We start from the raw sequence: 56852 nt of genomic DNA, 5'->3' as shown, positions 1-56852 counted from the left end.
TGCACTGCGGAGGCGTCCAGCGGCTCCTTGCCGCTCTGGATACGCAGGAACCCGGCGCATTGCTCAAACGCCTTCGGACCGAGGCGGGCGACTTTCAGCAGCTCCTTACGGGTGGCAAAGGCCCCGTTGATGTCGCGATGGGCCACAATGGCTTCAGCCAGACCGGGGCCGAGGCCCGAGACATGCGCCAAGAGCGGCGCCGAGGCCATGTTGAGGTCGACGCCCACCGCGTTCACCACATCCTCGATGACTGCCTCCAGCGATTTGGAGAGTTTGTGCTGGTCCACATCGTGCTGGTATTGCCCCACGCCGATGCTCTTGGGTTCGATCTTGACCAGTTCCGCCAGCGGATCCTGCAGGCGGCGGGCGATCGACACCGCCCCGCGCAAGCTGACGTCCAGATCCGGGAACTCCCGCGCCGCCAGCTCGGAGGCCGAATAGACCGAGGCCCCCGCTTCGGAGACCACCACCTTCGTCGGGGTCTTCACCTTTGCGGGCAGGTTCTTGATGACCTCCGCCACCATGCGCTCGGTCTCGCGGCTGGCGGTGCCATTGCCGATGGCGATCAGCTCGACGCCATGTTCCGCAATCAGCTTCAGGATGGAGACCTGCGCCCCGCGCAGATCGTTCTTCGGCTGAAACGGGTACAGGGTCTCGGTGGCCACCACCTTGCCGGTGGCGTCAACCACCGCCGCCTTGACGCCGGTGCGAATGCCCGGGTCCAGCCCGAGAGTCGGTCGCGCACCGGCCGGCGCGGCAAACAGCAGATCCTTGAGGTTACGGGCAAAAACCTGGATCGCCTCGTCCTGTGCGCGGCCCCGCAGATCGCCCATCAGCTCCAGCATCATCGACAGCGACAGCTTCACCCGCCAGCACCAGCCCGCCACCTTGCGCAGCCATTTGTCACCCGGTGCACTGCCGCGCACATCCAGGACGGCGGCGACCATTTCCTCGGCGCGGGTCACGCCCTCTTCGCCCGGCGGAGCGATATCCAGCGTCAGCACGCCTTCATTCGATCCCCGCAGCATTGCCAGCGCCCGGTGCGAGGGCACGTTTTTCCAAGCCTCGGAATGATCGAAATAGTCGGAGAATTTCGCCCCCGCCTGCTCTTGGCCCTCGACCAGCTTGGCGGTCAGCACCGCCTCGCTTTGCATATACCCACGCAGGCGGCCCAGCAGATCGGCGTTTTCCGTCAAGCGCTCGGTCAGGATGTCACGCGCACCGTTCAGCGCGTCCTTGATGCCCGGCACCGCCTCTGACAGGTAGCCCGCCGCGAGCGCTTCGGGATCGGCGTTGCGATCCGCAAGAATGGCCTCCAACAGCGGCTCCAGCCCGTTTTCCCGCGCGATCATCGCCTTGGTACGACGCTTGGGCTTATAGGGCAGATAGATGTCTTCCAACTGCGCCTTGGTCTCCGCCTTGGTGATGGCGCGCGCCAGATCATCACTCAGCTTGTCCTGCGACCGGATCGACTCGAGGATCGCCGCGCGGCGCTTTTCCATCTCGCGCAGATAGTCCAGTCGTTCATTCAGCGTCCGCAGCTGGGTGTCATCCAACCCGCCCGTGGCTTCCTTGCGGTAGCGCGCAACGAAGGGCACGGTCGCCCCTTCGTCCAGCAGCGCCACCGCGGCGCTGACTTGTTTGGCGCTGGCGTTGATCTCGCCTGCAATCGTCTGGGCAATGCGCACATGGGTCTCGGGCGTGGTGTCCAAGGAACGGCCTCCTGTCAGAATTCTCGCGGCACGACGACGCGCCGGGACATCCGTCATACCGACGCGCGCGACGCCCGCCAAGAGGGCATTGCACCACCGGCGGCCCCTCGCAGGCCACAGTGGACGACGGTTTGGGCCATTGCCCCCTTGCCCCTCTGCCCGCGCCCGCCTAGAACGCGAGGGAACAGATGGATCAATCAAAAAAGGGCTGCACATGCTCGACCTGACATATGAACTCCCCAAGCCCAAGGTGATCGCGGGCGCCAAGCATGACTGGGAACTGGTCATCGGCATGGAGGTGCATGCCCAGGTCAGCTCCAATGCGAAGCTGTTTTCCGGTGCCTCCACCCAGTTTGGCGCCGAGCCGAACTCCAACGTCGCCTTTGTGGATGCGGCCATGCCCGGCATGCTGCCCGTCATCAACGACTACTGCGTCGAACAGGCCGTGCGCACCGGGTTGGGCCTGAAGGCCGAGATCAACCTCTGGTCCGCCTTTGACCGCAAGAACTACTTCTACCCCGATCTGCCGCAGGGCTATCAGATCTCGCAGCTCTATCATCCTATCGTGGGTGAAGGCGAAGTGCTGGTGGAACTGGGCGACGGCACCGCGCGCATGGTGCGGATTGAACGCATCCACATGGAACAGGACGCGGGCAAGTCGATCCACGACATGGACCCGTCGATGTCCTTTGTGGACCTGAACCGTACCGGCGTCTGCCTGATGGAGATCGTCTCGCGCCCCGACATTCGTGGCCCGGAAGAGGCCGCCGCCTATATCGTCAAGCTGCGCCAGATCCTGCGCTACTTGGGCACCTGCGACGGCAACATGCAGAACGGCAACCTGCGCGCCGATGTGAACGTCTCCATCTGCCGCGCCGGTCAGTATGAGAAATATCAGGAAACGCAGGATTTCTCCCATCTCGGCACCCGCTGCGAGATCAAGAACATGAACTCCATGCGCTTCATCCAGCAGGCGATCGAGGTCGAGGCCCGCCGGCAAATCGCCATCGTCGAAGGTGGCGGCACTGTGGATCAGGAAACCCGCCTCTACGATCCCGACAAGGGCGAAACGCGTTCCATGCGCTCCAAGGAAGAGGCGCATGACTACCGCTACTTCCCCGACCCCGACCTGCTGCCGCTGGAGATCGAACAGGATTGGGTGGACGGTATCAAAGCCAACCTGCCCGAGCTGCCGGACGAAAAGAAAGCGCGTTTCATCAAGGACTTCGGCCTCACTGACTACGATGCCTCGGTGCTGACCGCAGACCTGGAGAGCGCCAATTATTTCGACGCCGTGGCCGAGGGACGCAGCGGCAAGCTCTCTGCAAACTGGGTTATCAACGAACTCTTCGGTCGCCTGAAGAAGGATGACAAGGACATCACCGACAGCCCGGTCTCCCCGGCGCAACTCGGTGGTGTGATCGACCTCATCGCCTCGGACGCCATATCCGGCAAGATCGCCAAGGATCTGTTCGAGATCGTCTATACCGAAGGCGGCGACCCGGCGCAGATCGTCGAAGAGCGCGGCATGAAGCAGGTGACGGATACCGGCGCCATCGAGTCCGCCCTGGACGAGATCATCGCCGCCAACCCCGCACAGGTGGAGAAGGCGAAACAGAACCCGAAACTCGCAGGCTGGTTCGTCGGTCAGGTGATGAAAGCCACCGGTGGCAAGGCCAACCCCAAGGCGGTGAACGAGCTGGTTGCCAAGAAACTGGGCTGAGGCTTAGACGTTCCAAGTTAAACGAGGGCGGCCCATGGGTCGCCCTTTTGCGCTCTAGAGCATAGGGCAGCGCTCGCCCGAGGTGGGGGCAAAGCCCCCGCCTGGGGGGCGGGCGGGGGCTGCCCGGCCTATCGTCCGGGCGAACTCAACCAATCAAGCGCCCATTGCACCAGACCTTCGATCCCGTCTTTAAGTTTCTTTTTCGCAACGCCCGATATCACCTGTCCGACAGCCATACGCGGGGCCGCAGATTGCTCCCAATACAGTCGAAGAGACACCGCAACCTGCGCCATCCGGTAGTCGATATCTCTGCGAATCTGGCTCTTGATCGCGGAATTTCGCGCAATAAACTCCCGCTGGATCATACCGTCGAGATCATCCAACAGTTTTTCAAAAACAGCAATCGCTTCCGGCGCCATGGGAACACGATTACCCGCTGTGTCCTCCTTGATCTGCGCCAATCCGCGCCGGAGATCTTCCATCAGATCCGCAAGCCGTGTCTCGTCCGATGATCGAATATCACGCAGAGCACCAAAGCGCAGCAAAGTGGCCGAGAAATGACTGTGGATCAGGTCCAGCAGGTTTTGCACCGTCCGCTGAAACGGGATGCTCAGCGGGCCAAGCTCCGCTACAGTTTCCGAACTCCGCGCGTAGCCCTGTAAAATTTCCCCACAATCAATAATCCAGCCCACATTGAGTTGGTTGAGCTGCCGTGCCTTGGAGGTCTCCGTCAGCACCTCTTCAAAATAGGTCAGGATGCCGCCTGCTCCTTGAAGGGACCGCCCCTCCCGGTCAACTGCGCGCATAAATGTCTCGATTTCATGCCTTTGTTGGTCCATGCCAGCCACGAAATCCGAAACCGCGTCGGGATCTTTGAGATGCTTCAGGTCCTCTGCGAAGGGCAGCAGCTCCATCAAGTGACGGATGTCGTTGAAACCGAATTGCCCCAGCGCAGCACGCAGCAATGTGGTTGCCTCGCCCTGCGTCTCAGTTGAAACACGATAGCTGTGCTTTTCCTCAAGCTTTTCAATCACCCCCGCCAAATGCTCCGCCCCCTTGTCCCAATCCTCGGGCGCAATCAGGGCGATGTCCTGCATCAACTGCCAATGGCTATGCCAATCGCTGGTCAGGGGGCGGCCCGCAAGGATGGCCTCATACCAGCTAATCCAGAAACTGTAGCCAAAGTTATCCTGCATCGAAGCACGACCCAAAGACCAAACTTTTTGTAGTTGCTTAGGTACCGATCCTTCGGGCCACAATGGATGGTGCAGAATGTTCTCACGTGCCAAAGTCGCCTCAAGATCGGACCTCAACGCTATCCAAGAGGCGGAGTAAGCGTTGGCAAGATCTGCGGCGTCGGCGGTTAAGTCCATTGCACGAACGGCACGCACTACACTCTCATTTGAGAACGCTGTGGCTGCAGCGTCAAAAGCGGCGGCAGAAACTGCCTTGCGGGCCGTCGCATATGCTGCAACGTCCGAGCCTTTTGGGGGAAGCTTAACTTTAACGGCGCTTTCGGCAGCGCGAGAAGCATCTCTAGCGATCCGTGCAGCTTCTTTGATTTCCGGTATCTGAAATTCACTCGCAACCACAGAGACCAAGAGGGTCCGCACCAATGGCAAGAAATCGGTGCTACTCTGCAACATCGCCCAAATGGGGAATACCCGCAGCACCGCGCGGGAAGCGATGATGGCTGCAGTCTCTGTCCGCTCGTTCTCCGGCAGCGCCTCAAGCCACGCCGCAAAACTCTCGCGATCCCTAACCGCTTCAACCTGAACCATTGCCTGCCCAAACCGTCCGCATCCAATCCCTCCACCCTGCCCCGGCGCGTGCCGCACGGCAAGGGCGCTTGACCTCTCCGCGCCCCTCCGCGATCTTGCCGCCAACAGCAGGAGCCACCCCGATGTCCAACGCCTTCAACGCCGTCCTCGAATCCCGCCTGACCCGCTACGCCGCCATCGACAGCCAGAGCGACGAAAACTCCCCCACCGCGCCCAGCACCGAAATCCAGTTCGACATGCTGCACCTCCTGCGCGACGAGCTGACCGCGATAGGCGCGCAGGACGTCACACTCACCGGCTACGGCGCTGTGCTCGCCACCATACCCGGCACAACGGACGCCCCCACCGTGGGTTTCCTCGCCCATGTAGACACCGCACCGCAGTTTAACGCGACCGGCGTCAAACCCCGCGTCATCAAAGGCTACAACGGCGGCGACATCAGCTTTCCGGACGACCCTGACCTGGTGCTCTCCCCCGCCGACCACCCCTATCTGGCCGAAAAGATCGGCCACGACCTGATCACCGCCTCCGGCACCACGCTGCTGGGTGCAGATGACAAGGCCGGCGTCGCCGTAATCATGACCATGGCCGAACATCTGCTGCAAAACCCCGATGCCCCCCGCCCGCCGATCCGCATCGCCTTCACCCCGGATGAGGAAATCGGCCGTGGCGTGCAGCCACAGCTGGAACAGGACCTGGCGGCAGATTTTGCCTATACGCTTGACGGTGGCAGAGTGGGCGAGATCGAATATGAAAGCTTTTCTGCCGACCGCGCTGTGGTGAAAATCACCGGCGTGTCGATCCATCCGGGCTTTGCCAAGGAGAAGATGGTGAACGCCATCCACCTCGCCTCAAAGATCGTTCAGACCCTGCCGCAGGCCACCATGACGCCGGAAACCACCGATGCGCGCGACGGCTTCATCCACGCCACCGACATGCTGGGCGGTTCCTCCGAGATGGAGATCCGCTTCATCCTGCGCGACTTCGAACGTGACGGGCTGGAGGCCAAGGGCGCGCTGCTGCGTCAGGTCTGTGCCGCGGTCGCCGCCACCGAACCGCGGGCCGAGATCACCTGCGAGATCACGCCGCAATACCGCAACATGCGCTATTGGCTGGAACAGGACATGACCCCGGTGGAGCTGGCCCGCGACGCCTGCCGCGATCTCGGGCTGGAGCCGGTCTCGGTGCCGATCCGCGGTGGCACCGACGGCTCCCGCCTGACCGAATTCGGCACACCTACGCCGAATGTCTTTACCGGCATGCAATGCATTCATGGCCCCTTGGAGTGGATCTCGGTTCAGGATATGTCGCTGGCGACGCAGATGTGCCTGAAGCTGGCAGCCCGTGCCGCCGCCACGCAAAAGTGACATCTGCCTTTGATCTTCTTTCTCTCTGCCCCGCAATGCTGCTAGATTGCAGGCGTGGGCCGCACAGGAACAATTGATGCAGAACTACGAGTACAAGGTCGTCCCCGCCCCCAACCGTGGCAAGAAGGCGCGCGGCGTGAAAACGCCAGAGGCCCGCTTTGCCAATGGAATTGAGGGCGTGCTGAACGAAATGGCGGCAGAGGGCTGGGAGTACCAGCGCGCCGAAATGCTGCCCAGCGAGGAACGCTCCGGGCTGACCGGCACCAAGACCACCTGGCGTAACCTGTTGGTGTTCCGCCGGGCGCTGTCCGCCGCGAGCCATACGTCTCCAACGCTTGCGACCACAGAGCCGACGCCCGCGACCGCGGCACAGCCCGTTGTCGCCGCAACCACACCCTCCGAAGCCGCGGCCCCCGAGCCGAATGCAGAACTGATCGCGGAAACCGAGCGCGTCGCTGCGCCATCCGCCCAGCCGGCAGCCGCGCCAGCGCCGCTGACCGCCATTGCCGGCGACCCAGAGGCCCCGCCAGAAGCGATTCCCGTGCCGGGACCCGGTGCCCGACGCATGGTCTCCGATGATGGGGTGGAAGAATTGAGCCCGGTCTCCGGCCTCACCGCCGCGCTGAAGGCACGGGCCAGTCGGGGCAAACCGGACGAGTGAGGCTCCTCGCTTCAGTGGTCTGATCTCTGTGCCCCGGTCACCATGCGGTGGCCGGGGACGCTTTGATCGTGTCGATGTCAGGACCGTCAGGACCCGATATCCAGGGCCAGCGCATGAATGCGTGGTACAATGTCGCCCATAGCCTTGTGCACCGCGCGATGCTGCGCGACGCGGCTCATGCCCTCGAAGGCCGCGGACCTGATTTTGACATTGAAATGGCTTTCCCCCTTGCCGTCATGCCCTGCGTGACCCACATGACTGTCACTGTCATCTTCGACCGCCAGCTCTCTGGGGTCAAAGGCGGCTCGCAGGCTCGTTTCGATCTCGTCTCTTACGCTCATGTCTGCGTCACTCCGTCTGTAGTTCATAAAACTGTGCCCGCCCCCCTTTTATCTCTCGACCGTTAGACTAAACTGCTGCCTCCGAGTCGAACAGATGCGTCTAGAAGGTGCTCCCGCATGACCAAATCCGATCCCTTTGGATTCGATATGTCGATCCGCTCCGCGAAGAAGAAAAATCCGCGGGGGCGGCGCAGCATGTCTGGCGCCTCCGAAACCTCCGTGCGTCTCTGCGATCATGAGGGGTGCGAGGAAGCCGGCAAGTTCCGCGCCCCCAAGGCCCCCGATGTTCTCGACGATTTCTTCTGGTTCTGCCAGCAGCATGTGCGCGAGTACAACCAGAAATGGAATTTCTTCGAAGGCACCACCGAGGCCGAGCTGAACGCACAGGCCTCCAAGGACAAGGTGTGGGAACGCACCACCAAGCCGCTGGGCGATCCCGAAGCGCGTGCCTGGGCCCGCCTCGGCATCGAGGACCCGCATCAGGTGCTCGGCGCAAACGCGACACAGAACCCCGGCAAGAACGGCCAGGCCGCAGGCCGCCGCCTGCCGCCGCCCGAACGCCGCGCGCTGGAGATCCTCGAGGCCAAGGATGACTGGACAAAGGCCGAGATTCGCAAGGCCTACAAGAAGCTCATCAAGGTGCTGCACCCGGACATGAACGGCGGCGACCGCAGCCAGGAAGAACAGCTGCAGGAGGTCATGTGGGCTTGGGATCAGGTCAAGGACAGTCGCAGCTTCAAGTAGGCTACGCGCCGCGCCCTCCCCGCGCTGCGCCCTGCCGGTGCCACACCCGATTGCCCAGACCGCCCGGCGCCCCCCAGCGTCCGGGCGGTTTCTTTTTGGGAAAATCGCGCAGGCGTGACACGGTTTGAACCGCCTGACACGCAGGTCGGCACCACTTTTCTGTTACATTGAATTGCTACGCGAGGCGTCAACCGGGTGTGCGCCCGGCCCATCGGATCCACGTTCCGGACCGACCGTTCAGAGCAGACGTCCAGACCTCCAGAAAGGGATCAATTGCCGCCATGTACGACCTTGTCCTGACCTTGCATGACATCGCCCTCCTCATCGCCGCCGGGGCCGCCCTCGCCCTGGCCGCCCATCTCGGCTACAGCCTGAAGCGGCCCGACCTCGGCCTCTGGCCCGCTTCTGAGGGCTGGCGCCACCACCTGGCCTTTGGCCTGTTCCGGATCTTCTGCGGCGCCACCGTGGTGTTTGCGCTTGCCGAAATCGGCGTCAACGGCTGGGGCCACTGGCTGCGCTATGTGGTGGGCTTGCCGATCATGGTGGTGGCCTTTGGCATCACCCTCTGGGGCTACCGCTTCCTGGGGCTGGACAACACCTATTGCGACAGCGGCGGGCTGGTCACAGGCGGCATGTATGAATATTCCCGCAACCCGCAGTATGTGACCTCGGTGCTGGCGACCATCGGCCTCGGCATCACCACCGGCTCCTGGCTGACCGTCGCGCTGGCGCTGGTGCTGTTTGCGCTCTATTTCCTGTTTGTGCTGAACGAGGAACGCTGGCTGATGAAAGGCTACGGCCAGGCCTTTGCCGACTACATGCGCTCAACACCGCGCTTTGTTGACGAACGCAGCCTGGAGCGCCTGCGCGCCGCGCTCTGACGCCCCCCTCTGAGGCCCTTCCTCTGAGGCCCTTTCAGAGGCGACGCGCCCAGGCGCCATATCCCGGGACAGATTGGCCCTGCCGCGTCCACCGCGTGCAGGGCCTTTTTATGCCAGCTTTGCGCCTGCAGGCGACCGCGCCCGCGATAAAACCGCTCACCATTGCGGCTCTGGCGTATCGACACACGAGTTTCCCTTGCCCTCCCCGGCATCTTCAGGCACCAATCCTGCGATTGTGCGCAAGACGCATCCCGAGATTGACCGACGGGCCGCCTGACAGACGCCACCACGCCCGCGCCGAGACTGACAAGACAAGGACTGACACCTATGACCAACGGCCTGCAGGACATGAACGCAAAACCCACCGAGACGATCTCGGTCCGCGAGGTCTTTGGCATCGACACCGACATGACGGTGAAGGGCTTCGCCGAGGGCTCCGACCGGGTGCCAGCCATGGATTCGACCTACAAGTTCGACCCCGACACCACGCTGGCGATCCTTGCAGGCTTCAGCCACAACCGCCGTGTGATGATCCAGGGCTACCACGGCACCGGCAAATCCACCCATATCGAACAGGTCGCGGCGCGCCTGAACTGGCCCTCCGTGCGGGTCAACCTCGACAGCCACATCTCCCGGATCGACCTCATCGGCAAGGACGCGATCAAGCTGCGCGACGGCAAGCAGGTCACCGAGTTCCACGAGGGCATCCTGCCCTGGGCCCTGCGCAACCCGGTGGCGATCGTGTTCGACGAATATGACGCCGGCCGCGCCGACGTGATGTTCGTGATCCAGCGGGTGCTGGAACATGACGGCAAGCTGACGCTGCTGGACCAGAACGAGATCATCACCCCGAACCCGTTCTTCCGCCTGTTTGCGACCGCCAATACCGTGGGCCTCGGCGACACCACCGGGCTCTATCACGGCACTCAGCAGATCAACCAGGCCCAGATGGACCGCTGGTCGCTGGTGGCAACGCTGAACTACCTCAGCCATGATGCGGAAACCGCGATCGTGCTGTCGAAGGCGCCGCATTACAACACCGCCGAGGGCCGTCAGCAGATCGCCCGCATGGTGACCGTTGCCGACCTGACCCGCACCGCCTTCATGAACGGAGACCTCTCCACCGTGATGTCGCCGCGGACGGTGATCAACTGGGCCCAGAACGCCGAGATCTTCCGCGACGTGGGCTATGCCTTCCGCCTGTCCTTCCTCAACAAATGCGACGAGTTGGAACGCCAGACCGTGGCGGAGTTCTATCAGCGCTGCTTTGACGAAGAACTGCCCGAAAGTGCTGCAAACGTCAGCCTTGGCTAAGGAGCGGGGATCGGACGGCTTCGCCGTCCGACCGGTGCCGAGGCCCCCTCGACGGGGGCCTCGGCACCCCGCCCCCGGCGGGGCGGGGACGGTCATTTTTCAAATGACTGGACAGCGCCGCGCAAAGGACGAATGCTTGCCCCGTAGGAGCACCGGTTCATGAGCAAACCAAACGACAACCCGGCAGATCCGTTCAAGAAGGCCCTCGCCGAGGCCACCAAGGTGATGGCCGATGACACCGAACTGACGGTGAACTACTCGGTCGACCCCTCGGGCATAAGCGGCGACACCATGCGCCTGCCGCAGGTCTCGCGCCGGATGACCCGCGAGGAAGTACTGCTGGCCCGTGGCACCGCCGACGCACTTGCCCTGCGCCGCAAATACCATGACGAGAGCGTCGCCAGCCGCTATGCCCCCTCCGGCGACATGGCGCGCGAACTTTATGACGCGATGGAAAGCGCCCGTTGCGAGGCCGTGGGCGCCCGTGACATGCCCGGCACCGCCTCCAACATCGACGTCAAGATCAAGACCGAAGCGCTGCGGCGCGGCTACGATCAGGTGACCTCCGCTTCTGAGGCGCCACTGGCAGTCTCCGCCGGCTACCTGATCCGCCACCTCGCCACCGGCAGACCCCTGCCTGAGGCCGCCGCCAACGTGATGGATCTGTGGCGCGGCTTTATCGAGGCACAGGCCGGCGAAACGCTGGAAAACCTCGATGAAACGATTGCCGATCAGGCCGCTTTTGCCAAATTCGCCCGGCGGGTGATCTCCGATCTCGGCTATGGTGACCAGCTGGGCGACGACCCGGATGATCTCGATGACGAGATGAACGACGAGTCCGAGGAGACCGCCGAGGAAGAGGAACAGCCTGACAGCTCCGGTCAGGACGACAGTGACGAGGAAGAGGCCGACGCCTCCCCCGAGCAGGCGCAGGAACAGCAGCAGGACGAGAGCCAGGCGCAGGTTTCCGCCGACGACATGGCCGAGGAAGAGGTCACCGACGAGACCGAGATGCCCGACGGCGAGGCCCCGCTGGAGCCGCCCGCGCCGCAGCCGGTCTCGGATGCTGACCCGGATTACCGGGTCTTCCTGGACGCCCATGACGAGGAAATCGCCGCCGAAGACCTCGCCGAACCGCAGGAGCTGGAACGGCTGCGCGCCTATCTCGACCAGCAGCTGGAGCCGCTGAAAGGCGCGGTCTCGCGTCTCGCCAACAAGCTGCAGCGGCGCCTTCAGGCACAGCAGAACCGCTCCTGGGAGTTCGACAAGGAAGAAGGCGTTCTGGACGCGGGCCGACTGGCGCGCGTGGTGGCCAACCCCACGACGCCGCTGTCGTTCAAGGTCGAGAAGGACACCGAATTCCGCGATACCGTGGTGACGCTGCTGCTGGACAACTCCGGCTCGATGCGCGGTCGCCCGATCTCCATCGCCGCGATCTGCGCCGACGTTCTGGCCCGCACGCTGGAGCGCTGTAATGTCAAGGTGGAAATCCTCGGCTTCACCACCAAGGCCTGGAAAGGCGGCTTGTCGCGCGAGGCTTGGCTCAACGACGGTCGCCCGCAGCTGCCCGGGCGCCTGAACGACCTGCGCCACATCATCTACAAGAGCGCCGATGCGCCCTGGCGCCGGGTGCGCCCGAACCTTGGTCTGATGATGAAGGAAGGCCTCCTGAAGGAGAACATCGACGGCGAGGCACTGGAATGGGCCCATCGCCGCATGGCGGGCCGTCCCGAGGCGCGCAAGATCCTGATGGTGATCTCCGATGGCGCGCCGGTGGATGATTCCACGCTCTCGGTGAACCCGGCCAACTATCTTGAGAAACACCTGCGCGACGTGATCGCCATGGTGGAGAAGAAAAAGCAGGTGGAACTGCTGGCGATCGGCATCGGCCATGACGTGACCCGCTATTATGACCGCGCGGTGACGATCACCGATGTGGAGCAGCTGGCCGGTGCCATGACCGAACAGCTGGCCGCGCTGTTTGACAGCGACCCGCGCGCCCGTGCCCGCGTTATGGGCATGCGCAAGGTCAGCTGACATCGCCTGCGGCGGGCGCAGGGCTCCCGCCCCTTTGCCCCGCATCACAGATGCGAGCCAAAGCCTTGGGCCCGGCCGCGCGCCTTGCAGCGCGCGGCGCCCGCACTCCCATGCGACCGTCGCGCATCGGCGCAATCAAAGCGCAACCGCGCCGCGCCTCCCCTCAGGAGGCGCGGCGCCCGGCCCAACGAGCGTACAGGGTCCTACAAGGGACCCTGGGCAACGGGCGGGAGCGACCCGACGCTCCGCGGTCATCACGTCACATGGGCTTGTCTGCGCAGACGTGATCTGTAACAAAACAACTCCCGGTCACCGCGCGCCGTAACCCGGCCCCCGCAGCGGCAGCACCGATGCCCCACATTCTTGCCTGCAGCCCGCCTTTCGGGTCCGGGCTCCGCATTCAGGAGAGAGAGATGTTCCAGACCTTCGACGTCACCGCACGCCCCGAGCAAGGCCCGGACCGGCTTGCAGCCCTGCGCGCGGAGCTGGACAAAGACGGCTATGACGGCTTCCTGATCCCCCGCGCCGATGCCCATCAGGGCGAATATGTCGCCCCGCGCGACGAACGCCTGTCGTGGCTCACCGGCTTTACCGGCTCAGCGGGCTTCTGCGCCGCGCTGCATGACAGTGCCGGCGTCTTCATCGACGGGCGCTACCGCACCCAGGTGAAGCGGCAGGTGGCCGATGTCTATACCCCCGTGCCCTGGCCCGAGGTCACGCTGGGCGACTGGCTGGTGGAGCAGCTGCCCGAGGGCGGCACCCTCGCCTATGACCCCTGGCTGCACGCCGCGCGCGAAATCCGCGAACTGACGACACGGCTCAAGGGCAGTGGCATCACGCTGGTGGAGACGGATAATCTGGTGGATCGCATCTGGGCCGATCAGCCCGCGCCGCCGATGCAGCCCGCCACCGCGCACCCCGAGGACATTGCCGGCGAAAGCGCCGCCGCCAAAGCCGCGCGGCTGGCCGAAGGCCTGCGCAAGGGCGGCCAGTCCGCCGCCGTCATCACCCTGCCCGACAGCATCATGTGGCTCTTGAACATCCGCGGCGCCGACATCCCGCGCAACCCGGTGGCGCATGGCTTTGCCATCCTGCACAGCGACGGGCGCGTGGACCTCTTCATGGAAGCGCAAAAACTCAGCGGCCTCGACCTCGGTGCCCATGTCACCTGCCACGCGCCTGAGGGATTTGCCGATGCGGTCGCGGGCCTCAACGGACAGGTCGCGGTGGACGAGCGCAGCCTGCCGCAAGCGCTTGCCAACCTCCTCGAGGGGCGCATGGCCATGACCGGCGATCCCTGCGCTCTGCCCAAGGCGCGCAAGAACGCCGCCGAGATCGCCGGCAGCGCCGCCGCCCATCTGCGTGATGGCGCCGCCGTGGTGGAGACCCTCGCCTGGCTCGACTCGCAGCCCCCCGGCAACATCACCGAAATCGACGTGGTCAAAACCCTCGAAGGCTTCCGCGCCGCTGATCCGAGCTTGCGCGACATCAGCTTCGAGACCATCTCCGGCACCGGGCCCAATGGCGCGATGATGCACTACCGGGTCACCGAGGAGACCAACACGACGCTGCAGGACGGCCACCTGCTGGTGCTCGACAGCGGTGGGCAGTATCTCGACGGCACCACCGACATCACCCGCACCATCGCCATCGGCACCCCGGGGCGCGACGAGGCCGAAGCCTTCACCCGCGTGCTGCAGGGCATGATCGCCATCTCCCGCCTGCGCTGGCCCGAGGGGCGGTCAGGGCGCGAGCTGGAGGCGATCGGCCGCCTGCCCCTGTGGATGGCCGGTCAGGACTTCAACCACGGGCTTGGCCACGGCGTCGGCGCCTATCTCAGCGTGCATGAGGGCCCGCAGGGGCTGTCGCGGCTCAATACCGTGCCGCTGGAGCCCGGCATGATCCTGTCGAACGAGCCCGGTTACTACCGCGAGGGCGCCTTTGGCATCCGGATCGAAAATCTCCTGGTGGTCGAGGACGCTGCCCCCCTTGACACCAGCGACGCAGACCGCAAGATGCACGCGTGGCGCACATTGACCTTTGCGCCCATCGACCACCGATTGGTGGTGCCCGAGATGCTGTCAACGGGTGAGCGCGACTGGCTCAATAGCTATCACGCAGACGTATACCGCAACATCGCACCGCGCCTCAGCGCAACTGCGGCCAAGTGGTTGGAGACGGCCTGTGCGCCGCTCTGATATTCGACTGTTACATTGACCGGGCAGAAGCCTTACCAAAGCTAGAAGGAGGGGGAACCCGATGAGCAAGATCACGATCCGCAAAGCGACAGGCAGATGGGTTGTCCGTTCGGGCGGCGCCGTTCTGGGCGAGACCTCGAACGCACTGGAACTGAGCGAGGGCGATCTGGCCCCGGTGATTTACTTCCCCCGGGAAGATATCGCCATGGCCTTCCTCGACAAATCCGACAAGACAACCCATTGCCCGCACAAGGGCGACGCGAGCTACTATTCCATCGTCAACAAATCCTCTGTGACCGAAAACGCGGTCTGGAGCTATGAGGCCCCTCTGGAGGCCGTGACCGAGATCAAAGGTCACCTGGCGTTCCTGCATCTCGACTCTGTCAAAGTTGAACAGGTCTGAAATCGCAGAGATCCCCCTCAATAGACTGATACTGTGATTGAAATTGGAATGGTACAAACCATACCAATTCACAAGAAACAGGATATAGAAAGCCGGGCAATTGCGTCCGGCTTTTTTGCAACACTCCTGGGTTTTCTCAGTCCCCGGACGCTCCGTATTCCATTTTCGTGAATAAAACAGCAGGTCGCAGACCGCAGTTCTGCACTCCCCGTTTCCGGAGACACATTCGCGGAACGCATGATCTGACCACAGTTGAGATGGTCCGAGACTTACGCTGAAAGCACCGCTGCGCTCAGACTTCGACGCAGGTCATCGGCCCCGTCCCTCCCAATGCTAGACTGGGAATCGCAAGTTGTTTCAACAACATAGTCTATGAGGGCGGTTAGTGCCGCCCGCTCATTTTCCTGCTCTTTGGTTGTCCCGAAGGACGCGACCTCTGCGAGGTCATCTGCCCAAGCACGCATTATTTTCGTCCACCCGATGCCTGCCATTGTTAATCTTTTAGTAATATTAAGTGCCCGGATTAACCTTTGTTATCAAGTATAAAATGCGGACGGGTTCAAACCTAGAATTGGCTTATTGCATATCAGCGAAATTTGACGCTGCGTTTGCGAAAATTTATTATGAGAAATTGATGCGCAGGGTCGCGTGGTCATGCCGGCTGCGCACGAACCGCAACAGAACCACACTCACCTCAGCGGCATGTTCCATCCCTGAACCCTGCTTGCGTATTGACGCCGCTTTGGCATCCTCGACATTCAAATGCGCGGCACCGAGCCGATTGGAATGTACCGATGAGCATGTGCCCGAATGTCAAAGCAAAGGGCCATTGCGCGATCGCCGCGTCAGACCCGAATTGCCGCGTCAGCGATGCTCTTCTGCAGAAATCGCCACCAGAGCCCGGTTATAGGCCTTCAACGCGTCCAGATGATGGATCACCCCGATCAGCGTCAGCTGCGGCTCCCCGGTCTCTTCTGACCGCTCCTCTTCCTCCACCACCGGGATGAACTCCACCCCTGCCCGGTCAAAGATCGGCAGCGCCGCCTCCAGCGTCGCCAGGGGGCTGATTGCAATGCCTTCATCCATCAGCGCCTGCGCGCTCTCCGGGTCGGATGCCGACAGCGGTCGCATCACCTTGCCCACCAGCAGGGTGCCAAGCAGATAGGCCTGAGGGCCCGCCGAACAGCGCAGGTTGCGTTTTTCCAGCTGGGTCAGGAAGAAAGACCGATCCACCAGACGCGAGGCCAGCGCCGTGGACATGGAAACGGAGACCATCACGGCCAAACCGATCTGCCAGTCGCCTGTCAGCTCAAACACGATCAGCGTGGTGGAAATCGGCGCGCCCAGAACCGCTGCGGCCACTGCCCCCATTCCGGCAAACGCATAGAGCGTATGTGTCCCGGAGACATCGGGCAGCGTGGCGGTGGCGATGATCCCGAAGGCCAGCCCGGTCAACGCGCCCACCATCAGCGACGGAGAGAACACGCCGCCGCCCATGCGTCCGCCCATGGTGATGGACACTGCCGCAGCCTTCACGATGGTAAAGAGGATCGCCTGGCTCAACAGCAGCTGGCCCGACAGCGCCAGAACGGTGGTTTCGTAACCAACCCCGATAATATGGGGAAACCAGATCGCAATGAGCCCAAGCAGGAAACCCGCCGCCGCAGGTCGCAGCCAACGCGGCACGCCAAGCGCACTCTGCACCGCCGTTCCCAGCCGGTCTGCCAGAAAGATCGAATGCATCAGCAGCACGGCCACCACGCCGCAAATCACCCCGAGGATCAGAAATGCGGGCAGCTCAACATAGAACTGCAGCGCGCCGGGCGTGGTCAGCACAAATTCTGTCACATCGCCGTATTCCAGCCGGTTGATCACCGTGCCCGCCACCGAGGCCACCACGATGGGCGCAAAGGTGTTGACCGAGAAGTGCCGCAGCACCACCTCCATGGCAAACAAGGCCCCGGCGATCGGCGCGTTGAAGCTGGCTGAAACCGCTGCAGCCACCGCACAGCCCAGCAGATCCCGCCCCGTGACCCCATCAGCGCGAATACGGTCGCTCACCCAGGTGGAGATCATGCCGGCGATATGGACCACCGGCCCCTCACGTCCGGAAGACCCCCCGGTAGAGAGCGTCAGAAAGGAGGCGCAGGCCGATGCAAGACCTTCGCGGATTTCCACCCGCCCGTCGCGCAGCGCGGCGCCCTCGATGACATCGGCAACAGACCGCACGCGACCATCCGGCGTGAACCGATGCAGGATCACCCCCACCGCAAGCCCGCCCAATACCGGCACGAGCAACAGCAGATACCAGGGCAAGGTCGCCGCAAAACTGTGAAGGTAGTCAAGGTCTTCGGCGCCGTAGACAGCGCCTTGCAGTGCTGTGATCCCCTTGCGGAAGAACAGGGCGGCAAAACCGGCAAGCACACCAATCACCAATGCGATCAGCCAGAACTGCAGCTGGCTCGGTCCGCGATGCAGCAGCACACGCCGTGCGTCCTTCAGCGTCGCCCGTGTCTGGGCGAGATATGAGGACAGGGCCGTGCTTTGCAATCGCGGCATTGGGGTTCTCCGATCAATTCACCGATAAATCAGTCGCGCGGGACCCAATAACTTTAGCAAACAGTTCTATCCGTGCGGTAAATCTTTAATCGCCTTGCAACAGCGCCTTGGCGGCGGCGCGTGCCTCCGGTGTGATCCTGTCGCCCGACACCATGCGGGCGATCTCATCCACGCGGTCATCAGCGCTCAGCGGCACCACCTGTGACAGGGTTACGCCATCCTCGACGGACTTCTGCACCCGCCAGTGATGTGCGCCCTGCGCGGCAACCTGTGGCGAATGGGTCACCACCAGCACCTGACTGCCATCGGCCAGCGCCTTGAGGCGGCGGCCAACCGCATCTGCCGTGGCGCCACCGACGCCGCGGTCGATCTCGTCGAAAATCAGCGTCTTGGCCGAATCCTCACCGCGCAGGCAGACCTTCAGCGCCAGCAGGAACCGGCTCAGCTCACCGCCCGACGCGATCTTGTTCAGCGGTCCAGCAGGCGCGCCGGGGTTGGTCGCCACGGTAAAGGCCACCGCATCCACGCCCTCTGGTCCTGCCTCGGCCGGGGTGATGAGGGTCTCGAACACCGCGCGTTCCATTTTCAGTGGCGCCAGCTCCGCCATCACGGCTGCATCCAGCGTGGCGGCGCTGTCCCGGCGTTTGGCCGACAGCCGATCTGCTGCCGTGGCATAGGTTGCCTCTGCCGATTTCAGCGCCAGTTCCTGATCGGCCAGGTTCTGATCGCCTGCGTCCAGCGCCTGCAACTTTTCACGCAGCACATCGGCGTAGTCGGCCAGATCATCGGGCTGCACATTATGCTTGCGCGCCAGGGCGCGGATCGCAAACAGACGCTCCTCGCAATCCTCCAGATCGCCGGGATTGAACTCCAGCCCCTCAAGGACGCGTTCCACACCGTCCTGCGCCTCGCCCAGCTCTATCATCGCGCGGCTCAGGGCTGCCAGCGGCGCGTCCAGCGCCTCGCCCGCATCTCCGGCCACCGCCTCCAGCCAGCGCTGCGCTTCGCCCATGGTGCCCTCGGCCCCCTCGGACAGCAGGCTATGCGCACGGGCAATGTCGCCGCGAATACGTTCAGCCGCCTGCATCTGACGACGACGCGCATCGAGGCTCTCATCCTCGCCCGGCTCCGGGTTCAACTGGTCAAGCTCGCCCACAGAATGGCGCAGGAATTCCTCTTCCGCCCGCACCGCCTCAAGTGCTGCACGGGTTTCCTCGACCCGTTTGCGCGCCTTTGCCGTCGCGGTCCAGGCTGTACGGACCTCGCCGACCAAGGCGTCGACACCGGCGAACTCATCCAGCATGGCCCTGTGGCCACGCGGGTTCAGCAGCCCTCGGTCATCATGTTGTCCGTGTAATTCCAGCAGAGTGTCCGACAGCGCCCGCAGCACCTCGCCCGAGCAGCGCCGGTCATTGACCCAGGCCGTCTTGCGCCCGTCAGCGGTGTTCACCCGGCGCAGCAGCAGACTGTCCGAGACAGGCAGCCCCGCCTCTTCCAGCACGGCACGGGCGGCGTGGCCCTCGGGCAGATCAAATTCCGCCACCACCTCGCCTTGATCCGCACCCTGACGCACCAGCGCAGCACGCCCCCGCCAGCCGAGAACAAAGCCCAGTGAATCGAGCAGAATCGATTTGCCTGCCCCGGTTTCGCCGGTCAGAACATTGAGACCTGACTGGAACGTAAGCTCCAGATGGTCGATGATCAGTAAGTCGCGAATATCAAGCGCGCGCAGCATCAAGATGCCCCGTAAATGCCGTCAGAGCCAATCGCCCTTGACCGTTTGACGATAGATCTTGGCAAGCCAGTTGTTGCCGCGATCCTTCAGCTTCAGCCCCTGCGATGTCAGCAGCTTGAAACTGTCCTCATACCATTCGGTCGAACGGAAGTTGTGACCGAGGATGGCCCCCGCAGACTGTGCCTCATCCGTAAGGCCCAGCGATAGATAAGATTCGACCAGACGATGCAGCGCCTCGGCCGTGTGTGATGTGGTCTGGAAGTCCTCGACCACGACGCGGAACCGGTTGATCGCCGCAGTATAGTGCTGACGCTTCAGGTAATACCGCCCGATTTCCATCTCCTTACCCGCCAGGTGGTCAAAGGCGAGGTCGAATTTCAAGATCGCAGAGGTGGCATATTCGCTGTCAGGATAGACCTCGATCACGGTCCGCAGCGATTGCAGCGCCTGGAAGGTCAGCCCCTGATCGCGGCCCACTTCGTCAATCTGGTCATAGTAGCTCAGGGCCAGCAGATACTGCGCATAGGCTGCATCTTCTTCCGTTGGGTAGAAATCAATGTAGCGCTGCGCCGCCGAGCGGCTGTTCTCGTAGTCCTCGGCCTGATGGTATGTGAAGGCCTGCATGATCAGCGACTGCTTCGCCCATTCGGAATAGGGGTAAAGACGCTCAACCTCGGAGAAATAATAGGCTGCATCCCCTTCGCGATCACGCGCCAGCTCAAACTCACCGCGCTCATAGATCTGTTCCGGAGTATAAACTTCCAGGTTCTGAGAAGATTGCCGGGCGTCGCCATCTGCACCGCCACATGCGGCGAGAGTCGCCATCAGTGCGACCGCTCCGATCCCTTTGGCTGCTGCCCTGATGCCGATCATTCCTGCCTCACTTCACCGTCTTGTTCTACAACCCGCAGGTCGCATCCTCTGCCTGCGCACTGGCGCGGCCCGGACTGTCCATGTCAAACATGACGCCCGGCGTCGCCACGGTCTAGCACATTCATATGATGTGCAAAACGCCTTTCACGCTGCTCCCGTTCAATTGGCAGAGAAAGCTTGCGAGGGTCAAGTCTGCATGCCGCGCTGCACCCCCGCAATCCGCCTGAAATCCGGTGATCCCCACAGAAGCCCCCGCACATAGAAAAACGGCCGGCGACAGGCCGACCGTTAATGCGATTGTAAAGACATGCCCGCAGGCTTAGGCGACGCGGCGCACCTGAGCGGGGATTTCGGACCAGACCAGCCCCTGCCCCGGCAAACGTGCAGTCATGACCGGATCACAGGTGACCTCGGCAACCGCGCCGGGCTCGTTGAACAAGGCGCGCAACAGGGTGTTGGTCATCGAATGGCCCGCACGCTCGCCCACGTAGTGGCCAAAGATCGGCAGACCGGCCAGCGCCAGATCGCCAAGCGCGTCAAGCATCTTGTGGCGCACAGGTTCATCCGAATGGCGCAGACCGGATCCCGCATGCACGACAGGACCGTCGAACACCACCGCGTTTTCACCCGGCACGCCGCCCAGAGCCAGACCATTGGCCTGCATCTCCTCGACATCGACGCGGCGGCAGAACGTGCGGCTGTCGCACAGCTCGCGCGCGAAGGTGCCGTTGCGCAGGTCCAGTTCACGGCTCTGATGGCCGATGCCCTCTTCGGCGAATTCGATATCAAAGGAAATCTTCAGGCGGTCACACGGCAGCAGGGTTGCCCGTGCGTCCTTCGTTTCGACCATCACCGGCTTGAGCACTTTCCAGGCGCGCACTGGCGCGTGCAGGCGCTGAATGCCGGTGGCCATGATTTCACGCACGAACTGAGCGGACGACCCGTCCATGATCGGCACTTCCGGTCCGTCGATCTCCACCCGCGCGTTGTGCACACCACAGCCGGCCAGCGCCGCCATGATGTGTTCGACAGTGGAGACGGAAACACCGGCAGCATTCACCAGACGCGTGCAAAGCGCCGTGCGCTCCACCATATCCCAGCGCGCCGGGATGACGGTGTTGCCCAGGGCAATGTCGGTCCGTTTGAAGGTCACACCATGCTGCGCTGCGGCGGGAAGCACGACCATCTTGGCCGGCTTGCCGGAGTGCAGGCCGATGCCGTCAAACGTAACTGCTGCTTTGAGCGTGTTCTGCACAGGGTGCCTCATGGGTTGTTCGGGTCGCACTGACCATCTCGCCGGTACACCTAAGCGCTCCATGCCTGCGCCTCAACTCAATCTTTGCAACCAAATGAAACATGAATATTACAGTTCGGCAGAACATCGCCACGGCCATGTTAAACCACTGTATTTGAAATAAAAAAGGCCGCCAACTGGCGGCCTTTTCATCGTTTTCCGTGAGTAATTAGTTGGCTTGACGACGCAGGAATGCGGGAATTTCGATGCGTTCCTGATCTTCATCATGCGGCTGCTCGGCCTGTTGCGGCTGCGCGGACTGCATGCTCGGTTGCGTCCGTTGTGCGGCCTGCGGACGGTTCTGCGTGGTTTCCTGCGGGTGGCCGGTCATCCGGTTGATCAGGGAGTTCAGGCCAAACCGGCGCTGCTCCTGCGGATCCGTAGCCGGGCGCTGCTGCTGCGCTGCGGCAGGTTGCTGCTGATGCTGCTGAGCCTTCTGCTGGCCGCTCTGATGACGCTGCGCCGCCTCGCGCAGACGCACGATGGCATCCTGCGAAGGAGCACCCGGAGCCGGAGCGCGCGGCGCGACAAAGCCCTCGGCCTGGGTCGTGGCAGGCTGTTGCTGTGCAGGTTGCGGCTGAGCCATCTGCTGGTGCTGCTGCGGCGCAGGCTGCTGAGCGACGCGTTGTTGCTGCACCTGTTGCGGCTGCACTTGCGGCTGCGGGCGGTATGCCGGCGGCGGCAGGCCGTCATTGGCGTCGGCGCTCTCGTTCACGTCTTCGATCAGCTCGTCGTTCTGCGCCTGGGCTGCCGCACGGTCATTGTCAAACTCGGAGAACAGCGAAGGCTCCTGCCCGGTGGCCGCATCTGCTGCGACAGCCGGAGCGGCTTCCATAGGCTCTTTCAGTTCCAGCGGCGCGCGACGGTTGTCCTCGACGCTGACGGTCTTGGTCAGCGGCGCGGACATCGGACGGCGCGGCACCGGAACGTCATGGGCGTCTTCGGTGGCATCGATACCGGTTGCAACCACGGAGACGCGCATCTTGCCTTCCATCGCCGTGTCCAGCGTGGAGCCGACGATGATGTTGGCGTCCGGATCGACCTCTTCGCGGATGCGGTTTGCTGCTTCGTCCAGTTCGAACAGGGTCAGGTCATGCGCGCCGGTGATGTTGATCAGAACACCCTTGGCGCCGCGCAGGGAGATTTCGTCCAGCAGCGGGTTCGCTATGGCTTTCTCGGCGGCCTGGATGGCGCGATCTTCGCCTTCGGCCTCGCCGGTGCCCATCATCGCCTTACCCATCTCGTCCATCACGGCGCGCACGTCCGCAAAGTCGAGGTTGATGAGACCCGGACGGACCATCAGATCGGTCACACCCTTCACACCCTGATACAGGACGTCATCCGCAAGCGAGAACGCTTCGGTGAAGGTGGTCTTTTCATTGGCCAGACGGAACAGGTTCTGGTTCGGAATGATGATCAGCGTGTCCACGACCTTCTGGAGGTTTTCGACACCCTCCTCGGCCTGGCGCATCCGCTTGGCACCTTCGAACTGGAAGGGTTTGGTCACAACGCCAACGGTCAACACGCCAAGCTCACGCGCGGCCTGCGCGATGATCGGTGCCGCACCGGTGCCGGTGCCGCCGCCCATGCCAGCGGTGATAAAGCACATGTGCGCACCCGCAAGGTGATCCACGATCTGTTCGATGCTCTCTTCCGCAGCGGCGGACCCGACCGAGGCACGCGCGCCGGCACCCAGACCTTCGGTCACTTTCACACCCAGCTGCACCCGGCTCTTGGCCGCGTTCTGCTGCAACGCTTGCGCGTCGGTGTTGGCCACAACAAAATCCACACCCTCGAGCTCTTTGGCGATCATATTGTTGACGGCATTGCCGCCCGCGCCGCCGACACCGAATACGGTGATCTTGGGGCTCAGCTCTTCTTGTCCGGGCATCGAAAGGTTCAGGGTCATGCTTTTTCCGCCTGTGTTTTAGCCCTCCCGCAAGGGCGTCGATTGTCACTCTTCTGCCTTAATCCTATCGCGATGCAGGAGTCTCGTCATCCCCAAAAGCGCATTCACCCACAAAATATGGGCCAAATGGTGGGGGACTTTGCCGAATATCGCCATTCAGGCGAAATATGGTGGTATGCAGAGGGTCGATACATAAACACAATCCCTCCGCGCCTGCCAGAACAGGCACGCCAGACCGATCTTGATATGATTGCGAACCCCTGCTCGGCCTCGCACATCGCTGATTTCAGCGTATTGGGACGATTTTTAACGCAAGTGAAGACCCCTGTCACGGGGTATGTGGAAAAACTGTGGGTAACCGGTGGATAAGATCCCTCGAAACGGCGCAGATCGGCAAAGCTTTGCCGAGCGCCGCGCGCATTACCAGTTGTCTTTGAACCAACGCACGACGCGGCGCATCGATCCGCCCGCCATCCGGTCCACCGGCGCGTCGAAATCCCACCATTCGTCCTGCGGATGAGCCGCGAACAGGCACATGCCGACGGCAGAGGCGAATCCCGGTCCGGTCACCGCCTGCGGCAGGCCATGCACCCGCATCGGGCGACCCAGACGCACCTGCTGGCCCAGAATGCGGCTCGCCAGACCGTCCAGTCCGAGGATCTGACTTGAGCCGCCGGTCAGCACGATCTGCTGGCTCGGCAGATGATCGAACCCGGCTGCATCCAACCGCACCCGCACCTCCTCCAGGATCTCCTCGACCCGGGGGCGCATGATGCCGATCAGCTCCGCCCGGCTGACGGTGCGGCGGTCGCGCTCCCAGTCGCCGGTCTCGCCACCGATGTCGATCATGTCGCGATCATCCGCGCCCGTGGCATGCACGCCGCCGGACATGGTCTTGATCCGCTCAGCGGTGGCCACCGGCACCCCCAGCCCCATCGAGATGTCGCTGGTGATATGGTCGCCGCCCATGCGCACCGCATCGGCATAGATCATGTGCTTCTTCATAAAGACAGAGATCGAGGTGGTTCCGCCGCCCATGTCGACGCAGGCCGCGCCCAGCTCCTGCTCGTCCTCTACCAGCGCCGAGACGCCAGAGACATAGGCCGAAGAGGCAATCCCCGCCAGTTCCAGATCGCAGCGCTGCACGCAGCGCACCAGGTTCTGGATCGTGGCGGCCTCCACCGTCAGCATATGCATGTCGACCGACAGTGCCTGCCCCATCTGGCCGCGCGGGTCCTCAAGACCGGAACGGTTATCAAGCGCGAAATTCACCGGCTGCGCATGCAGCACCTCACGTCCGGCGCCATATTCCGGCACCTCGCAGGCGGCCAGAACGCGGGCGATCTCGTTTTCCGTGACCTCCTGGCCTTCCAGCTCCACCGTGGCGTCCAGCCCGTAGGAGCGCGGCGTCGCACCGGCGAAACAGGCAATCACGTGATCCACCCGCACCTCGGCCATCTTCTGCGCCGCCTGCACAGCGGTGCGGATGGCCCGTTCGGTTTCCTGCATGGCGGAAATCTCGCCGAACTGCACACCGCGCGACCGCGTCGTTGCAGCGCCGATGACGCGAAATCCCGACTGACCGGCCAGCGAGCCGATGGAATTGTCCTCGCTCAGCCGTCCGATACCATCGAACCGCAGCACCAGACAGGAGATCTTGGAACTGCCCACATCCAGAATGGCCACCACACCGCGCTGCATGGCCTGGCGGCGCATCTGCCGCATCGCACGTTGGGATTGATACAGGTCTGTCATATCAATAAGAGCTCTCGTTCAATTGGCGAATGCGCCACCAGTCCTCAACGGCTGGTGCGTTCATCCGCACGGTCAGACGGGTCGGCAGGCGCAAGTCCACGATCGCCACATCCCGTTCCAATAGGTCCTTCACTTCGCTGACAGCGATCACACGCTCCAACGCCGCAACCGGGCGTTCAACCGGCAACTGAATGCGCTGGCCACGGTCCAGCACCACATCCCAGCGCCGCTCCCCCACACGGACAATGCCGCGCAGGCGTTCACCCAGGGGACGCGCGGCTGCGAACAGCTTTAGCGCCTCCACGGCAGCCCGGTCCGCGCCCCTGCCCGCAATCAACGGCAGGTTGGGATGCAACCCGCGCTGGCCCAGCTCGGCGACAAAAGCGCCCGTTTCATCCAGCAGAGCCAGCCCGTCGCGGCTGCGCCAGACGATGGCGGGCTGACGCTCCACCACATCCACCTGCAGAATGCCGCCGGGACGAATGCGCACGGCTGCGGTTTTCACCGGGTCCAGCCCGACGATCAGATCGCGAATGGCCGCAAGGTCCAGATCAAACGAGCTGAGCGGCAGATCCAGCGAGGTTACCTCGCGGATGTCCGTCGCCACACTCTCCCCTGCGCCGTCGATGGCCATCACGTTGACCATGAACTCGGGCCGCGTCTCAAAGGCCGCGCGGGCCTCGGTATAAAGTCCGACCAGATGGTCGCGCCGCGCTTCGCTCGCCAGGTAGCCCCCGGCAGCAGCCAGCACCGCGCAGACCGGAAGCCCTACGCGCAGCCCCATGCGGATACCCGGCGTCAGCATCCAGCGCTGAACACGATACTTCAGACGCGACGGTGCCGGATCGGCCTTGTTCTCGGCCGCATGTGCTTTGGACCTGCGTGATGTCAGCGCTCGCATGAGGCATCCTCCACCAGCCAGGCACACAGCTGGCCAAAGCTCAGACCGCAATGCTGCGCCTGCTCAGGTGTCAGCGAGGTTGGCGTCATGCCCGGCTGCGTGTTGGTTTCAAGCAGGATCAGCCCGTCGGTGCCACGCGCCTCATCCCAGCGGAAATCGGTGCGCGACAGGCCCCGGCAGCCCAGCACGTCATGCGCGCGGATCGCATAATCGAGACACAGCTGGGTGATCTCTTCGGGAACCTCGGCGGGCAACACGTGGCGCGAGCCACCGGCGGCATATTTCGCCTCGTAGTCATACCAGCCATCGGTGATGATATCCGTCACGCAAAGCGCCCGCTCTCCCATCACCGTGACCGTCAACTCGCGCCCCGGTGCATAGGTCTCCACCATCACCTGCGCGGGCATTTCCTGGGACAGCTGCGGCGGGCTGTTGGCCGCCTCATGCACGATATAGATCCCGACAGAGGAGCCTTCGTTGTTGGGCTTCACCACATAGGGCGGCGCGATCACATGGCGCGCCATCACCTCGTCCTTGGCGGCGATCACGCTGTCCACCACCGGCAGACCGGCGGTGCGATAGGTCGCCTTGGAGCGTTCCTTGTCCATCGCCAACGCCGAGGCCAGCACACCGGAGTGCGTATAGGGAATGCGCATCCATTCCAGAATGCCCTGCACACAGCCGTCCTCGCCCCAACGGCCATGCAGCGCGTTGAAAACCACATCCGGCTTGATGTCCTGCAGTTGCGCCACAAGGTCCGGGCCTGCATCGACCTCGACCACCTCGTAGCCTTCTCTCCTCAGTGCGCCGGCGCATTCACGCCCCGTGGACAGAGACACCTCCCGCTCGGCGGAGGGGCCACCCATCAACATCGCAACCTTCGGGAGTGTTCTGCTCGCTCCACCCACGATCACTGCCTCAATTTCTACCGGGCATTGTTGCCCTTTATAATTATTCCGGTGCCGGTTTTCCGGCTCCCGCAAAGACCTCAGCCTTCAACACCATGGGACCTGCATCCCGATGGCAACATCACACCTGCGCGCCCCGTGACAGGGCCAAAACACAAAGGCTGTTCACCAAGCTTCCCGCATGTTCGGGACTTCAGTATCTGCGCTTGCGCAAACCTGACGGGACGCAAATTGGCCGCACCGGGTCAGGTTATTGAAATCGCTGAATTTTCCTGGATCACACTCGCTTGGGATCGCCTATACGCATGATTTCCCACTTTAGCCAAATGCCGGAGTCCGCGTAAACCTTTTTTCGCACATTTTCGCCCAACTGTTCCAAATCTGCGGCGGTTGCGCCACCGGTGTTAATCATGAAGTTGGAATGCTTCTCACTCATCTGCGCCCCGCCAAGGGTCGCGCCACGCAGGCCGGCGTTGTCGATCACCTTCCAGGCCTTGAGGTCCATCACGTCATCGGCCTTGCCGGTCGAGGAAAATCCTGCCGGATTGCGGAATGTCGATCCCGCCGAACGCTCTTTGGTGGGCTGGCTTTCGTCGCGCTTGCGCAGCTGCTCCTCCATGCGCGCCGCCAGCGCTTCGGGCTCGCCCGCAGGTCCGCGCAGGGTGGCCGACACCAGAACGGCACCCTCCAGCAGGTCGGTCTGGCGATACTCGAACTGCAGATCTTCCGCCGTCAGGGTCTTTACGCTGCCATCCCGCAGCACCACCTGAGCCGAGACAAAGACATCCGCTACATAAGCGCCATAGCAGCCCGCGTTCATCCGCACCGCACCGCCGATACTGCCGGGAATGGTGCGCAGAAAGGTCAGATCGACACCCGCCTCTGCGGCCTTGCGCGCCACATGGCCGTCCAGCGCCGCCGCGCCTGCGGTCACGGTGTCGCCTTCGACCTCAATCGCGTTGAAACCGCGCCCCAGCCGGATCACCACCGCCCGCAAGCCACCATCCCGCACGATCAGGTTCGACCCCACGCCCATGGGGAAAACCTCCACATCCGCTGGCAGATCCCGCAGGAAATCCTGCAAGTCCTGTAGATCGGCGGGCTGGAACAGATAATCCGCAGGCCCGCCCACACGCAGCCATGTGAGGTCACAGAGGTCTCGGTTCGGCGTCAGGCGCCCGCGCACGGCTGGAAGATCGGTCATCACGGCTCACTTCTGGTTTCAACGCGGGTTTAGGCCATGCCCGCGCGAAGGAAAACCCCAGAGCCCACTCCACCTGCCGTTTGCGCGTGTTTCGCCGCCTTTGGATCTGCGCCGCATAGCGCGTGTCGAGGACCGTAGACCAGACGGCCTCCGCCTATCCGCGCCGCACACCGCGCAGCCAGCGCACCAGATAGATCACCGGCCAGCGCAGGATCGACATGCCTGCCACCAGCATCGCCAGCCCCCACCAGGGGCCGTTCTCATAGGTCACATAGCCCAGGAGCGGAATGCCAATGGCAATCAGCACATAGGCACGGGACCAGTGGTTGTCCTTTGACGGGATCATCGCCAGCAGGTTGGCCAGCACCACCCAGAGACAGGCCAGGATCAGGGAGGTGTTCATGGGCGTGGCCCTCCGGTCTCGCGCCCAACAGCAGCGCGACGCAGCAAGGCGGAGAGCGGCTTGCGAAACATCGACAGCAGCGCAAACAGGCCAAAGCCCGCCGCCAGCAGGCCGAAATCACGATAAAGCAGCCAGATCAACAGCGGCGCCACCAAGAGCAGCAGCAGTCCCGGCGGACGCTGATAGCGCAGTGGCAGGAACGCCACCACGCTGGCGCAGAGCACCCAGACCAAGGCGGCAAGGAGCGAGAGCGACATCATGCGTCCCTCCCCTCTGCCACCACGGCCCCGAGTGCGCGCCGCCTCATCCCTGCAGCCTTTCGGGAAGCCCGTTCGCCCAGGCGGAAATCGTACCAGCGCCGAGGCAGACAACCATGTCGCCGGGGCGGGCTTGTTCGCGCACCAGCCGCAGCAGGTCGTCTTCGTTGAGGATCGCGCGCGCATGGCGGTGACCATGGCGGATCAGCCCCGCCACCAGATCGTCGCGGCCCGCGCCTTCGATGGGGTCTTCACCGGCGGCGAAGACTTCGGCGATGGCGACCACATCGGCGTCATTGAAACAGGCGCAGAAATCATCGAACAGGCTCGACAGGCGCGAATACCGGTGGGGCTGATGCACCGCGATGACACGGCCCTCACCCTCACTGCCGATGGCCTGACGTGCGGCCTTCAACACGGCGGCAATCTCCACCGGGTGGTGGCCGTAGTCGTCGATGATGGTGACGCCGTCGACTTCGCCCACCTTGGTGAAGCGCCGGTTCACGCCGCCAAAGGCCGCCAGCGCCGTGCGAATCTCATCGAGCTTCATGCCCAGATGACGACACACCGCCACTGCCGACAGCGCGTTGGAGACGTTGTGATCGCCCGGCATCGGCAAGGTGCAACCTTCGATCTTCTGCCCTTCGGCCTGCAGCAGCACGTCGAAATGCGCCACCCCGCCTTTGTAGGTCAAGTTCACCGCACGCACGTCCGCTTGCGCGTTAAAGCCATAGGTCACCACGCGGCGGTCGGAAATCCGCCCCACCAGCGCCTGCACCTCGGCGTGGTCGGTGCAGCAGACCGCAAGGCCATAGAAGGGGATGTTGGAGACAAACTCATAAAACCCGTCGCGCAGGCGATCAAAGTCGCCCCAATGCTCCATATGCTCGGGGTCGATATTGGTCACCACGGCGATGGTGGCGGGCAGCCGGTTGAAGGTGCCGTCGCTCTCGTCGGCCTCGACCACCATCCACTCGCCCTGCCCCATCCGCGCGTTGGAGCCATAGGCATGGATAATGCCGCCGTTGACCACGGTGGGATCAAAGCCCCCCGCGACCATCAGCTCGGCCATCATGGTGGTGGTGGTGGTCTTGCCGTGGGTGCCGCCGATGGCGATGTTGGACTTGAGCCGCATCAGCTCCGCCAGCATCTCGGCCCGGCGCACCACCGGCAGGCCCCGCGCGCGGGCCTCGTCCAGCTCGGCATTGCCGGGCTTGATGGCGGAGGAAATCACCACCACCTCGGCGTTTTCCAGGTTCTCGGCCCGCTGGCCCTCAAACACGGTCGCCCCGAGGGTCTCCAGCCGCTGGGTGATCTTGGAGGACTTCAGATCCGAGCCCTGCACCACATAGCCAAGGTTCAACAGCACTTCGGCGATGCCGGACATGCCGATGCCACCGATACCGACAAAATGGATCGGGCCGACGTCGCCGGGCAGTTTGGTGGCAGGGGTCATGGGGCAGCTTCCTCGGACAAGTGTTCAACAAGCGCCACGAGACGGTCCGTGGCATCGGGTATTCCGGCGTTCATCGCCGCATTGGCCATCTGGGTGGCCCCTTGCGGATGGGTCAGAACAGCGGCGATCTGCTCTGCAAGGCTGTTGCTGTCAAGGGCGCTTTCGGGGATGCGGATGGCACCTCCGGCCTCAACCAGCCCGCGCGCATTGGCGGTCTGGTGATCGCCAGCGGCCGAGGCCAGCGGGATCAGGATCGAGGGCCGCCCGATGACGGAAATATCGGCAATCGACGACGCGCCCGAGCGCGATATCACCAGCTGCGCCTCGGAAATGCGCGACGGCACATCGGTAAAGAACGGCTGCACGTCCGCATCAATACCATTGTCGGCATAGACCTTGGCCACCCGCGCCTCATCCTCGCCGCGCGCCTGGTGGCTGATCCGCATATGCTGGCGCAGCTCGGGTGGCAGGGCGAGGATCGCTTCGGGCACCACGTCGGACAGGATGCGCGCGCCCTGGCTGCCGCCGATCACCAGGATCGACATCGGGTAATCCCCGGGCGGGATATAGGGCGCACCCTGACGTTCCAGAACCGCGCCGCGCACCGGATTGCCCACATGCACGCCCTGCGCGCCGTCCGGCAGGTCCGTGGGCCAGACACCGCAGGCCACCTGCGCCACGCGCGTGGCAAACTTGCGGTTCACCTTGCCCAGCACGCCGTTCTGTTCGTGGATCATCCGGGGCAGGCCCAACAGCGTCGCCGCTCCCAGCGCCGGGATCGACGGGTAGCCGCCAAAGCCCACCACCGCATCGGGACGGTCGCGCCTCATGTCCAGTGCCATCTGCGCCACGCCCGACAGGATCTTCGGCCCCACCAGCGCCTTGGCCAGCAGCCCGCCACGGGCAAATGTGGCCGAAGGCACCTCGGAGATTTCGGTCGAATGGGGAAAGCCGCCGGTGTAGCGCGCGCCGCGCGCATCGGTGGAGAGCTTCACCCGCCAGCCCTTGCGCAACATCGCCTCTGCCAGCGCCTGCGCGGGGAACATATGCCCCCCGGTGCCGCCCGCCGCCATCAGGAGCAGTTTCTGTGTCATCTCGTGCCTGCCTTCGCGTTCTTATCCGTTGACCGGCCCACCTCTCTTATCCGCGCCCACGTCCGCGCAATGCGTCCGCGATTTCGCCCTGAGGTCGGGACCGGGTGAAGGCCAGGAGCATACCCATTGCGATGCCGCCTGCAATCAGGGAGGAGCCACCATAGCTCACGAACGGCAAAGTCATGCCTTTCGCGGGAAGAAGCCGCACCGCAACCCCCATGTTGATCATCGCCTGAACACCAAAGGAGCAGGCCAGACCGGCCCCCGCCAGACGGATGAATGTATCCCGCTCGCGCATCAGGCGGAACAACGACCGCACGACGATCATGGCGTAGAGGAAGATAATGATCGACACGAGCACCAGCCCGTATTCCTCGGCCGCCACGGCAATGATGAAATCGGTATGCGCATCCGGCAGGGACCATTTCACCTGCCCCTCACCGACGCCAACACCAAACAGGCCGCCCTCGCGAATGGCGTTGGTGGCATAGCCCAGCTGCGTGGTCGGATCGAGATCCGGGCTCAGGAAGCCATCAATACGACGGGCAAAGTGTTCGGAGTTGGAATAGGCGATAACGCCGCCAAAAATCACCACAGCCGCCATGCCCACCAGCAGCAGCATCGGCGCCCCGGCGACGAAATACATCACGCCCCAGCCAAAGAGGATCAGACAGGCCTGACCAAAGTCCGGCTGCATCACCAGCAGCATCACCACCGACAGACACAGGCCAAAGGACAGCAGCGTGCCCGGCGGGCCATAGATCTGATGGCTCGCCGCGATCATCCAGGCGGCCAGCACGATGAAGCCCGGCTTCAGGAATTCCGACGGTTGCAGCGAGGCAAACCCAAGGCTGTACCAGCGCACAGCCCCTTTGCCGAAATCGGTGCCGAAGATCGGCAGCAAGGCCATCGCGACAAAGGCACAGACAAATCCGATCACAGCCAGCCGTCGCACCAGTGTCGGGGACATCATCGAGGTCAGCACCATCGCCACCAGCGCGGTACAGCCAAAGAAGGCCTGACGTTGCACGTAGTGGAAATTGTCAAACCCGTTGCGGGCCGCCAGCGGCACCGAGGCCGCCAGGCCCAGCAGAAGCCCGACAATGAACAATGTGACCACAAAGGTCATCGTCCACTTGTCCAGTGTTCGCCACCATTTGGGAAGAATCGGCTCCCCTTCTTGCGCGGGGAGCGCGCCATAGACCATCTCAGTCATGGGTTCACTGCCTTGATTGGGCGCTGAAATCAGCGCCGGTTTTGCCTCGAAAATGTCCCATTTGCGGGACTTATTACATAAAGTGTAACCTGATAACGCTGCGCAGGCCAGTCACTTCCTCCCCGATCATACGGGAAATTACCGCAGTTCGGCCCCGTAGCGACCACAATTGCCCGCAGCGGCGATGCTTGCGCGGACACAGCTTTCGTGGTCGATGCGGCTCATGCAGATCAAGACCCTGATTCTCGGCGCCGGCGCAGCTGGCATGATGTGTGCGGCTCATGCGGGCGGCGATTGTCTGGTGGTGGATCACGCCAAGAACCCGGGCGAGAAAATCCGCATCTCTGGCGGCGGGCGCTGCAACTTCACCAATATGTATGCCACGCCCGAGAACTACATCTCGCAGAACCCGCATTTCTGCAAATCGGCCATGGCCCGCTACACCCAGTGGGATTTCATCGACCTGGTCACCCGCCACGGCATCGCCTGGCACGAAAAAACCCTCGGGCAGCTGTTTTGCGATGACTCGGCCCGCCAAATCGTTGCCATGCTGGTGAAGGAACTGCGCGATGCGGGCGCGGATCTGTGGCTGCAAACCTCGGTGGTGGATGTGCGCCACGGCGCCGGTGGATACACCGTGCGGTTGGAGCGCGAGGGCAAACCGATCACCGTCACCGCGCAGAACCTGGTGCTGGCCACCGGCGGCAAATCAATCCCCAAGATGGGCGCCACCGGGCTGGCCTATGACATCGCACAGCAATTCGGCCTGCCGGTGCTGGACACCCGCCCCGGCCTCGTGCCCTTTACCTTTGGCGCGGAGCGGTTCAAGCCGCTGGCCGGCGTCGCCCTGCCCGCGCGGCTGTCGAACGCGCGCACCAGCTTTGACGAGGCGCTGCTGTTCACCCATCGTGGCCTGTCGGGCCCGGCGGTGCTGCAGATCTCCAGCTACTGGCACGAAGGCGAGGAAATCACCGCGCATCTGCTGCCCGACTTCGACCTGTTCAGCGCCCTGCGCGACCAGCGTCAGCAAAGCGGGCGCAAGGATCTGACCACCGAGCTTGCGCGCCACCTGCCTGCCCGCCTGGTCGAAGACCTCGCCGCCGATGGCAGCCTAAAGGGACGCCTTGCAGATCAGTCCGACGCCGCCTTGCAGGCGCTGTGCGACCGGCTGCACAACTGGCGCCTGAAACCGACAGGAACCGAAGGCTACCGCACCGCCGAAGTGACCCTTGGCGGGATCGACACCGACGCGCTCTCCTCGCGCACGATGGAGGCCAAGGCCCAGCCCGGCCTCTATGCGATCGGCGAGGCGGTGGATGTCACCGGCTGGCTCGGCGGCTACAACTTCCAATGGGCCTGGGCCTCCGGTTTTGCCGCGGGACAGGCCATCGCCACCAGCGCCTGATGCGCGCCCTGACACCGGCACTGCGATCCAACCCGCCTCAGTTACTGTCGAAATCCGCAACCTCGGCCAGCAGCCAGTTGCGAAAGGCGGCAACCGCAGGGTCCGCGCGACGCGCTTCCGGATAGGCCAGCCACACAGAGATATCATCCTCCGTCACCTGATCAAACGGCTGCACCAACGCGCCGCTGGCGATCATGCCGCTGGCATAGGCCGGGGTCAGCAGGCAGGCCCCATGCCCCGCCAAGGCCGCCTGCACCTCCAGCACCTGAGTGCCCAGACTGTGCCGTTCTGCCTGTGGAACATAGTCGACACCGGCCGCCCTGAACCACATCTCCCAGGCCGGATCAGCCGCATCCACCAAGGGCACCCGCAGCAGATCTTCTGGCTGCGTGATCGGGCCATAGGTCTCCATCAGGGCCGGGGTCAGTAACGGCGTATAGCTGGAGCGAAACAGCAGGTCCGCAGCCAACCCGGGCCAGCTGCCATGTCCGACACGAATGGCCACGCTGGCCTCGCCTGCCTCCAGATCGACGTAACGGTGATTGACCTCGACCCGCGTGGTGATGCCGGGATGCGCGACCTGAAACAGACCCAGTCGCGGGCCCAGAATGAAGGCCGCGAAACTGGCAATGGCGCTGATCACCAGCTCCTGCCCACCGCCACCGCGCACCTCTGCCCAGCCGCGACGCACCATGTCCAGCGCCTCACCAACCTGCAGCTGCAGCGCCTTGCCCGCCGCTGTCGGCACCACGCCGCGCGGCAGGCGCCGAAACAGGGGCTGACCGGCGCGATCCTCAAGCAGCTTGATCTGATAGCTGACCGCCGCCTGTGTCATCGCAAGCTCTTCCGCGGCGCGGCTGAAACTGCCCAACCGGGCCGCCGCCTCAAAGGCGCGCACCGCAGGCAGGGGTGGCAGGGGGGATTTCGCTTTATCCATAAAGGCAGCTTATACCAACCCCCTTGAGTTTCAATTGGTCATTTGCCGCTGCAACGCACACATCTAGGCGACATCACGCAAGGAAGACTGCCATGACCACCATGATCGCACAGCTGAGCCTTTGGGCCGCCATCAGCAGGTTTTTTACCCGCCCCACACACAAACGCGGCCCGTGTCAGCACGCCCTGCACCGCTACGCCCGCCGTGAGCTGTCGCATATGTCCGACCACATGCTACGCGACCTCGGCCTGTGACCAAGGTCGCGCCAGCAGGTCCGGGCAGCCTCAGACCTCAGAGTTGCAATCGGGCCGTGACTTCGGCGATGAAATCCTCGCCGCGCTTCTCAAAGCTGTCGTATTGGTCGAAACTTGCCGCCGCCGGAGCCAGCAGCACGGTTTCGCCCGGCTCTGCATCCGCCACTGCCCGCGCCACCGCTTGCGCCATGGTGGTGCAGACCTCGGCTTCCACGTCCAGCTGCATGGCGAACTGCGCCGCCTCGCGGCCGATCACATAGGCTTTGACCACCTCGTCGGTCGCGCCTTTGAGGCCCTCAAGCCCGCCTTCCTTCTCCAGCCCGCCGCAGATCCAGCGGATCTTCTTGAAGGCACTTAGCGCCTTGGCCGCGCTGTCGACATTGGTGGCCTTGCTGTCATTCACATAAGACACGCCATCCACCTCGGCCACCCGCTGACTGCGGTGTGGCAGACCGGGATATGTGCGCATCGCCGCCTCGATCACCCGGGGCGCCAGGCCCAGGGTGCGCGCCGCCGCATAGGCCGCGCAGGCGTTCTGATGGTTGTGGGCGCCGGGCAGGCCGGGGATGTCGCGCAGGTCGATCGATCCTGCCTGCCGCCCCTTGCGATATTCCGACAGGAACCCTTTGCGGGCAAAAACCGTCCAGCCCGCGCCCCCCGACAGCTTCTGCCCTGACGACACCCGGATCACCCGGTCATCGCCATTGCCCTCGCTCAGCTGCCCGGCCAGGAACAGCCCCTCGTCCTCGTCAACGCCGATGACCGCGCGGTCGGGACCACCTTCGGCGAACAGCCGTCGCTTGGCCGCAAAATAGCCGCCCATACCGGCGTGACGGTCCAGGTGATCCGGCGTCAGATTGGTAAAGACCGCCACATCCGGCGTCAGCGCCCGGGCCAGATCCGTCTGGTAGGACGAGAGCTCCAGCACCACCACGCCGCCATCGCCCGGCGGGTCGATGTCCAGCACCCCGCGGCCGATGTTGCCCGCCATCTGGCTGTCGCGGCCGACGTGTTCGAGGATATGATTCAAGAGCGCCACCGTGGTGGATTTGCCGTTGGATCCGGTGATCGCGATCACCTTGGGCATGGTGACAAACTCGTCCCATTCGCCCGAGGCGACAGAGCGGAAGAACAGCCCGATATCGTTGTCCACTGGCACGCCCGCAATCAGGGCGGCGCGCACCACCGGGTTTGGCTTGGGATAGAGATGCGGAATACCCGGCGACACGATCAGGGCCGCGATATCGTCGAACGCGTCCTGTCTGGTCAGCTCGCGGCAGGCAAAGCCCTCACCTTCGGCGGCCTCCCGCGCGGCGGGGTTGTCGTCCCAGCAGATCGCCTCCGCGCCGCCTTCGCGCAGCGCCCGCGCCGTGGCGAGGCCGGACCGGCCCAGCCCCAAGACCGCAATCTTCTGCCCTGTGACACCTTTAACCGGGATCATGCCGTACCTCTTCTGACATCTCTGTTCGGCGCGACACTGCACCGGAGCGCGGCGGGAATGCAAGCGGGCTTGAGCACCCGGACAGCGCCTGACCTTGGGGAGGCGTGAAGCGCCTTCCCGGGGGGAAGGTCAGGCCCTGTCCGACCTCTCGGTCGGACCGAACCGTTGCCATCCTCGCGCGCGCCCTGCTGACGCCACCTTCACGCCAGCGTGCTAGTCTTGATGCGTCGCGACATCAAAGACCCACAGGAGTTCGGCCCGTCCCGAGACCACCCCCTCATTGGGTGCAGGGCGGATCCACCCGAGGCCTCACTGGATTTGGTCCTTAAAACAGGCCAGCCCATGCTCCGCCCCTCCGGCGGCGCCGCCTTTCTTAACGACAAAACCGCGCAAGGCTTCCCCAACGCGGTGTCACATATCTCAGAGTAACGCTTGAGCGCCCCGCCAGCAGGTCGGGTGCCCAAGGTGGATTGGATGCCTCCCCCCCCGTTCGACCGAGAGGTCGGACAGCGCCCGACCCTCCCCACGGGAGGGCGCTTTGCACCCACCCAGGGTCGGGCGCTGCCCTTTCGCTTGGGCCTCAGCGGACCTTCAGCGTTGCCAGTCCGATCAACGCCAGGATCAGCGAGATGATCCAGAAGCGGATCACGATGGTCGGCTCCGCCCAGCCCTTTTTCTCGTAGTGGTGATGGATCGGCGCCATCAGGAACACCCGCTTACCGGTGCGCTTGAAGTAGAGCACCTGCACGATCACCGACAGCGCCTCGACCACAAACAGCCCACCCACGATGGCGAGCACCAGTTCGTGTTTGGTCGCCACAGCGATCGCACCAAGGGCCCCACCCAGCGCGAGAGAGCCGGTGTCGCCCATGAACACAGCAGCCGGTGGCGCGTTGTACCACAGAAACCCCAGCCCGCCGCCAAACAGCGCCGCGGTAAAGATCAGGATTTCACCGGTGCCCGGCACATAGTGCACATCCAGATATTCGGTAAAATCGACACGTCCCACCGCATAGGCGATAATGCCCAGCGTCCCCGCCGCGACCATCACCGGCATGATCGCCAGACCATCCAGACCATCCGTCAGGTTCACCGCGTTGGCGGCGCCGACGATGACGCAGATGCAGAATGGCACATAGAGCAACCCGAGGTTGACCAGCGTGTCCTTGAACACCGGCAATGCAAGCTGGTTCTGCAGCTCGACCGGATGGCTCCAGCTGGCCCAAAGCGCCGCGATGATCGCGATCGCAAACCCCAGCGCCAACCGCACCTTGCCCGGCACGCCCTTGGTGTTCTGCTTGGAGACCTTGGCATAGTCATCCGCAAACCCGATCAGGCCGAACGACATGGTCACAAACAGCACCAACCAGACAAACGGGTTGTCCCAGCGCGCCCAGACGAGGGTCGAGAACAACAGCGCCCCCACGATCAGCAAGCCGCCCATGGTGGGGGTGCCGGCCTTGGCCAGATGCCCCTCCGGCCCGTCGTCGCGGATCGGCTGCCCCTTGCCTTGCCGGCGGCGCAGCACGTTGATCAGCGGTTTGCCAAACACGAAGCCAAAGATCAGCGCGGTCAGGAAAGCTCCGCCAGCGCGGAAGGTGATGTAGCGGAAGAGGTTGAAAAAGTCCCCCCCGTCCGACAGGGCGGTCAGCCAGTAAAGCATACCAGAGCGGTTCCTGTTCTGAGTGGTGCAAGTTGATGTGTCATGAAGGTGCGTTGCCTTGACCGATTTCCCGGATCGCGTCAACCACGCGCGCCATCTGCATGTAGAGAGAGCCCTTGGCCAAGACCACATCGCCGCCGCGGATTTCCCCTTTCAGGGCTGCCACCGCCTCGGCGCTGGTCTCGACCCGCAGGCCCCGTTTGGCCTCGGGCAAGGCCGCATGCAGCGCTGCCATCAACGGTCCGATACAGTGAACGGTATCAATATTGTCCATCGCCGGAAACGCGGCCAGCTGCGCATGGAGCGTCGCGGCCTCGTCGCCCAATTCGCCCATATCGCCCAGAAAGGCGATCCTGCGCCCCTCGCCCTTGGTCGCGGCCAGCACCGTCAGCGCCGCCGTGACCGAGGTGGGGTTGGCGTTATAGGCGTCGTCCAAGACGGTGACGGTGCCGTCGGGTAGATCTACAGTGAAGCGCGCGCCGCGCCCCTTGACCGGCGACCAGCCCGTCAGCCCGGCCAGCGCCAGATCGAGGTCCGCACCAAGTGCTGTGACCGCCGCAAGCGCGCCAATGGCGTTCATGGCAAAATGCGCACCAAGCGACTGGATCTCTGCACTGACCTCGCGCCCCTCAAAGCGATAGGAGGCGCGGGTGACATCACCGTCCAGCGCCACGGCGCAGAGCGCATAATCCGATGCGCTGCGTCCAAACCAGCGGGTCTCGCAGCCCTTGGCCACGGCCACCTCACCCAGCACTGGGCTTTCGTCGAGGTCGGCGTTCAGCACCGCAACCCCGCCGGGCTCCAGCCCCTCAAGGATGGCCGCCTTCTCGCGGGCGATGCCGGCCACATCCTCAAACGCCTCAAGGTGCACGGCGGCGACGGTGGTCACCATGGCCACATGCGGGCGCGCCTGCAGGGCCAGTGGCGCGATCTCGCCGGGGTGGTTCATGCCGACCTCGATCACCGCAAATTCCGTATCTGCAGGCATCCGCGCCAGTGTCAGCGGCACGCCCCAGTGGTTGTTGAAACTCGCGACAGCGGCATGGGTGCGGCCCTGCGGCGCCAGCATCGCGGCCAGCATTTCCTTGGTCGAGGTCTTGCCCACCGACCCCGTAACGGCAACGACGCGGGCCTGCGTCCGGGCCCGCCCGGCCCGTCCCAATGCCTCAAGCCCGGCCTGAACGTCCTCCACAACCAAGAGCGGCGCATCGGCGGCCACACCTTCAGGGATGCGCGACACCAATGCGGCCCCCGCCCCCTTTTCCAGCGCCTGCGCCACGAAGTCATGCCCGTCCCGTGCCGCAGTGAGCGCCACGAACAGATCGCCCGGTTGCAGGCTACGGGTGTCGATGGAAATCCCGTCGACGCGCCAGTCGGTTATGGCCTGCCCGCCCGTTGCGGCGGCGGCCTCCTGTGCGGTCCAAAGGCTCATGCCAGCCTCCCATCCAGCGCGGCGACAGCCATGCTGGCCTGTTCCACATCGTCAAAGGGCAACACGTCGTTGCCAATGGTCTGGCCGCTCTCATGGCCCTTGCCACAAATCAGCAGCGCGTCACCCGGCTCCAGCATATCGACCCCGCGCAGGATCGCTTCGGCCCGGTCGCCCACGTTCAAGGCATTTGGCGCACCGCCCATGACGGCAGCGCGGATCGCTTCGGGATCTTCCGAGCGGGGGTTGTCGTCGGTGACGATCACCGCATCCGCGTGGTCATGCGCCGCCTGCCCCATCAATGGCCGCTTGGTCGCGTCCCGGTCGCCGCCCGCACCAACGATGGCCACAAGACGTCCCAGCACATGCGGGCGCAAGGCCTTGATCGCGGTGGCCACCGCATCGGGCGTATGGGCGTAATCGACAAAAACCGTCGCGCCATTATCACGCGTCGCGGCCAGCTCCATCCGGCCCCGCACGGTGCTAAGATGCGGCAGCGTCTCGAACACCTGCTCCGGATCTTCGCCGCTGGCAATGGCAAGCCCCGCCGCAACCAGAATGTTCTCCGCCTGGAAACCGCCGATCAAGTTGAGCCGCTTGGCAAAGGGGCGGTCATGCCAGGTGAAGCGGATATCCTGCCCGGTGGCATCCACCCGCATGCCCATCAACGCAAGATCCCCGAGGCCGCGACCAACGGAGATCACCTCCTGGCCGCGCGCAGCTGCAATGGCCCGCATCTCCGCACCGCGCGGGTCAGACATGTTGATAACGGCCACGTCATCTTCCGACATGACACGGCGAAACAAACCCGCCTTGGCGGCGAAATAGGCCTCGAAGGTTTCGTGATAGTCGAGATGATCCTGCGTGAAGTTGGTAAAGCCGCCGGCCAGAAGCTGCACGCCGTCCAGGCGGCGCTGATCCAGCCCGTGCGAAGACGCCTCCATCGCCACATGGGTGACACCCGCCTCTGCCGCCGCCGCGAGGGCACGGTGGAGCGTGATCGGCTCCGGCGTGGTATGGGCGAGCGGATGGGTCCATGCCCCCTCGATCCCGGTGGTGCCAAGGTTCACCGCCTGATGGCCGAGTTCGGTCCAGATCATGCGCAGGAAGGTGGCAACCGAGGTCTTGCCGTTGGTGCCGGTCACCGCCACCGCGACCGGCGGTTGTCCGCCGAACCACAGCGCTGCTGCGCCCGACAGGGCTTGCCGTGGGTCCTCTGTGACCACCAGCGCGGCCCCGGCGGCGGCAATCGCCGCTCCTGCGGTCTCTGCACCATGGGCATCGGTCAGAATCGCAACCGCGCCCTGCTCCAGAACCTGCGGGACAAATTCGGCCCCATGCACACGGGTGCCCGGCAGGGCCGCAAAAACAAAGCCTTGCCGCACATCACGGCTGTCCACCGCCAGCCCGGAAATCACCGGATCGATACCGCCACGTGCGGTCAGCCCCAACTGGCTGAGCTTAAGCGCTGGTTTGTCGTTCATGGTGTCCCCACATGTTAGTTTGAGGTGAGGGTTACACCAGAGATATGGGCGGGTTCAATCTGCGGTCTGAGGCCAAGCAGCGGCGCCAGCCGCGCAATCATCTCTCCGGCGACCGGTGCCGCAGTCCAACCCGCGGTGCGACGATCCTCGCCATGGGCGATGATTTCAGGTTCATCGAGCGTCACCACCAGCACATACTTCGGCTCATCGGTGGGAAAGACAGCCGCAAAGGTCGCGATCACCTTGTCCTTGTAATAGCCGCCCATCGGCTTTGGCTTGTCAGCGGAGCCGGTTTTCCCACCCACGCTGTAGCCTTTCACCTCAGCCATGGAGGCTGTGCCGTTGCTGACGACCAGACGCAGCATGTCCAGTGACGCCTTTGCCACCTCTTCACTCACGATGCGCTCACCCATCTGAGGGCCGGTCTGCTTCAGGATCGTTGGCGCCACATAGCGCCCGCCATTGGCGATCGCCGCATAGCCCGCCGCAAGATGCATCGGGGTGGTGGAAATACCGTGACCGTAGGAAATGGTCATTGTTGACAGCTCCGACCAGTTCTTGGGCAACAGCGGCTGACCACCGGAAGCCTCGACGATCTCGAACGGGGTGGGCTTCAGCATGCCGAGCCGGTCGAGGAACGCCCGCTGACGCTCGGCCCCGATCTGCTGGGCCATGCGCGCCGTGCCGATGTTGGACGATTTCTCGATGATACGGGAAACCGTCAACTCCTTGCCGTAGTTGCTGAAATCTTTGATCGAGAACTTGCCCCAGCGCAGGGGGCCACGAATGTCGATGACCGTGTCCGGTGTTACCAGATCCAGCTCCATCGCTTGCGCAGCGGTGAAGATCTTGAAGGTGGAGCCCAGCTCATAGACCCCCTGCACCGAGCGGTTGAACAGCGGGCTTTGCGACGGGTCGAAACCGGAGGTTGGCGGCCGCGGCCGTTCGTTGGGGTCGAAATCCGGCAGGCTTGCGACCGAGATCACCTCGCCGGTGTGCACGTCCATCAGGATCGAAGTCGCCCCCTTGGCGTTCATCAGCTTCATGCCGCCATAGAGCACCTCTTCGGAGGCGTCCTGCACCGACAGATCGAGGCTCAACTCCAGCGGCTTACCCGCATTGGCCGGGTCGCGCAGGTAGTCGTCGAATTGTTTTTCAACCCCGGCTACACCGATCACCTCGGCCGCGCTCACGCCCTCTTTGCCGAAGGACGCACCGCCCAGCACATGGGACGCCAGTTGGCCATTGGGATACAGGCGCATTTCACGCGGCCCGAACATCAACCCCGGATCACCGATATCATGCACGGCCTGAAGCTGTTCCGGGCTGATTTTCTTCTTGATCCACAGGAACTTGCGCTTACCCGTGAAATCCTTCAGCAGGCGCTCGCGCTCCAGATCGGGGAAGATCGCCACCAGCTTGTCGGCGGCGGCGACGGGATCAATCATCTGCGGCGGCTGCGCATAGAGCGAATGGGTCTCGAAATTGGTCGCAAGGATGCGGCCATCACGGTCCACAATATCGGCCCGCTGGTTGGCAATCGCGCTGCCCCCCACGGAGGCCACCGGCTCTGACGGCTCGGAGGTTGCCATAAACGCCATACGCCCGCCGATCGCCACATAGGCACAGACAAAGAACGCCGCCAAGACCAGCAGCCGGCCCTCGGCACGGGTGCGCGCGCGCACCTCCATCTCGCTGTGGCGCTGCGCGAGGTTCTCGCGCTCGATCAGGTCCGGGTTCTCGCCGCGCGCACGGGCGGGCAGCACACGGGCCAAGGGACGCAGGGGCGTGCGGATCATTGGTCGCCCTCCTGCCCATAGGCGGACACTTCAACGCCCTCTTCGATCACCAGACCGGAGGGCGGAAAGGACACTTCGTCGACGCGGCCAAACTGATCCGGACGCAGCGGCACCAGACCGAGGCTGTCAAAGTTCAGCTCGGCAAGATTACGCAGCCGATCCGGGCGGTTGAGATAGGCCCATTCCGCCCGCAACACGCTGAGACGCACCTGGGCCGCGGCAATATTGCTGCGCAGGCCGCGGGTTTCTTTCAGCACCTGTTGCGTGGCGTAATTCTCGCGGTAGGCCCAGAATGCCAGACCAAAGACCGCGAGGATCGTCAGAATATAGGCAAGGGTTCTCATCAGCGCGTCTCTTTCAACTGCGGCATGCTCAGTTCGCGGGCGGTGATTTCGGTCGGGGCCGCATCCGTGCGGCGCCCCACGCGCAACAGGGCCGAGCGCGACCTCGGGTTCTGCGCCAGCTCCTCGCCATCCGGGCCAACGGCCTTGCGGGTGACCAGCTCGAACTGGCTTGGCAGCTCTTCAAGTGCGGGCGCGTAGCGGTTGGCATTGCCAGTCTTGTTGGCGCGGTGCTGGAAGAAGCGTTTGACCATGCGATCCTCGACCGAATGGAAGGTCACCACCGCCAAGAGGCCACCGGGTTTCAGCGCCCGTTCGGCAGCCAGCAAACCGCCCATCAGCTCCTCATATTCGCCGTTCACCGCGATACGCAGCGCCTGAAAGCTGCGTGTGGCGGGATGCGACTGGCCGGGCTTGGGGCGCGGCAGGCAGCTCTCAATGATCTCGGTCAGGCGCAGGGTGGTGGTGATCGGCTCGATGGCGCGCTCGCGCACGATGGCCTTGGCGATCCGGCGCGAGGCACGTTCTTCGCCGAAATTGTAAATGATATCCGCAAGTTGCACCTCGGTAAGCTCTGCCACCAGATCCGCGGCAGAGGGGCCGTCCTGCGACATGCGCATATCGAGCGGGCCGTCCTTCATGAAGGAAAATCCCCGCTCGGCCAGGTCAAGCTGCATAGAGGAGACACCAAGGTCCAGCACCACGCCGTCCAGATCCTGCGCGTAGTCATCCATGCGGGAGAAGACCCCCTGCTGCAGCACCAGCTTGTCGCCGTAGTCCGCCGCCCAGGGCTGCGCCATCTCGAAGGCCAGCGGGTCGCGGTCGACGCCGATGACCTGATCGGCCCCGGCGGCCAGCAGACCCTTGGTATAGCCCCCTGCCCCGAAGGTGCCATCGAGCCAGCGCCCCCGGACCGGCGCCACAGCCGCCAGCAGCGGCTTCAGCAGGACGGGGATATGGGGACCGGAAGAAGCAGCGGGGCGGTCCGACATGAGTTACGCGCCTCCGGCGCCGTCTAGGAATTCAAGGGGATCGAAGTCTTCGGGCAGATCGTCCAGCAGCTTCTCAGCTTCGGCCATCTCGACCTCATCGTAGGTCTCGGGCTTCCAGATCTGAAAGGTGTCGCCAGATGCGATAAAGAAGGCCTCGTTATCGAGGTCGATCTTCTGCCGCAGTTTGGCCGGCAGCACAAGGCGACCGGTCTCATCGACGGTGGTGGGCAGGGACTGACCATTAAAGATACGCTCAAGGACCTTGCGCCCGCGAGAGCCACGGGGCAACGCCGCGATCTTGGCGTCGACCTCTTCAATGGCCTCCATGGTGTAGCACTCGAGGTATTGGCGGCGGTGGTCGCCGTACACGATCACCAGTTCGGGACTGTCGCCAGGCTGCCAGTTCGGGTCGGAGGATTCTAGCACACGGCGAAAGGAGGCTGGGATAGACACCCGCCCCTTGCTGTCCACCTTGTGGTGGCTCTCGCCTCTGAACCTGCGACCCACTGCGCCGCCCTTTCCCGCGTCCCACGCGTTTCCCCGGCTTCGTCCTGAACCCGGGGCCTTAAAACCAAAAGGGGCGAGTTGATCCGCTGCCACTGATCAACCCGCCGCCTTGACCCGCCATGCGGGGTGTCCGACTGCGCGCGCCACCTGGGGGGATGTCTGCTCGCTCGCGCGCCGGATCTCTTCATTGATGAAAGCGAAGGCCTGTATGAAACCTGCCGTTTTGTAAGGTTGGGGTCGTTTGTTGCCCCGTGCTCTTCGTTCTCATCCGATGAATTAGGGATACAATGGGAATGCATGGTCCCGCAAGGGATTTCTACAGGTAGCAGGGCGAGAATCGCCCCTCCGAGTCGCACTTCAAAGTCGTCCGCAAGGCCGAAATACTCGAATACGGCTGCATGTGGGGCAGAAACCTCAGATCAACACCATATATATGGCACGCTTGCGCCTGTGAAAAACCTCCCCTAATTTCCCACGATTCCTTTAGGCAGATGACAGGCGGGAGCATTTGTTCACCCCTTGTTCACACACAGCGTGCAAAACACCGCCTCCAACCGCTGCTTTTCTCAATTTATGTGATTCGTTTCGCACCAAACTTGGCAACGGGCCATGGTTTCCCATACCGCCCATGATTTCCCGTGAACCGGGCCATGGTTTCCCATTCCTGTAGCGCTGTTGTAGCGTGACTGTAGCGTGACGGACTTTTTTGCAGTGATTTACGGACTTTTTTACAGCAACCAGATTTTGGGCTGAGGTGGGGACAGGGGGGCGCACCGGGACCTGTCGCCACTCAAAGAGCCTAGCTTGCGAAGTCGCGGTCTAAGCCGACCGGTACTGTTCGACGTTCGAAAGTCAGGAGAGCGGACGAAGTTGCCGTTCACTGCCGCCGATAAGACGACCGATGTGGATTTTTTAGCAGTCATTGAAATCTGACAGATTTTGTGACGCTAATCTAAAAGCTGGCAGAGCAATACAGCGTCGCGCGTGAAGGAAAAACATTGAAACGCATGCTGATAAGCCTTGGGGTACTTTCCGTAGCCAGCCTACTGATATGGGAGTTCAGAAGCAGCGACCGTTTCACTTGGCCAGATTCCGCCCATCGTAGAATAGAACAAATGGCTTCGGTGCTTCGCAAAATCGAAGGCCCGGCGAGATGGTGCTCTCCGTCGCGCAATACTTTGAACCTAGTCAACAAAGATCTTGAGATACGGGAACAGCTCAGTCAGTGCATGTCTGAAATTTCGCCAGCAGGAAGCTTCGAGGAAGTTTATCCGAACGACTACATCAGGCGGTTCTACAGAGCATCCACAGGAGACAAGGTGTGTGAAGTGACCTTATCAACCGTCTTTGGCAATGACCGGATTGTTGGATCGGATTGTTACTACGGAATCTTTTACGAGATAGACGATACTGGAGTTGGCATGACGGCCGATCCATTCGGTTAGCAGACGTTCTCGTGTGCATCCGCATCCGTCAATCTGGGCTCGTTCAAGACTTTCGCCGCGCATGGGTTGGATGTCCGTATTGTCATGTTGTCTGAGTGATACTATAGGCCTGATTTTGGGCTGAGGTGGGATTGAAGAGGCGTTTAAGGCGCAATTTCACTCAACATAGCGAAACCCCTGCACCGCCCGAAGATGCCCCGCCATGATCCCTTTCAGCCCGGCCTTCTTTCGTGCCCCGCCGTACAGAAGGCAAGAGGTCTGCATCCAGTGCTCATGCGCACGCAACCGGCGGCACAAGCCCGGATGCGATGTGTTGATGAGCATGGGCAACGGGCGCTCGAACCGATTGATACCGCGCCGCCAGAGGGCAGCCACCTCATTCAGAAACCGCAGCCCGATCCCCAGGCCCTGCCATTCCGGCAGGACAACAAACCGGCAGGCGCGCGCCTCCTTCAGGCCAGGGCGCGGCGTCACCGCAAGATGCGCCACGTCAACGCCCTCGGATCGCGCGAGATAGAAACTCCCGGCAATCACATTGTTGGTCTTCAGGTAGTGATGCGGCTCAAAGGCGGGCCAATGGGAACCGTCGACCTGGTGGATCTCGACGTCGAGGCTGGGGCATCGTCGAAGACGCCTCCATGCAAATTCACCGCCCCGGCCGGTGTCGATCACCCAATCCGGTTGCAGCCAGTCCACGACGTCGTCGTGATAGGCCACCGCAACAAACTGCCCCGGCCCGCGCCGCCAGGCCTTGCTGAACGCCCCGGCCGCGATGGTGGCGACGCGCCGGTCAATGGCAGAGGTGAACTCATCCATCACATAAAGGCCCGGCCGCTCGCACAGCACCCGCGCCAGATCGGCCCGGAACTTCTCGCCCGTAGACAGGGCAGCATAGGGGCGAAGCCAGGACGGGACCGACCCAAGCCCCACCGCCGACAGCGCCGCTGTCACCGCATCAAACGACCCGTCAGGGGTGATCTCATCCACGATGGCCCCTTTGCCCGGCCAGCGGTTGGCGCATTTAACCCGGCGCGCACCAAACAGGCGGCGCGCGATGGAGCTTTTGCCGGATCCTGACGGCCCCTTGATCAGACCGACCTGCCACGGCCGGTCCTTCAAAGGGGCTTCAAAGCTGATCTTGAAGTCCGCGTCGCCTTCGACATTGAACAAGCTGGACACCCGCGCTGCGCGATAGGTTGCGGGAATGGGCGACGGGTGGTGAACGGTAATCTTCATGTGTTCACCACCTTGCACTTGAGACCTTCGGAGGTCAGCCGCTCGAACAGCGCTTTCTGCGCCTGCTCGTCTTGGACAAGGGCAATCACGCCAAACTGCTGTTTGTAGCGCTTGCCCTTGGGTTTACCGTAGGTATCAGCCGGTAGAGGTGGCAATGGGATGGTTTGGGATTTGGGCACTAGGCCGGTCCTTTCCGTCACGCTCGGGGCGTTCTGGTGAAGGGCTCAAGGGCCTCAATTCGATATGAGCGCGGCACCTGGGGCATTTGATAGACAACGCCCCGACAAGTGCGCCGGGCTCCAGTTTGAATAGCAACTTGCGGCATCCGCCACAACGTTGGTCTTGCAGCTTCAAGTGGAATCACTCCAAAGAAGGCCGTCCTCGAGGACAGGGAGCGGCCATGAAGCTGATGCTGGTCGGCGGGGTTACGTGTGAGAATGTGAGCCCCGTGTTGAGAGGCGTTAGCGCGCCTCTCAGCCTCCCGATTGCGTTATGTGGCGAGCGCCGCGCCAAAGGCCGCCTGGATGTCAAAGCCCGCCGGGTCACCCGACGCTTCGATCTGCGCGGCCACATTGGCCTCGGCGACAAAGCAGGCCTGAATGTGCTGCACCACGGCCTGCGCCGCCGCCTCGACCTGCGCCTGCGTCAGCTCCACAAAGCCGGTGGGTGTTTTCCACGCCAGCGGCTCGCTGATCATGCCCTGCTGCAAGGCACTGACCGCGCCGGAGAGCGACACCCGCGTCACCTCATCGCCCGGCACCTGCAGACCGCCCGGCAGAACCACGCCCGCCATGGCACACTGCCAGCGGATATCGGCGAGGTCGGAAAGCGCCTTGGCCCGGTCCTGCTCGACAAGCTGCTGGGCGGTGGTGATCTTCAAATTAAACGTCATGCTGCGCCCTCCAAGCGGGTGATGGCATCTGGAACCGGACCAGCGGTCAGCACGGCTGTCGGCAGCGCTGCGGGCTGGGCTGGCTCTGCTGTTGCGGGGTCAAACCGCCAGCGCAGGCAATAATGCAAGACGCCACCGCTGCGCGCGGTGCGCCCCCGGAACGGGTGCAAATCGCCGTCAGCTTCCGCAAACCCGCCTTCGGGAACGGCGGACAGGTCATAGGCGATGCCATCCACTGTCACCGCGTCGCCGCTGACAGTGACCTGTGTTTCGGACTGACCTGGCAGACCGGCGCGCGAGGAAAATGTAATCTCATGCATCTGGGTGTCCCTCCTTAGTACCAACGGCCAATGGCGTAGCCATACAGAAAGCCCGAGTTGCCCATGAACTCAGTGGACAGCAGCAGCTTGCAGCCATTGACGCCAAAACTGCCCGAGCCAATCATGGCGCTATGCGCATGCGCACCGGACCAACGGCGAGCGGTGACATGGACATTCGGCGTCGAGAGGAACCCGGCCGGAAAATCCCATTCCCACCCCTCGGCGGAGATGTCGCGCGAGTCGACCAGCGTATCGGTCACGACCTCCGGGCTGGTGACCCAGCATTCCTGCGTGCCGTCAGCGAAGCGGCGGAACTTGCCGCCCGACCCGCTGCCATATTGCACCACGCCCCCCGTAACCTTGCCTGCGGCCTACGAGACCGGCCCGACCACGTTCTCGCTATGAAACAAGCGGCCCCATGGACCCTGATACGATCCGTGCCTGACGCCAATATATGCGTCAGGCTCCGCACCGCCCTGCGCGATGAGGAGCGCGGCCTGAAAGTCCTCATCTCGTTGGGATTTCCACGCGTGGAAATTGCCCTGATAGGGCGTATCACTTGCGCCAAATGAACTCGCTGGCCGCGCGTAGTAGACACCCGTTGCGTTGAACTGGAAAACATCGCCCTGGAGGCTGGGCTCAGTGATCTCGCCGAGGCCAAAGGCTGACACCTTCATCAGCTTGCCGGGTGGTGCGTCATCGCTGGACGCCTACCCCGCGGCCATCCCCGGCGTCCGCACCAATCACCGCGCCGCCAACCACGCCACTGGCTGAAGCGCGCATGACATACTCCGCCTTCAGACCATCCACGCCGGTGCTGATCTGATCAATCGCCGCCGTGTGGTTGCCCACGGAGGTTTGCATCGACTTGGCCCGAGGCGTGGCAGGTCGTTGATCAGGCCATACCGCCCTCGACAAGCCCGCTCGCGATACGGGCGTAGGCCTCGGCCATCGGCCCATCGCCGGCCGCAATCGGCGTGCCACCGTCCCCGGCCAACCGTGTTTCAAGGTCGATCGGAAGTGCGCCAAGCAGCGGCAGACGCAGGGCCTCGGCCTCGGCCGCGACGCCGCCATTGCCAAAGATGTTATGGGTGCCGCCGCAATCGGGACAGGTAAAGAAGGACATATTCTCAATCAGCCCCAACACCGGAGTCTTGAGCGTGTCGAACATGTCCAGCGCCTTGCGGGCATCCAGCAGCGCGACATCCTGCGGTGTTGAAACCACGATGGCGCCCGTCAGCTCCGCCTTGGTGCAGAGGGTGAGCTGCACATCGCCGGTGCCCGGTGGCAAATCGACGATCAGCACGTCCAGCTCGCCCCAGTTCACCTGCCCCAGCATCTGCTGCAGCGCCCCCATCAGCATCGGGCCGCGCCAGACCACTGCCTTGCGCTCCTCCACCATGAAGCCGATCGACATTACCGTGACCCCATGGGCGTGCAGCGGCTCGATCGTGGTGCCATCCGGGCTGGCGGGGCGTCCGGAGACCCCCATCATGCGCGGCTGCGAGGGACCGTATATATCGGCGTCCAGCAGGCCGACCTTGCGCCCCTGCCGCGCCAGGGCCACGGCGAGATTGGCGCTGACGGTGGATTTGCCGACGCCACCCTTGCCGGAGGCGATGGCAAGGATGCGCTTGACGCCCGAGGGTTTCATTGGTGCGGCCTGCGGCTTGGGGTGACCGCCCAGCTTGAGGCTGGGGGCGGCTTTCTGGGGGCCGGCCTGTGCCGGACCATGTGCGGTCAGCACCACCGAGACCTCCTCGACACCCGGCAGTTCCGCGACGCAGGCCTGTGCCGCGCGGCGCAGCGGTTCCATCTGCCCGGCGATCTGCGGCGAAGGCGCTTCGATCACGAACCGCACGGTGCCGCCCTCGATGGTGAGGGCGCGCAGCATGTCGCGCGACACCAACGTGCCACCGTCGGGAAGCTCCAAACGCTCCAGTGCGGCGCGAATCTCTTCCTTGGTCACTGACATGGGGACTACTCCTTTTTGGGCCATCGCTTCGGGCTTTCACCGGATATATGCGCTGCATGCACGGGGCCCAAGCGACAAATTGACAGCGCTAACAGGCATGGCGACAAATTCTTGCCCAGATATGTGGCGAAAGGAAATATTGTCGCGCAGACTTTGGGCAAAACGTGGAAGAATATCCCTTATACCCATGCACTTGCTGCATAGCAGAAATGACCAATCCCCGGATTGTGCATTTGCAGCATTTGGGTATCTTAAGGATCAACAGAGACACACAGACAGACGGGCACACGGCCCCGACGATGACGAGCGAGACAAAGCAATGGCGATCCTGAACCAGATCAATACACATACCCCCTTCACCACCGGTGGCGTGACGCAAATGATCCAGGGCGCGCGTGAAAAGTTCGCTCAATACCGCGTGTATCGCGAGACCCTGAATGAGCTGAACGCTCTGAGCGGTCGCGAACTGGCGGATCTGGGGCTGAACCGCTCCATGCTGAAGCGCGTCGCCATCGAGGCCGCCTACGGCGATAAGTAAGAACACAAGAGATCAGGTCCTTTCTCCTCCTCCCTTAAGGACCTGTCCTACGCGGTGGCATCTCCCTCCTCCCTGATGCCACCGCACCTAATACCGGCCTCGCGCCGGGATCAGATGCACCGGGTTTCCTCCTCCCTTTAACCTGGTGTTTGACAGAACGGCGGTGCCCCCTCCTCCTCCCTGGGCGCCGCCGTTTCCTTATTCTCTCCCCCTATTTGTAAATCCAGACGCCTCCGCCCCGGTCACACCGCGGCGGATTTTTTGCGTCATCATTTGCAATTAGGGAATGGCGGCGGGGCCGCAGGGGCGCATGCCCCTGCGGCCCCGCCGCCCGGGTCGGATCGCCTTAGCGATCCGATCCCGACAGACAGTCGGATCGCAATAGCGATCCGCCCGCCTGGGTGGTCAATAGAGTGTCAGAACGGCACGTCGTCGCTGGCCGAAACAAAGCGGGCTACCACTTTCTTGGTCCCGGCCTTCTCGAAATCCACTTCCAGCTTGTCACCCTCGATCCCGATGACCGCGCCATAGCCGAACTTCTGGTGGAACACCCGCTCGCCCATGGTGAAGGCAGAGGTGGCCGTCAGGTCGATCACCTGGGTCTTGCTCTCGCGAGGTTTGCTCAGCCCATGTTCGCCCGCCCGCGCCTGCATGCGTTTCCAACCCGGAGAATTGTAGCCATCTGCATTGGCCATCCGCTCCTCGATGGTGGAGCGGCCGTATTCATTGGCCGTCTCGCCAAAACCACGCGCCGCGCCCGGCGCCGCCGCGCCGTAGCCCCCGCCGTAGAGCCCCGGTGGCGTCAGCACCTCCACATGCTCCTCGGGCAGTTCGTCGACGAATCGTGATGGCAACTGCGACTGCCATTGGCCAAACACCCGGCGATTGCCGGCAAAGGAAATGGTGCAGACCTCCTCGGCCCGGGTGATGCCCACATAGGCCAAGCGACGTTCTTCCTCGAGCCCCTTGAGGCCGCTTTCATCCATCGAGCGCTGCGAGGGAAACAGGCCGTCCTCCCAGCCCGGCAGGAACACCGCCGGGAACTCCAGTCCCTTGGCCGCGTGCAGGGTCATGATGGAGACCTTCTGCTCGGCATCCTGCTTGTCGTTGTCCATAACCAGACTGACGTGTTCGAGGAAGCCCTGCAGGTTCTCGAAGTTTTCCAGCGCCTTGACCAGCTCCTTGAGGTTTTCAAGGCGGCCCGGGGCTTCCGGCGTCTTGTCGTTCTGCCACATGGTGGTGTAGCCGCTCTCATCCAGGATGATCTCGGCCAGTTCCACATGCGGAACCTCCGGCTCCCCAGAGGTGAAGGCGTCAAAGCTGGTGGCCTCCAGCACCGCGTCTTCCGGACCCTGGGGCGGCGCCACCACGCGCGTCATGCGACCCCAGCGGGCGATATCCTCGACCAGGCGGCGCAGGGCCGCGCCGCCCTTGCCTTTGATGTGGCCCTCTTCCACCGCGATCCGGGCGCCCTCCAGCAGGGACACGCCGTTTTCGCGGGCGATCATCTGCATTTTCTGCTGCGCCTTGTCGCCAAGGCCGCGTTTGGGCGTGTTGACGATGCGTTCAAAGGCCAAATCATCGTCGGGTGAAATCACCACACGGAAATAAGCCATGGCATCACGGATTTCCAAACGTTCATAGAAACGCGGGCCGCCGATGACGCGATAAGGCAGACCGATGGTCAGGAAACGGTCCTCGAAGGCGCGCATCTGATGCGAGGCACGCACCAGGATGGCCATCTCGTTGAGGTCGATGGGGCGGATGCCACGACTGCCGCGCTGCATCGCCTCGATTTCCTCGCCGATCCAGCGGGCCTCTTCCTCGCCGTCCCAATGACCGATCAGGCGGACCCTTTCGCCGCCGTCGGCCTCGGTCCACAGCTCCTTGCCCAGACGCCCTTCATTGCCGCGAATGACGCCAGATGCCGCTGCCAGAATATGGGCGGTGGAGCGGTAGTTCTGCTCCAGCCGGATCACTTTGGCGCCGGAAAAATCCTTTTCAAACCGCAGGATATTGCCCACTTCGGCACCGCGCCAACCGTAGATAGACTGGTCGTCATCCCCGACGCAGCAGATGTTCTTGTGCCCCGAGGCCAGCAGTCGCAGCCAGAGGTACTGCGCGACGTTGGTATCCTGATACTCGTCCACCAGGATGTAGCGGAACCAGCGGTGATACTGCGCCAGCAAATCCGGGTTGTTCTGAAAGATCTCCACCACATGCAGCAGCAGATCGCCAAAATCGACCGCGTTCAGCTCCTTCAGGCGGGCCTGATACTGGGCGTAGAATTCGGTGCCCCGATAGTTGTAGGCGCTGGCGTCGCTGGCGGGCACCTTCTCCGGGGTCAGTGCGCGGTTCTTCCAGTCGTCGATGATGTTGGCCAGCATCCGGGCCGGCCAGCGCTTGTCGTCGATGCCGGCGGCCTGAATGAGCTGCTTCATCAGGCGGATCTGGTCGTCGGTGTCCAGAATGGAGAAATTCGATTTCAGCCCCACGAGTTCCGCATGGCGGCGCAGCAGCTTGACGCAGATGGAGTGGAAAGTGCCGAGCCAGGGCATGCCCTCGGCCGGTTGGCCCAGCATCCGGCCCACCCGCTCCTTCATCTCGCGGGCGGCCTTGTTGGTGAAGGTCACCGCGAGGATTTCATTGGTGCGCGCCTTGTTGCTGCTGAGCAGATGCACGATGCGCGTGGTCAGCGCCTTGGTCTTGCCGGTCCCGGCGCCAGCCAGCATCAGCACCGGGCCGTCCAATGTCTCTACCGCCTCGCGTTGAGCGGGGTTCAACCCGTCCATATAGGGCGTGGGCCGCGCGGCCATGGCGCGGGCGGATAGCGATGCGCCCTCGAAGGCGTCCATTTCGTCGAAACTGCTCATGGGGCTCATCCTAGCGTGATTCAGCGATAACGGGAAGAGGTGTGTTCATGCTATGTTCCGAACGCACGTCTTCCGCTCTTTCCGCCACCGCGCTTATCAGTCCGAATGCGCTGGATAAAGCCCTCAGGTTGGCATCGCTGTACATCTGGATAGGTCGCGTGACCGCTTGACCAAAACGTTAACCGCCTGACAGCTGGGGCGGTTCCCGCACGCATGATAGATTGAATTCAAGTGAAGAGTTTGGCCACATACGGAGGACGGGTTGATGTTCAGACTGATCTACATGAGCGAGGCCGTTCACCAGATGCCCGACGACGCCGTCATTGCGATCGTGCAAAAATCCCGCCGTCGCAACGAGGCAAACGGATTGCGTGGCGCCCTTCTCTACCACGAAGGTCGGTTTATCCATATGCTGGAGGGCCCGGAGGCAGAGGTCATGGCGCGGTTTGAACGTCTTCGGCTTGATCCCCGACATCATAGCCTGCAGCTGCTGGGCACGAACGGGATCGACGCGCCGCTCTGCGCCAGCGGCATGGAGCATCACGACATAGATGCGCTGCCGCAGGATATCGCCGAGACCTTGCACGAGGCGCTGGCGCTGCTGGATGACCTGCCGCCACGGGATTTTTCCCAGCCGCGCCCCGGGCGCCACCAGCCCCGCCCGATGCGGCAGGTGCTGCCTGTGTTTTCCGGCGGTCTTGCGGCCTAACCGCCCCCCCCCGGATACTCGAGACCGGTCGCGCATTTCCGCTGGACACCCGCTGCCGGACGCCAAAGAATGCGCGGCATGAATTTGGATCAACGTTTCCCCGGTCTCGACGACCTGCGCGCCCACGCCCGCCGCCGCCTTCCCCGATTTGTCTGGGAGTATCTCGACAGCGCCACCGGGCGGGAGGCATCGCAAGCGCGCAACCGCCGTTGCCTCGACCGGATCGGGTTGATGCCCGCGATACTGAACGGTCCGCAGGACGTGGACCTGAGCACGGAGCTGTTCGGCTCCACCCTGCCCCTGCCGTTTGGCATCGCGCCGGTGGGCATGTCGGGGCTGGTCTGGCCGGACGCGGAGGGGCATCTGGCGCGCCATGCAAAATCCGCGAACCTGCCCTATGGCCTGTCCACGGTCGCCAGCCAAAGCCCGGAAGACCTGGCACCGCATCTGGGCGCGCACGGCTGGTTCCAGCTTTATCCGCCAAAAGACGAGACCATCCGTAAGGACATGCTGGCCCGTGCGCGTGATGCCGGGTTCAAGGTGCTGGTGCTGACGGTGGATGTGCCGGTGGCCTCGCGCAGGGAACGCCAGGTCAGATCTGGCCTGACACAACCGCCAAGGCTGACCCCGCGCCTGCTGGCGCAGGTGGCGCAGCGCCCGACCTGGGCCCTGGGCATGGCGATGCAACACAAGGGCGATGGTGGCATGCCCCACATGCGCACGCTGGACAAATACATTGAGGGTGCCGCCTCTGCCCTGTCCTCCACGGCGCATATTGGCTATCTGCTGCGCACCGCGCCGGATTGGGACTATCTTGACTGGTTGCGCGATCATTGGGACGGGCCGCTGGTGGTAAAAGGCGTGCTGAATGCGCAAGATGTCCCCCGGCTGGAGGCTGCGGGCGCTGATGCGATCTGGATCTCCAACCACGCGGGGCGCCAGTTCGATGCGGCCCCCGCGCCGATCGAGGTTCTGGAGGAAATCCGGGCAGCCACACCGCTGCCGCTGATCCTCGACAGCGGGATCGAGGGCGGGCTGGACATCCTGCGCGCCATGGCGCTTGGCGCAGATTTCGTGATGATGGGGCGCGCATGGCACTATGCGCTTGCCGCATTGGGCGCACGCGGACCTGCGCATCTGACCGACATGCTGACCAAGGATCTGGCTGCGAATATGGGACAATTGGGCATTTCCGATTTGAAATCCGCACGCGATCTGAAGCGCCTGAACCTGGACTGACTGCGCCCAAACTACAGAAAAGGCGCGATCCTCGCCCAAGGACCGCGCCATCCCCCGCCGTTCCCCCCCGGGTCAGACTGGTGGTAAAATTTCTTTTGGCCTACGCTGCCAGAAGCTGTTTGAAGCTGGCCAGAAAATCACGAACCTTGTGACGGACCGCAAGATCATTGCCGCGAAACGGGCTGTTGATCGGCATCAGATCACGCAATGGTTTCACCCTTTCGTTGCCAAGGAGCGGCAGTGCTGCGGGTGTCTCATGCACGAAAGTCCAGTCGTCAAAGGCACGCATCTGGATTTCGCAGGCTTCGATCACCTCGAAATCCCGGTGACGCGGATCGTCCTGGATCATCTGTGCACGGCGGCGAATTGCGGCTTCGTCGCCTTCGAGGATATGCAGGAACCGACCCTGATGCACCACCAGCAGCCCCGTCAGACCCGCGCGCCGGTTGTTCCGGTGACAGGCTCCCGCAATGTCCGCGATCTGCTGCGCGGTAAGGTCACGGGAAGCGGTGCTGGCATAAATGAAGCGATGCATCTGTTGAGTCCTTCGTTTCGTTGAGCGTGTGACCTTGCTTTGCGGTGGTCTGGAGGATCGCTTCTGACTGATCCGTCGATGTTGATTAAAATTTATCCGAAATACGCTCGAA

The 56852-nt window shown here is 63.3% G+C and carries 53 protein-coding genes (1 of these 53 cut by a window edge); 16 read left to right on the top strand and 37 right to left on the bottom strand.

The window, feature by feature from the left end; all coding sequences use genetic code 11:
* Window positions 1-1769, bottom strand: partial view of a Tex family protein gene (locus tag R0J92_RS09405; RefSeq protein WP_411051487.1) — the 5' portion only. Its footprint begins 649 nt before the window's first position; 1769 of the gene's 2418 nt are visible here — the first part of the coding sequence; the start codon lies at window positions 1767-1769; its stop codon lies beyond the left edge, outside the window.
* Between the two features lie 157 nt (window positions 1770-1926).
* Here R0J92_RS09405 and gatB point away from each other — a divergent pair, with 157 nt between their 5' ends.
* Window positions 1927-3435, top strand: coding sequence for an Asp-tRNA(Asn)/Glu-tRNA(Gln) amidotransferase subunit GatB (gene gatB / locus R0J92_RS09400; RefSeq protein ID WP_411051486.1), 1509 nt, complete (start codon window positions 1927-1929; stop codon window positions 3433-3435).
* A gap of 128 nt (window positions 3436-3563) precedes the next feature.
* On the opposite strand, the gene R0J92_RS09395 is transcribed toward gatB, so the two are convergent.
* Window positions 3564-5216 (bottom strand): hypothetical protein, encoded by a 1653-nt coding sequence (locus tag R0J92_RS09395; protein WP_411051485.1) that lies wholly within the window; start codon window positions 5214-5216, stop codon window positions 3564-3566.
* A 122-nt stretch (window positions 5217-5338) separates the two neighbouring features.
* Between R0J92_RS09395 and pepT the strand changes: the two genes are divergently transcribed.
* The gene (gene pepT / locus R0J92_RS09390) at window positions 5339-6583 is read left to right on the top strand and encodes a peptidase T (protein WP_411051484.1); all 1245 of its coding nucleotides are present in this window, start codon (window positions 5339-5341) and stop codon (window positions 6581-6583) included.
* 76 nt (window positions 6584-6659) lie between these two features.
* Window positions 6660-7244, top strand: a complete 585-nt coding sequence (locus R0J92_RS09385) for a DUF4177 domain-containing protein (protein WP_411051483.1) — start codon at window positions 6660-6662, stop codon at window positions 7242-7244.
* Between the two features lie 86 nt (window positions 7245-7330).
* On the opposite strand, the gene R0J92_RS09380 is transcribed toward R0J92_RS09385, so the two are convergent.
* On the bottom strand, window positions 7331-7585 hold the full coding sequence (locus R0J92_RS09380; RefSeq protein ID WP_411051482.1) for a BolA family protein: 255 nt from the start codon (window positions 7583-7585) through the stop codon (window positions 7331-7333).
* Window positions 7586-7702: 117 nt separating this feature from the next.
* Between R0J92_RS09380 and R0J92_RS09375 the strand changes: the two genes are divergently transcribed.
* The 6 genes from R0J92_RS09375 to R0J92_RS09350 all read left to right on the top strand — a co-directional run bounded on the left by R0J92_RS09375 (window position 7703) and on the right by R0J92_RS09350 (window position 15162).
* Window positions 7703-8329 (top strand): DnaJ domain-containing protein, encoded by a 627-nt coding sequence (locus R0J92_RS09375; RefSeq protein WP_106163332.1) that lies wholly within the window; start codon window positions 7703-7705, stop codon window positions 8327-8329.
* Window positions 8330-8610: 281 nt separating this feature from the next.
* The gene (locus tag R0J92_RS09370; RefSeq protein WP_106163331.1) at window positions 8611-9210 is read left to right on the top strand and encodes a methyltransferase family protein; all 600 of its coding nucleotides are present in this window, start codon (window positions 8611-8613) and stop codon (window positions 9208-9210) included.
* 327 nt (window positions 9211-9537) lie between these two features.
* The gene (gene cobS / locus R0J92_RS09365; RefSeq protein WP_106163330.1) at window positions 9538-10524 is read left to right on the top strand and encodes a cobaltochelatase subunit CobS; all 987 of its coding nucleotides are present in this window, start codon (window positions 9538-9540) and stop codon (window positions 10522-10524) included.
* A 159-nt stretch (window positions 10525-10683) separates the two neighbouring features.
* Window positions 10684-12561, top strand: a complete 1878-nt coding sequence (gene cobT / locus R0J92_RS09360) for a cobaltochelatase subunit CobT (protein WP_411051481.1) — start codon at window positions 10684-10686, stop codon at window positions 12559-12561.
* Window positions 12562-12974: 413 nt separating this feature from the next.
* On the top strand, window positions 12975-14759 hold the full coding sequence (locus R0J92_RS09355; protein ID WP_411051480.1) for an aminopeptidase P family protein: 1785 nt from the start codon (window positions 12975-12977) through the stop codon (window positions 14757-14759).
* A gap of 61 nt (window positions 14760-14820) precedes the next feature.
* On the top strand, window positions 14821-15162 hold the full coding sequence (locus R0J92_RS09350) for a DUF427 domain-containing protein (protein ID WP_317385726.1): 342 nt from the start codon (window positions 14821-14823) through the stop codon (window positions 15160-15162).
* An 864-nt stretch (window positions 15163-16026) separates the two neighbouring features.
* On the opposite strand, the gene R0J92_RS09345 is transcribed toward R0J92_RS09350, so the two are convergent.
* The 5 genes from R0J92_RS09345 to ftsZ form a co-directional block, all read right to left on the bottom strand.
* Complete coding sequence (locus R0J92_RS09345; protein WP_411051479.1) at window positions 16027-17721, bottom strand: chloride channel protein; 1695 nt, start codon at window positions 17719-17721, stop codon at window positions 16027-16029.
* Window positions 17722-17806: 85 nt separating this feature from the next.
* Entirely contained in the window at window positions 17807-19456 is a 1650-nt protein-coding gene (recN, locus tag R0J92_RS09340; protein ID WP_106163325.1) for a DNA repair protein RecN, read from the bottom strand.
* 21 nt (window positions 19457-19477) lie between these two features.
* Entirely contained in the window at window positions 19478-20329 is an 852-nt protein-coding gene (locus R0J92_RS09335) for an outer membrane protein assembly factor BamD (protein ID WP_106163324.1), read from the bottom strand.
* Between the two features lie 319 nt (window positions 20330-20648).
* Window positions 20649-21596, bottom strand: coding sequence for a UDP-3-O-acyl-N-acetylglucosamine deacetylase (gene lpxC, locus R0J92_RS09330; RefSeq protein ID WP_317385724.1), 948 nt, complete (start codon window positions 21594-21596; stop codon window positions 20649-20651).
* A 196-nt stretch (window positions 21597-21792) separates the two neighbouring features.
* A complete protein-coding gene (ftsZ, locus tag R0J92_RS09325; protein WP_411051478.1) occupies window positions 21793-23532 on the bottom strand; it encodes a cell division protein FtsZ in 1740 nt (579 codons plus the stop codon).
* A gap of 42 nt (window positions 23533-23574) precedes the next feature.
* Between ftsZ and R0J92_RS09320 the strand changes: the two genes are divergently transcribed.
* Window positions 23575-23901, top strand: coding sequence for a hypothetical protein (locus tag R0J92_RS09320; RefSeq protein ID WP_411051477.1), 327 nt, complete (start codon window positions 23575-23577; stop codon window positions 23899-23901).
* 51 nt (window positions 23902-23952) lie between these two features.
* Here the strand turns inward: R0J92_RS09320 and ftsA are convergent, their stop codons facing one another.
* From ftsA to ftsW, 9 genes are all read right to left on the bottom strand, one after another.
* On the bottom strand, window positions 23953-25287 hold the full coding sequence (gene ftsA, locus R0J92_RS09315) for a cell division protein FtsA (protein ID WP_106163321.1): 1335 nt from the start codon (window positions 25285-25287) through the stop codon (window positions 23953-23955).
* Between the two features lies 1 nt (window position 25288).
* On the bottom strand, window positions 25289-26188 hold the full coding sequence (locus tag R0J92_RS09310) for a cell division protein FtsQ/DivIB (RefSeq protein ID WP_106163320.1): 900 nt from the start codon (window positions 26186-26188) through the stop codon (window positions 25289-25291).
* On the bottom strand, window positions 26176-27060 hold the full coding sequence (locus tag R0J92_RS09305) for a D-alanine--D-alanine ligase (RefSeq protein WP_411051594.1): 885 nt from the start codon (window positions 27058-27060) through the stop codon (window positions 26176-26178). The genes R0J92_RS09310 and R0J92_RS09305 overlap by 13 nt, the downstream gene beginning before the upstream one ends.
* 313 nt (window positions 27061-27373) lie before the next feature.
* Window positions 27374-28300 (bottom strand): UDP-N-acetylmuramate dehydrogenase, encoded by a 927-nt coding sequence (murB, locus tag R0J92_RS09300; RefSeq protein ID WP_411051476.1) that lies wholly within the window; start codon window positions 28298-28300, stop codon window positions 27374-27376.
* A gap of 154 nt (window positions 28301-28454) precedes the next feature.
* The gene (locus R0J92_RS09295; RefSeq protein WP_106163318.1) at window positions 28455-28703 is read right to left on the bottom strand and encodes a DUF2484 family protein; all 249 of its coding nucleotides are present in this window, start codon (window positions 28701-28703) and stop codon (window positions 28455-28457) included.
* Window positions 28700-28963, bottom strand: a complete 264-nt coding sequence (locus R0J92_RS09290; protein ID WP_411051475.1) for a DUF2484 family protein — start codon at window positions 28961-28963, stop codon at window positions 28700-28702. The genes R0J92_RS09295 and R0J92_RS09290 overlap by 4 nt, the downstream gene beginning before the upstream one ends.
* Window positions 28964-29006: 43 nt before the next feature.
* Window positions 29007-30416 (bottom strand): UDP-N-acetylmuramate--L-alanine ligase, encoded by a 1410-nt coding sequence (gene murC, locus R0J92_RS09285; protein ID WP_106163316.1) that lies wholly within the window; start codon window positions 30414-30416, stop codon window positions 29007-29009.
* Window positions 30413-31510, bottom strand: a complete 1098-nt coding sequence (locus tag R0J92_RS09280) for a UDP-N-acetylglucosamine--N-acetylmuramyl-(pentapeptide) pyrophosphoryl-undecaprenol N-acetylglucosamine transferase (RefSeq protein ID WP_317385718.1) — start codon at window positions 31508-31510, stop codon at window positions 30413-30415. The genes murC and R0J92_RS09280 overlap by 4 nt, the downstream gene beginning before the upstream one ends.
* Before the next feature lie 46 nt (window positions 31511-31556).
* Entirely contained in the window at window positions 31557-32726 is a 1170-nt protein-coding gene (gene ftsW / locus R0J92_RS09275; protein ID WP_106163314.1) for a putative lipid II flippase FtsW, read from the bottom strand.
* A 223-nt stretch (window positions 32727-32949) separates the two neighbouring features.
* Here ftsW and R0J92_RS09270 point away from each other — a divergent pair, with 223 nt between their 5' ends.
* The gene (locus R0J92_RS09270) at window positions 32950-34131 is read left to right on the top strand and encodes an NAD(P)/FAD-dependent oxidoreductase (protein WP_411051474.1); all 1182 of its coding nucleotides are present in this window, start codon (window positions 32950-32952) and stop codon (window positions 34129-34131) included.
* 37 nt (window positions 34132-34168) lie between these two features.
* Here the strand turns inward: R0J92_RS09270 and R0J92_RS09265 are convergent, their stop codons facing one another.
* Window positions 34169-35068 carry a LysR substrate-binding domain-containing protein gene (locus R0J92_RS09265; RefSeq protein WP_106163313.1) on the bottom strand — a complete coding sequence of 300 codons (900 nt, stop codon included), beginning with the start codon at window positions 35066-35068 and terminating at the stop codon, window positions 34169-34171.
* 92 nt (window positions 35069-35160) lie between these two features.
* Here R0J92_RS09265 and R0J92_RS09260 point away from each other — a divergent pair, with 92 nt between their 5' ends.
* Window positions 35161-35322 (top strand): DUF1127 domain-containing protein, encoded by a 162-nt coding sequence (locus tag R0J92_RS09260; RefSeq protein WP_411051473.1) that lies wholly within the window; start codon window positions 35161-35163, stop codon window positions 35320-35322.
* 37 nt (window positions 35323-35359) lie between these two features.
* Here R0J92_RS09260 and murD read toward each other — a convergent pair whose 3' ends face one another.
* The 8 genes from murD to mraZ all read right to left on the bottom strand — a co-directional run bounded on the left by murD (window position 35360) and on the right by mraZ (window position 44978).
* Window positions 35360-36763, bottom strand: coding sequence for a UDP-N-acetylmuramoyl-L-alanine--D-glutamate ligase (murD, locus tag R0J92_RS09255; RefSeq protein ID WP_411051472.1), 1404 nt, complete (start codon window positions 36761-36763; stop codon window positions 35360-35362).
* 580 nt (window positions 36764-37343) lie between these two features.
* On the bottom strand, window positions 37344-38426 hold the full coding sequence (mraY, locus tag R0J92_RS09250) for a phospho-N-acetylmuramoyl-pentapeptide-transferase (protein ID WP_106163309.1): 1083 nt from the start codon (window positions 38424-38426) through the stop codon (window positions 37344-37346).
* A 40-nt stretch (window positions 38427-38466) separates the two neighbouring features.
* Complete coding sequence (locus tag R0J92_RS09245) at window positions 38467-39858, bottom strand: UDP-N-acetylmuramoyl-tripeptide--D-alanyl-D-alanine ligase (RefSeq protein ID WP_411051471.1); 1392 nt, start codon at window positions 39856-39858, stop codon at window positions 38467-38469.
* Window positions 39855-41339 (bottom strand): UDP-N-acetylmuramoyl-L-alanyl-D-glutamate--2,6-diaminopimelate ligase, encoded by a 1485-nt coding sequence (locus R0J92_RS09240; RefSeq protein ID WP_411051470.1) that lies wholly within the window; start codon window positions 41337-41339, stop codon window positions 39855-39857. The genes R0J92_RS09245 and R0J92_RS09240 overlap by 4 nt, the downstream gene beginning before the upstream one ends.
* 14 nt (window positions 41340-41353) lie before the next feature.
* A complete protein-coding gene (locus tag R0J92_RS09235; protein WP_106163306.1) occupies window positions 41354-43138 on the bottom strand; it encodes a peptidoglycan D,D-transpeptidase FtsI family protein in 1785 nt (594 codons plus the stop codon).
* Window positions 43135-43482 carry a cell division protein FtsL gene (locus R0J92_RS09230; protein ID WP_411051469.1) on the bottom strand — a complete coding sequence of 116 codons (348 nt, stop codon included), beginning with the start codon at window positions 43480-43482 and terminating at the stop codon, window positions 43135-43137. Before R0J92_RS09230 ends, R0J92_RS09235 begins: the two co-directional genes overlap by 4 nt.
* Window positions 43482-44471: a 16S rRNA (cytosine(1402)-N(4))-methyltransferase RsmH gene (gene rsmH, locus R0J92_RS09225; RefSeq protein WP_411051468.1), complete on the bottom strand. Its 990-nt coding sequence runs from the start codon at window positions 44469-44471 to the stop codon at window positions 43482-43484. The genes R0J92_RS09230 and rsmH overlap by 1 nt, the downstream gene beginning before the upstream one ends.
* A gap of 3 nt (window positions 44472-44474) precedes the next feature.
* Window positions 44475-44978 carry a division/cell wall cluster transcriptional repressor MraZ gene (gene mraZ, locus R0J92_RS09220; RefSeq protein WP_106163303.1) on the bottom strand — a complete coding sequence of 168 codons (504 nt, stop codon included), beginning with the start codon at window positions 44976-44978 and terminating at the stop codon, window positions 44475-44477.
* A gap of 998 nt (window positions 44979-45976) precedes the next feature.
* Between mraZ and R0J92_RS09215 the strand changes: the two genes are divergently transcribed.
* Window positions 45977-46423 carry a hypothetical protein gene (locus tag R0J92_RS09215; protein ID WP_411051467.1) on the top strand — a complete coding sequence of 149 codons (447 nt, stop codon included), beginning with the start codon at window positions 45977-45979 and terminating at the stop codon, window positions 46421-46423.
* Between the two features lie 156 nt (window positions 46424-46579).
* Here the strand turns inward: R0J92_RS09215 and R0J92_RS09210 are convergent, their stop codons facing one another.
* From R0J92_RS09210 to R0J92_RS09170, 9 genes are all read right to left on the bottom strand, one after another.
* Window positions 46580-47659: an ABC transporter ATP-binding protein gene (locus tag R0J92_RS09210; RefSeq protein WP_411051466.1), complete on the bottom strand. Its 1080-nt coding sequence runs from the start codon at window positions 47657-47659 to the stop codon at window positions 46580-46582.
* On the bottom strand, window positions 47656-47838 hold the full coding sequence (locus R0J92_RS09205) for a hypothetical protein (protein WP_411051603.1): 183 nt from the start codon (window positions 47836-47838) through the stop codon (window positions 47656-47658). The genes R0J92_RS09210 and R0J92_RS09205 overlap by 4 nt, the downstream gene beginning before the upstream one ends.
* Window positions 47795-48013, bottom strand: coding sequence for a Com family DNA-binding transcriptional regulator (locus R0J92_RS09200; RefSeq protein WP_411051465.1), 219 nt, complete (start codon window positions 48011-48013; stop codon window positions 47795-47797). Before R0J92_RS09200 ends, R0J92_RS09205 begins: the two co-directional genes overlap by 44 nt.
* A 136-nt stretch (window positions 48014-48149) precedes the next feature.
* The gene (locus tag R0J92_RS09195) at window positions 48150-48551 is read right to left on the bottom strand and encodes a DUF4376 domain-containing protein (RefSeq protein ID WP_411051464.1); all 402 of its coding nucleotides are present in this window, start codon (window positions 48549-48551) and stop codon (window positions 48150-48152) included.
* Window positions 48548-48871, bottom strand: coding sequence for a hypothetical protein (locus tag R0J92_RS09190; RefSeq protein ID WP_411051463.1), 324 nt, complete (start codon window positions 48869-48871; stop codon window positions 48548-48550). Before R0J92_RS09190 ends, R0J92_RS09195 begins: the two co-directional genes overlap by 4 nt.
* Before the next feature lie 14 nt (window positions 48872-48885).
* On the bottom strand, window positions 48886-49215 hold the full coding sequence (locus R0J92_RS09185; protein ID WP_411051462.1) for a hypothetical protein: 330 nt from the start codon (window positions 49213-49215) through the stop codon (window positions 48886-48888).
* A 27-nt stretch (window positions 49216-49242) separates the two neighbouring features.
* Complete coding sequence (locus tag R0J92_RS09180) at window positions 49243-49548, bottom strand: hypothetical protein (protein WP_411051461.1); 306 nt, start codon at window positions 49546-49548, stop codon at window positions 49243-49245.
* Between the two features lie 19 nt (window positions 49549-49567).
* Complete coding sequence (locus tag R0J92_RS09175) at window positions 49568-49735, bottom strand: hypothetical protein (RefSeq protein WP_411051460.1); 168 nt, start codon at window positions 49733-49735, stop codon at window positions 49568-49570.
* Window positions 49736-49766: 31 nt separating this feature from the next.
* Entirely contained in the window at window positions 49767-50846 is a 1080-nt protein-coding gene (locus R0J92_RS09170; protein ID WP_411051459.1) for an Mrp/NBP35 family ATP-binding protein, read from the bottom strand.
* Window positions 50847-51165: 319 nt separating this feature from the next.
* Between R0J92_RS09170 and R0J92_RS09165 the strand changes: the two genes are divergently transcribed.
* Entirely contained in the window at window positions 51166-51384 is a 219-nt protein-coding gene (locus R0J92_RS09165) for a DUF1127 domain-containing protein (protein ID WP_411051458.1), read from the top strand.
* 416 nt (window positions 51385-51800) lie between these two features.
* Here the strand turns inward: R0J92_RS09165 and R0J92_RS09160 are convergent, their stop codons facing one another.
* On the bottom strand, window positions 51801-54257 hold the full coding sequence (locus R0J92_RS09160; protein ID WP_411051457.1) for an ATP-dependent helicase: 2457 nt from the start codon (window positions 54255-54257) through the stop codon (window positions 51801-51803).
* A 265-nt stretch (window positions 54258-54522) separates the two neighbouring features.
* Here R0J92_RS09160 and R0J92_RS09155 point away from each other — a divergent pair, with 265 nt between their 5' ends.
* Both R0J92_RS09155 and R0J92_RS09150 read left to right on the top strand, forming a co-directional pair.
* On the top strand, window positions 54523-54966 hold the full coding sequence (locus tag R0J92_RS09155) for a BLUF domain-containing protein (RefSeq protein ID WP_411051456.1): 444 nt from the start codon (window positions 54523-54525) through the stop codon (window positions 54964-54966).
* 69 nt (window positions 54967-55035) lie between these two features.
* Window positions 55036-56205 (top strand): alpha-hydroxy acid oxidase, encoded by a 1170-nt coding sequence (locus tag R0J92_RS09150; RefSeq protein ID WP_411051455.1) that lies wholly within the window; start codon window positions 55036-55038, stop codon window positions 56203-56205.
* Window positions 56206-56305: 100 nt separating this feature from the next.
* On the opposite strand, the gene R0J92_RS09145 is transcribed toward R0J92_RS09150, so the two are convergent.
* On the bottom strand, window positions 56306-56740 hold the full coding sequence (locus tag R0J92_RS09145) for a BLUF domain-containing protein (RefSeq protein WP_106163247.1): 435 nt from the start codon (window positions 56738-56740) through the stop codon (window positions 56306-56308).
* Between the last annotated feature and the right edge of the window lie 112 nt (window positions 56741-56852).

The sequence above is a fragment of the Tritonibacter sp. SIMBA_163 genome (assembly GCF_046535935.1).
In the GTDB taxonomy this organism is placed as follows: domain Bacteria; phylum Pseudomonadota; class Alphaproteobacteria; order Rhodobacterales; family Rhodobacteraceae; genus Epibacterium; species Epibacterium scottomollicae.
This window is presented reverse-complemented; position numbering and strand designations above follow the sequence as displayed.

Excerpts from the sequence above, each read along its gene's own strand:
- gatB (WP_411051486.1), top strand. The coding sequence starts at position 1,927 with ATGCTCGACCTGACATATGAACTCCCCAAGCCCAAGGTGATCGCGGGC.
- R0J92_RS09395 (WP_411051485.1), bottom strand. The coding sequence starts at position 5,216 with ATGGTTCAGGTTGAAGCGGTTAGGGATCGCGAGAGTTTTGCGGCGTGG.
- pepT (WP_411051484.1), top strand. The coding sequence starts at position 5,339 with ATGTCCAACGCCTTCAACGCCGTCCTCGAATCCCGCCTGACCCGCTAC.
- R0J92_RS09385 (WP_411051483.1), top strand. The coding sequence starts at position 6,660 with ATGCAGAACTACGAGTACAAGGTCGTCCCCGCCCCCAACCGTGGCAAG.
- R0J92_RS09380 (WP_411051482.1), bottom strand. The coding sequence starts at position 7,585 with ATGAGCGTAAGAGACGAGATCGAAACGAGCCTGCGAGCCGCCTTTGAC.
- R0J92_RS09375 (WP_106163332.1), top strand. The coding sequence starts at position 7,703 with ATGACCAAATCCGATCCCTTTGGATTCGATATGTCGATCCGCTCCGCG.
- R0J92_RS09370 (WP_106163331.1), top strand. The coding sequence starts at position 8,611 with ATGTACGACCTTGTCCTGACCTTGCATGACATCGCCCTCCTCATCGCC.
- cobS (WP_106163330.1), top strand. The coding sequence starts at position 9,538 with ATGACCAACGGCCTGCAGGACATGAACGCAAAACCCACCGAGACGATC.
- cobT (WP_411051481.1), top strand. The coding sequence starts at position 10,684 with ATGAGCAAACCAAACGACAACCCGGCAGATCCGTTCAAGAAGGCCCTC.
- R0J92_RS09355 (WP_411051480.1), top strand. The coding sequence starts at position 12,975 with ATGTTCCAGACCTTCGACGTCACCGCACGCCCCGAGCAAGGCCCGGAC.
- R0J92_RS09350 (WP_317385726.1), top strand. The coding sequence starts at position 14,821 with ATGAGCAAGATCACGATCCGCAAAGCGACAGGCAGATGGGTTGTCCGT.
- R0J92_RS09345 (WP_411051479.1), bottom strand. The coding sequence starts at position 17,721 with ATGCCGCGATTGCAAAGCACGGCCCTGTCCTCATATCTCGCCCAGACA.
- recN (WP_106163325.1), bottom strand. The coding sequence starts at position 19,456 with ATGCTGCGCGCGCTTGATATTCGCGACTTACTGATCATCGACCATCTG.
- R0J92_RS09335 (WP_106163324.1), bottom strand. The coding sequence starts at position 20,329 with ATGATCGGCATCAGGGCAGCAGCCAAAGGGATCGGAGCGGTCGCACTG.
- lpxC (WP_317385724.1), bottom strand. The coding sequence starts at position 21,596 with ATGAGGCACCCTGTGCAGAACACGCTCAAAGCAGCAGTTACGTTTGAC.
- ftsZ (WP_411051478.1), bottom strand. The coding sequence starts at position 23,532 with ATGACCCTGAACCTTTCGATGCCCGGACAAGAAGAGCTGAGCCCCAAG.
- ftsA (WP_106163321.1), bottom strand. The coding sequence starts at position 25,287 with ATGACAGACCTGTATCAATCCCAACGTGCGATGCGGCAGATGCGCCGC.
- R0J92_RS09310 (WP_106163320.1), bottom strand. The coding sequence starts at position 26,188 with ATGCGAGCGCTGACATCACGCAGGTCCAAAGCACATGCGGCCGAGAAC.
- R0J92_RS09305 (WP_411051594.1), bottom strand. The coding sequence starts at position 27,060 with ATGTTGATGGGTGGCCCCTCCGCCGAGCGGGAGGTGTCTCTGTCCACG.
- murB (WP_411051476.1), bottom strand. The coding sequence starts at position 28,300 with ATGACCGATCTTCCAGCCGTGCGCGGGCGCCTGACGCCGAACCGAGAC.
- R0J92_RS09295 (WP_106163318.1), bottom strand. The coding sequence starts at position 28,703 with ATGAACACCTCCCTGATCCTGGCCTGTCTCTGGGTGGTGCTGGCCAAC.
- R0J92_RS09290 (WP_411051475.1), bottom strand. The coding sequence starts at position 28,963 with ATGATGTCGCTCTCGCTCCTTGCCGCCTTGGTCTGGGTGCTCTGCGCC.
- murC (WP_106163316.1), bottom strand. The coding sequence starts at position 30,416 with ATGACCCCTGCCACCAAACTGCCCGGCGACGTCGGCCCGATCCATTTT.
- R0J92_RS09280 (WP_317385718.1), bottom strand. The coding sequence starts at position 31,510 with ATGACACAGAAACTGCTCCTGATGGCGGCGGGCGGCACCGGGGGGCAT.
- ftsW (WP_106163314.1), bottom strand. The coding sequence starts at position 32,726 with ATGACTGAGATGGTCTATGGCGCGCTCCCCGCGCAAGAAGGGGAGCCG.
- R0J92_RS09270 (WP_411051474.1), top strand. The coding sequence starts at position 32,950 with ATGCAGATCAAGACCCTGATTCTCGGCGCCGGCGCAGCTGGCATGATG.
- R0J92_RS09265 (WP_106163313.1), bottom strand. The coding sequence starts at position 35,068 with ATGGATAAAGCGAAATCCCCCCTGCCACCCCTGCCTGCGGTGCGCGCC.
- R0J92_RS09260 (WP_411051473.1), top strand. The coding sequence starts at position 35,161 with ATGACCACCATGATCGCACAGCTGAGCCTTTGGGCCGCCATCAGCAGG.
- murD (WP_411051472.1), bottom strand. The coding sequence starts at position 36,763 with ATGATCCCGGTTAAAGGTGTCACAGGGCAGAAGATTGCGGTCTTGGGG.
- mraY (WP_106163309.1), bottom strand. The coding sequence starts at position 38,426 with ATGCTTTACTGGCTGACCGCCCTGTCGGACGGGGGGGACTTTTTCAAC.
- R0J92_RS09245 (WP_411051471.1), bottom strand. The coding sequence starts at position 39,858 with ATGAGCCTTTGGACCGCACAGGAGGCCGCCGCCGCAACGGGCGGGCAG.
- R0J92_RS09240 (WP_411051470.1), bottom strand. The coding sequence starts at position 41,339 with ATGAACGACAAACCAGCGCTTAAGCTCAGCCAGTTGGGGCTGACCGCA.
- R0J92_RS09235 (WP_106163306.1), bottom strand. The coding sequence starts at position 43,138 with ATGATCCGCACGCCCCTGCGTCCCTTGGCCCGTGTGCTGCCCGCCCGT.
- R0J92_RS09230 (WP_411051469.1), bottom strand. The coding sequence starts at position 43,482 with ATGAGAACCCTTGCCTATATTCTGACGATCCTCGCGGTCTTTGGTCTG.
- rsmH (WP_411051468.1), bottom strand. The coding sequence starts at position 44,471 with ATGTCGGACCGCCCCGCTGCTTCTTCCGGTCCCCATATCCCCGTCCTG.
- R0J92_RS09210 (WP_411051466.1), bottom strand. The coding sequence starts at position 47,659 with ATGAAGATTACCGTTCACCACCCGTCGCCCATTCCCGCAACCTATCGC.
- R0J92_RS09195 (WP_411051464.1), bottom strand. The coding sequence starts at position 48,551 with ATGACGTTTAATTTGAAGATCACCACCGCCCAGCAGCTTGTCGAGCAG.
- R0J92_RS09190 (WP_411051463.1), bottom strand. The coding sequence starts at position 48,871 with ATGCATGAGATTACATTTTCCTCGCGCGCCGGTCTGCCAGGTCAGTCC.
- R0J92_RS09180 (WP_411051461.1), bottom strand. The coding sequence starts at position 49,548 with ATGAAGGTGTCAGCCTTTGGCCTCGGCGAGATCACTGAGCCCAGCCTC.
- R0J92_RS09175 (WP_411051460.1), bottom strand. The coding sequence starts at position 49,735 with ATGCAAACCTCCGTGGGCAACCACACGGCGGCGATTGATCAGATCAGC.
- R0J92_RS09170 (WP_411051459.1), bottom strand. The coding sequence starts at position 50,846 with ATGTCAGTGACCAAGGAAGAGATTCGCGCCGCACTGGAGCGTTTGGAG.
- R0J92_RS09165 (WP_411051458.1), top strand. The coding sequence starts at position 51,166 with ATGGCGATCCTGAACCAGATCAATACACATACCCCCTTCACCACCGGT.
- R0J92_RS09160 (WP_411051457.1), bottom strand. The coding sequence starts at position 54,257 with ATGAGCAGTTTCGACGAAATGGACGCCTTCGAGGGCGCATCGCTATCC.
- R0J92_RS09155 (WP_411051456.1), top strand. The coding sequence starts at position 54,523 with ATGTTCAGACTGATCTACATGAGCGAGGCCGTTCACCAGATGCCCGAC.
- R0J92_RS09150 (WP_411051455.1), top strand. The coding sequence starts at position 55,036 with ATGCGCGGCATGAATTTGGATCAACGTTTCCCCGGTCTCGACGACCTG.
- R0J92_RS09145 (WP_106163247.1), bottom strand. The coding sequence starts at position 56,740 with ATGCATCGCTTCATTTATGCCAGCACCGCTTCCCGTGACCTTACCGCG.